The sequence below is a fragment of the Ruegeria sp. C2 genome, from assembly GCF_056537765.1.
The window spans coordinates 54697-107719 of sequence record NZ_JBQFRZ010000008.1 but is presented as its reverse complement, the minus strand read 5'-3'; the positions used below and the strand labels follow the sequence as shown (position 1 = coordinate 107719).

Genomic DNA, 53023 nt, shown 5'->3' with positions numbered 1-53023 from the left:
CCGCCGCCGATTACGGCGTCGACGTCACTCCACGCCTGGAAATCGTCAAGACCGATGAACCCCCGGCGCGCGCTGCGGGCATCGTGGTCGGCTCGGTTGACGAGCTGGTCGAGAAACTCAAAGAAGCGGGGGCTGTGTAATGGCTGTACTTCTGCTTGCCGAAGTCAACAATGGCGAACTGAGCTTCGACGCCACCGCCAAAACCGTTGCCGCCACCAAATCGCTGGGTGACATCACCGTTCTGGCCGCGGGCGGCTCTGCCGCTGCTGCAGGTGAAGCTGCTGCGAAGATTGACGGTGTGTCCAAAGTGCTGGTTGCCGAAGATGCCTCGCTGGGTCATCGCCTGGCGGAATCGACTGCAGCCCTGATCGTAGGTCTGGCCGATGGGTACGAGCACATCGTTGCCCCCGCGACCACCGACGCCAAGAACGTGATGCCGCGCGTAGCCGCGCTGCTGGACGTGATGGTGATCTCGGATGCGTCCGGCGTGGTTGACGGTTCGACCTTCGAGCGCCCGATCTATGCGGGCAACGCGATCCAGACGGTGAAATCGAACGACGCCAAGAAAGTCGTCACCATCCGTACTGCCAGCTTCGATGCCGCGGGCGAAGGTGGTTCGGCTGCTGTCGAGACCATCTCGGTCGGTGAGAACCCCGGGCTGTCCGAGTGGGTTGAGGACAAGGTTGCCGAAAGCGACCGTCCGGAACTGACTTCGGCTGGCGTTGTTGTCTCGGGTGGTCGTGGTGTCGGATCGGAAGAGGATTTCAAACTGATCGAAACCCTGGCCGACAAGCTGGGTGCCGCCGTGGGCGCATCGCGTGCCGCAGTCGACTCGGGTTATGCCCCGAACGACTGGCAGGTCGGCCAGACCGGTAAGGTTGTTGCACCGGACCTGTATGTCGCTGTCGGCATCTCGGGCGCGATCCAGCACCTTGCGGGTATGAAAGACTCAAAAATCATCGTCGCGATCAACAAAGACGAAGAAGCGCCGATCTTCCAGGTTGCCGATTTTGGTCTGGTTGCCGACCTGTTCCAGGCAGTGCCGGAACTGACCGAGAAACTCGGCTGAGTTTAGGCGAAGATTTTTCGTCGAAAAATCTTGCAAGGCCCGCCAATGGCGGGCCTTTTTTGTTACAGATCAGCATCCTGAATGGAGGAAGACAGCACCTCAGCAATTCGCCGGTGTGTTGCCGGGCCGATCATGTGCTCGGCCATAGGCTGCTGTATCGTGCCGAACAACGCATCCTCAAGATCATCGGAAACCCCCGAAACCTGAGCATGTATTTGCACCACTTCCGCGCAGAATGAACTCAATGCGCCAAGCATCATTGCCTCGATTTTGAGGCGTTCATGACAGTTGTGACCACTGTCGCCTTCATCTACCTCAAGCGCCAACAGCACCACAGGTGAAGCGAACCCCTTCAAGACCGTTTGCAGATGACTGAGCCAGCTCTGACGCAATCCATCCGCGACGATGTCGAAGCGCGAATCAGGATGCGCTTGAAGTCGCGCGAGCAAATGACCCACAAAGTGGATATCCGTAAAATCTTCTTCGGGATAAAGCCGCACCAGCTCTGGCGTCGGGGCAACAAAACGGTCATTGCGGCGTGGATGCACGCGATAGAAGCGATTGGTGTGGCCCGTCAAATCGGGCGCTTGCAACACACACAGCTCTGACGCGTTGGCGAGGCTTATCAGGCTCCTGTCCCGCAATAAGGTTTCGGCCCCGCAATAAAGGCTGCCGAAATTGATGCAGCGGCGACCAAGGCGCTGCTGCAGAATCGTCGGATAGGGGCGATCCACGAATCGACCGAAAGTCTCTTTTCCCCCGATACAAGCGACATAAGGCCGGTCCAAAGCCCGTTTGGGGCCTCGGAACCGCAGTTTCGACGCCGTATAACTGCACGTAAGTTCAGCGGGATCCCTCACGCCGATCGGTTGATAGCTCATCTCACTCACCCAAATTTTCACCCGGTTGCCATCTTGCCGCCGCAGGTGTTGAGAAAACCCTAATGCGCGCATTTGAAGCGAATTTGACCTGTCCGATCCCCTTGCCGCCCACCCGGAACTGCCGATAATGTCGCCATAACCTGCGAGCAAAGGCACCAGAACATGGATGTAAAATCAGTCGGAGTGATCGGCGCCGGTCAAATGGGCAACGGTATAGCTCATGTCATGGCCCTGGCGGAGTATGATGTTCTGCTCAATGACATCAGCCAGGACGCTCTGGACAGCGCACTGGCGACGATCGAGGCCAATCTGGCACGGCAGGCTTCGCGCGGGAAGATCTCCGATGAGGCGCTTCAGGCTGCAATGGGCCGGATTACGACAACACTGAACCTGCCCGATATCGGACAGACCGATCTGGTGATCGAGGCCGCGACCGAACGGGAAACGGTCAAACAAGCCATTTTCGAAGATCTGCTGCCGCATCTGCAGCCGCATACGATACTGACTTCAAACACCTCGTCCATCTCGATCACGCGTCTGGCCAGCCGCACAGACCGGCCGGAGCGATTCATGGGGTTCCATTTCATGAATCCTGTCCCAGTCATGCAGTTGGTCGAACTGATCCGGGGCATTGCCACGGATGAAGAGACGTTCAAGGCCTGTAAGGCAGTCGTAGACCGGCTGGGCAAAACCTCGGCCAGTGCAGAGGATTTCCCTGCCTTTATCGTCAACCGTATCCTGATGCCGATGATTAATGAGGCGGTCTATACGCTCTATGAAGGCGTCGGGAATGTGCAGTCCATTGATCAGTCCATGAAGTTGGGGGCCAACCATCCGATGGGGCCGCTGGAACTGGCAGATTTCATTGGGCTGGACACCTGTCTAGCGATCATGAACGTGCTGCATGACGGGTTGGCGGACACCAAGTACCGCCCTTGCCCGTTGCTGACGAAATATGTCGAGGCCGGATGGTTGGGGCGCAAAACCGAGCGCGGGTTCTATGATTATCGCGGTGAGGTTCCGGTGCCGACACGATAGGGATTGAGAGGGCCAGCCCTCTCTTGAGCCTGTGGCTCAATTCACTCCCGGGATACTTTTGACCAGATGAAGAGCGGATCAGCGCTTGCCGAGGGCGAGTGTGTGATCGCGGAGCCAAGCCATGAAGCCACGCGGGTCACGTTCCAGCAGCGCCATGTCTTCGTCCGGGATCGGCTCGCCGATGACCGGGGATTGCGGCTTATTGCAGGAACGGACGATTTCATGCAGCAGCAGACCCTGGCGCAGGATCGGCGAAATCTGATTGGCGACTTGATACCAGCGCGAGTTACTGCCGGGGAAGAAGATCGGGACCACCTTGGCGCCCGAGCGACGGATCATTTTTGCCGTGAAGACGTTCCATTCCCGCTCGATTGCCGGGCCAAACCAATCATCGGACGACATCACCACGCCCGACGGGAACAACGCCACAACGCCGCCGTCGGCCAGATGTTTCATCGCCTTGCTGCGCATCTCGAGCATTTTGGCCTGAGCCTCGGGATCGTGCGGGAACGGCACCGGGATCATGAACGAGGTCGCGGCCTCATCCAGACCGGTCAGGACCGAGCGGGTCAGGATGCGATAGTCACTACGGACCCGACCGATGAGTTCGGCGAAGATCATACCATCGACCATGCCGTGCGGGTGGTTGGCGACAACCACAACAGGCCCCTCTTTGGGGATGCGGGCGATCTGCTCGGCCGGAGTCGTCAGATCGATACCCATGGTCTTGAGCGCGCCGCCCCAGAATTTCTGGCCGCGATAATGCTCATTTTGCTTTTCGAACTTGTTGACCATGCGCAGGATGGTCAGTTTTCCCGTGCACCATTCAATGGCGCGAATGGCCGTGGACGTCCAGGCATCGTCAAACGAGTTGGCGTAGGTCAGGGTTCTGCGGTCGTAAATCTCACCCTGATCAGTGTCGTGATCTACTACAGGACCTGTCTTGGTATCGTGCGTGGTTTCCGCCAATTGCCTTGTCTTTCCGTCCTTGGTGTCTTGGCCGTCAGAATCCCTCGCCGAACTTGTCGTTCACCAGAGTTTCCAAAGCTTCTGCCAACGCCTCAGCATCCGGGCCGGACGTCTCGACGTCAATAGTGGTTCCGCGCGACGCTGCCAACATCAAAAGGCCCATGATACTGTCGCCCGAGGCAGAAAGCCCGTCGCGAGACACCTCGGCGCGTGCGTCGAAGCCTTCGACCACCTCGACCAGCTTGGCAGAGGCGCGGGCATGCAGGCCCTTTTCATTTATGATTTTCAAACTCTTGTTCGTCATATGAATGTATCCGGTATCAATCCAGCGTCACATTTTGCGCATTGATGTATTTTCGTCCAGCTTCCAACGCCAAACGCACCGCCTCGGCCAGCGGTAGGTGGCGGCTTTTGGCCAGTTTGATCAGCATGGGCAGGTTGGCGCCGTACAGGATTCGCCGATCCTGCGGCGCACAGGCCCGCAGGCTGAGATTCGACGGGCTGCCACCAAACAGATCGGTTACGACGACCACGCCATCGCCCTGATCGACCGTATCGGCGGCACGACAGATTTCAGCCTGTTTTTCTTCGCGGTCATGGTCAGCCTCAATCGGAATGGCGATCAATCCGGGCTGTTTACCAACCACATGCTGCGTGGCGGACAGATATTCCTGCGCCAACCCCCCATGTGCAACAATTACGATCCCGATCAACTCGGCCTCACATTCAAAGAACGACGCTCCATTTCGCGGTGCCTAATTGACACCTGCTGGCCCGCTTCTGCAAGGGCCTTTGCAACAGCTTCCGCAACCGCGACCGACCGATGCTGGCCGCCCGTACAACCGAAGGCCACCGACAAATGCGTCTTGCCCTCGGCCCGGAACGCCGGGAGCAATTCGATCAGCAGATCGACAACCCGGTCAAAGAAAGCGCTATAGTTCATATCCGACTGAACATAGGTCGCGACATCCGGGTTTCGACCATCTGCGGAACGCAATTCCGGTTGCCAATAGGGATTGGCCAGAAACCGGCAATCAAACACCATGTCCAGACCGCGCGGCAGGCCACGCTTGTAAGAAAAGGATTCGATTGAAACCGCCAGATGACGCCCGCCTTCGGGGGCGAACCAACGCTCAACTTCTTCGCGCAGCTGGTGGACGTTCAGGGCGGTGGTGTCGATCAGGGTATCAGCAATCTCTCGGATCGGAGCCAGCAGTTCCTTTTCCTGGCGCACGCCGGTTTCCGGGCTTGCATCACTGGCGACCGGGTGGCGACGACGGGTCTCCGAGAAGCGTCTCAACAACACTTCGTCACTGCAATCCAGATAGAGAATGGTCAGGTCCACCTGCTCCATTCGCCCCAGTTTCGCAGCCAGTTCGATGAAACCGATTGTCGAGAAATCGCGGTTGCGCGCATCGATACCCAGCGCCATCGGGCTGCCCGGGTCTGAACCGTCCATAAGCCGCGACAGAAGACCCATCGGCAGATTGTCGATCGCCTCGAATCCGAGGTCTTCAAGGACGTGAATAGCGGTCGAACGACCCGCGCCAGAAGGCCCTGTTACCAATACGGTACGGCGTTGAGCGGTCATGTGTTCGGCCATTCGGGGCTCACGCGTCCCATTTTCAGAAGCTGCAGCAATGCTGCCGGTAAATTGGGTACGGTGGCGGCGCGAAGCAAGGGAACAGTTTGCTTTAGTATTCTCACGTTGGTTGGTTCAGGCAGGCGCGCCGGCTCAGCCTGATCCAAATCGATCACATATGACAACGGGACAGACCTGACAGCTTCGGCCTGCAGAAGGCCCACGCCACGCGCCTCGATCAGACCGCTTAGATGCGGGACAGCGGTGGCCATGACCTGTGCACCTTGCATGGTCAGTTCGGTGCGATCATCAGCCACAAGCTGCGCGCCCAAGGCCATCATCTGCAAGGCTAGTGCCGATTTCCCCGCACCTGACGCGCCCACGATCAGCAAGCCCGCATCCCCGACAGCCACGCAAGAGGCATGGATGCATGCGCTTTCTTGCTCTGCGATGTCGGTTAAAAGCCCGCCGCCCATGACCTAGACGGGCAGTCCGACCACAAACCGCGCGCCCAGCGGTTCGGAGGTGGCATCCGCCTCGGTCGGGCGAATGTTCTCGGCCCAGATCACACCGCCATGGGCCTCAACGATCTGCTTCGAGATAGCCAGACCAAGGCCCGAGTTGTTGCCGAAATGCTCTTCCGGGCGTTGCGAATAGAAACGTTTGAAAATCTTGGTAAGGGCCTGATCCGGGATACCCGGGCCGGTGTCTTCGACCACAACAAGCACGCGGTTATCACGGCGGCGCACCCAAACGCGGATCGCGTCCTGGTCCTCGCAGAAGGAAATAGCGTTGGTGATCAGGTTGACGAAGACCTGAGCCAAACGCGCTTCAAGCCCGTTGACCACGATAGGATCGGACGGCAGATCCGTGATATAGTCGATACCTTTGGTGCGCGCCTCTTCCCCAAGATACTGGCCGATATTGTTCAGCAGTTTCAGCAGATCGAAGGGCTGTTCCTCTTCCTTTACCAGCTCCGCATCCAGCCGTGATGCGTTCGAGATGTCACTGACCAGACGATCCAGCCGCCGCACGTCATGCTCGATCACGCCCAACAGTTTTTCGCGCTGATCATCGCGCTTGACCATGCGCATGGTGCCGACAGCGGATTGCAAACTGGCCAGAGGGTTCTTGATCTCATGCGCCACATCTGCGGCGAACTGCTCGTTCGCATCGATGCGATTATATAGCGCGGTGACCATACCGCGCAGCGCCTGGCTGAGGCGGCCGATCTCATCCGGACGTGCGCTGAGATCGGGTATGCGGATCCGCCCCGGATTGACGCCGGTGCCGCGATCCTTGCCCATCTCGGCTGCTGCCGCCAGATCGGCAAGCGGGTTGGCGATCGTCGAAGCCAGAACAAGGCTGAGACCAATGGACACCAGCAGGGCTACGACAAACATCTGCAGGATGCGCTCTTGCTCCTTGCGGGCCAGTGCGTCGATTTCACCTGCGGGGCCTGCCATGGCAACCGCACCCACGGGCGCATCATCCAGCAGAATCGGGGCGACCGCGACGATCACGGTCTGGCCGACGCCATCCTTAACAGCCTGAACCTGCATCCCGCCATCAAGCGCCTGCGGAATCATCTCTTGTACGCGCTGAGCCAAAGTGGGCAGATCGACGTCAGCAGAACCGCTGAAAACCGCTGAGATGCCGTTCCAGACCGCATTCAACGCATCGCTGATCAGTGTGCCTCCGGTCGCGTTGTCTGCATTCTGGCGCAACAGGCTGGGCAATTCGGTAGAAGCTGAGGCGCCCCGCGTCCAGCCGATCAGCGTGCCGGTGCCGTCATAGACAAAGACCTCGCCACCTTCCGGCAGGCTAAGGCCAGCCAGCGTGTCCCGTACATCCAGCGCGGCTGCGCCTGCGGGGGCGGGCTGGCGCAGCTGGGTTTCAAACACGTTGCTGACAAGCTGTGCATCGCCAACCAGATTGCGCGCCGTTTGCTGCACACGCTGCTTGCGCGAGTCGTCGAGATAGAGAAGCCCGGCCACCAGAATGACCAAAGCCACTAGGTTGAATGTAATGATCCGGCGCGCAAGTGCTGAATGGCGCAGGCTGAACAGGTTGCGGCGCGAGCGTTTGGCCCGCAGCTCGGCAGACTCGGGGTCCAGGGGGATGACCCAATCATCCCCTAGAACGACGTCCGCGTCGCGCACTTGATTGGCGTGTTCAGTATCGCGCACGAGACCCTTTTACCCCTTAAAAACGGCCGCGCCTATTCTTCGTTGTACCGATATCCGATACCATAGAGCGTTTCGATGGCCGAGAATTCAGAGTCCGCGGCCCGCATTTTTTTACGCAGGCGTTTGATATGGCTGTCGATCGTCCGGTCATCTACATAAACCTGATCGTCATAGGCCACATCCATCAGCTGATCGCGGCTTTTGACAAAACCCGGACGCTGCGCCAGGGCTTGCAGCAACAGGAACTCGGTCACGGTCAACGAGACGTCATTGCCTTTCCAGCTGACCGCGTGGCGAAGAGGGTCCATCCGCAGATCGCCCCGCTCCATCACTTTGGTGTCGCCTGTGGCCACACTGCCGGCGTCGCCTTCGATCGCTTCCTGACGGCGCAGCAGAGCACGGATCCGTTCAACCAACAGGCGCTGCGAAAACGGTTTCTTGACGTAATCGTCGGCGCCCATGCGCAGGCCCAGAACCTCGTCAATCTCATCATCCTTTGAAGTCAGGAAAATGACCGGCATCTGGGTCTTCTGCCGCAAGCGCTGCAACAGATCCATGCCATCCATGCGCGGCATCTTGATGTCCAGCACAGCCATATCCGGCAATTTCTTGTTGAATGCGTCCAGCGCAGCCTGACCATCATTATAAGTTTCGACTTCGAAGCCCTCAGCTTCGAGAGTCATGGATACGGACGTCAGAATGTTTCTGTCATCATCCACCAGTGCAATCTTTGACATCGGGTTGGCCCCTCATTCCTGCTCACATACGCGATATTCCGCTTATTAGTAGGGTATTTTTGTCTTTTTTAAGGCCGCGAATCAAACTGTATCTGCGAATCGTGAGATAGTTGCCACACAGTTGCGACAAAAAAGCCGTATCGTTTCCCGGAAAACGGCCCGCATATTCATCACGAAATACTTGGTTGCGCTAAACTTTTACTTGGTTGCGCTAACTGCGTCAAACCCACCTGTTCATGCCTTGAACGACCATGATAAGACCCGCCTGACCGCCGGTCTTAGATCGGCATCTGCCCCAATGGCGCAATTGGCCCGAATGCCTCCGCGCCGCCACAGGAGAAGACACACATGACATCTGGACGGGTTAACCCGCAATTCCGCCTCGAGGATCAGGGCATCGAGGGTCTGGGCAATGTCTATTACAACTTCATGGAACCGGCGCTGATCGAAGAAGCGCTGAAGCGCGGCGAAGGCACCCTTGGCAACGGCGGCGCCTTTCTGGTGACCACCGGCAAATTCACCGGCCGTTCGCCCAAGGACAAGCATGTCGTGAAGACCGACAGCGTGGCCGACAGCATCTGGTGGGAAAACAACGCCGCCATGAGCCCCGATGGCTTTGACGCGCTCTACGAAGATATGCTGGCCCATATGAAAGGCCGCGACTATTTCGTGCAGGACCTCGTCGGCGGGGCCGACCCAAGCTATTCGATCAATGTGCGCATGGTGACTGAGCTGGCCTGGCACAACCTGTTCATCCGTCACCTGCTGCGTCGTCCGGATCGTGAGGACTTGGACGATTTCACCGCAGATTTCACCATCATCAACTGCCCCAGCTTCCAGGCCGACCCGGCCAAGCATAACTGCCGCAGCGAAACAGTGATCGCGCTGAACTTCGACCGCAAACTGATCCTGATCGGCGGCACCGAGTATGCGGGTGAAAACAAGAAATCCGTGTTCACCCTGCTGAACTACATGCTGCCGGAAAAAGGCGTGATGCCGATGCACTGTTCGGCCAACCACGCGGTCGGCAACCCGGTCGACACTGCCGTGTTCTTCGGCCTGTCGGGCACAGGTAAGACCACCCTTTCCGCCGACCCGACCCGCGTGTTGATCGGTGATGACGAACATGGCTGGTCGGATCGCGGCACCTTCAATTTTGAGGGCGGCTGCTATGCCAAGACCATCAACCTGAATGCCGAGGCCGAGCCGGAAATCTATGCGACAACCAGCAAATTCGGCACCGTGATCGAGAACATGGTCTTCGATCCCGAAACCAAGGAACTGGATTTCGACGACGATTCGCTGACCGCAAATATGCGTTGTGCCTACCCGTTGGAATACATCTCGAACGCGTCCAAAAGCGCGCTGGGTGGGCATCCGAAGAACATCATCATGCTGACCTGTGACGCGTTCGGCGTTCTGCCTCCGATCGCGCGACTGACACCGGCGCAAGCGATGTACCACTTCCTGTCGGGCTTCACCTCGAAGGTTGCGGGAACCGAGCGTGGTGTCACTGAGCCACAGCCCACCTTCTCGACCTGTTTCGGAGCACCTTTCATGCCCCGCCGCCCCGAGGCTTACGGCAACCTGCTGCGCGACAAGATCGCCCAGCACGGCGCTACCTGCTGGCTGGTCAATACCGGCTGGACCGGCGGTGCCTATGGCGTAGGCAGCCGGATGCCGATCAAGGCCACTCGCGCGCTGCTGACCGCCGCGCTCGAGGGATCGCTGGCTGATGCGGAATATCGCAAGGATGCCAATTTCGGCTTCGACGTACCCGTCTCGGTGCCTGGCGTACCCGAGGTTCTGCTGGATCCGCGCCGCACCTGGGACGATCAGGCAGCCTTCGACAAGCAGGCCGACAAGCTGGTGCAGATGTTTGCAGAAAACTTTGAACAGTATCTGCCTTTCATCGACGAAGACATCAAAGCCGTGGCCATCGGCTGATTGAAACTGGGGGCTGTTCCGGCCCCCAATTCACCGCATGCTTACGTTGCGGAAACCACATGCACACGGACAAGTGCATTGCCTGTAAGCTCAACTTGAGCTATCCCAGCCTATCATCAGAAAACCGGTTGATCCGAGCGTCCTCACTCACACCAGCGCTTGGGCGACCCGCCAAAGTAACGATTAAATCCACTTGGGGATGGTGTCGAACTGACAAAAACCAAAGGGCTCGACCCTTTCACAATACTCAGTCCGATGCAGAACATGACAGGTAGACCATGACCGAAATTTCAAAGCTCACCGAATTACGCAAATTGATGCAGAGTATGGAACGCACCCTTGGGCTCGAAGAGCTGTCTCCGGTCGAGCGTGACATTTATTATGCTGCGGAAGAGCTGTCAAAAGACGACAAAGAGGTGCGCACGTTTGGTCTGATCGAGCATACCCTGGTCCAGAGCGTCTCGCGCCCGACTTTCTTCCGCGCACTGAAATCGCTGGTGCAGAAAGGTTATCTGTCCCAAAGCGGCAGCGCCAACCGCGGGCGGTATCTGGTTCATGCGCCCAGGTGATTTTCGCCCACCTGTCGACAACGGCTGAACCCCGTGCGCAGATGGGCCTCTGACACATTTTTTGCCTCTTTGGCCTACGTGGCGGCATCTTTCCTCACATTCGAGGTTCTGATGCCCCTGCAAAACGTGTTCTTTCCAGAGTACCCCAGCCACGCCAGCCTGCTGTTCCTGCCACATGGCGTTCGTGTATTGGCAGCATGGTTATTGGGGTGGCGCGCGATCTTCGCACTGCTGCCCGGCGTCTTCATCGTCTTTGCCATGATCGGCGGCTGGGATGTCTTCATGCCCAGCAGACTGCTGGCAATCGCCATAGCGGTCACCACGGTTCCGGCAGCATTCTATGCCTGCAAAGCGCTGGGATGGGATCTGTTCCCCCGCGCAGATCGGAGCCCGTGCTGGTCGTGCATCATGGGCATCGGTGTCGTGACCTCATTTCTGGTCTCGGGCCTGACCAACATGGCGTTCGGCAGCGCCACCGCCGAATACATCGCTTATCTGATCGGAGATATCTCGGGCCTGTTCTTCCTGATGCTGGGCCTGCACTTCGCTTTCCGTTTTGCCGAGAGACGCAGCTAACCCATAATGCCGCGCCTCAGCAGGTTCAGCCCAGCAATCAGCAGAACCAGCAATGTGAGCCGTCGGAATTGCGCCTGATCGATGCGGTCCTGCAGAAACTGGCCACCGCGCATTCCGGCCAGTGCCGGTACAATCAGCAACGCAGAAAACACCGCTGTTTCGGCCCGTAAAATTCCCGAACCCAGATGCGCCACGATAAGCGCCACGGCGCCCAAACCATAGATCACGCCCTGAACCCGCATCTGATCCTTTTTCGGCGTATTCAGCGCCGTCAGATAGGCCACGGTTGGCGGCCCCCACACACCTGAGATGCCACCGACGGCACCAGCCACTGCGCCAACCATGGCTTCAACCCGCAGGGAAGGTGCTCGCAGCGTCAGCTTCAGACCAAGCAGTTGCACCAGGGCGAAGAACGAGACCGGCGCGCCGAGGATCAGCAGAAAAGCCTTTTGTGACAGTAGGTTGATCAGCTGAGCACTGGCCAGAAGGCACACCAGCCCGACCCCGAGAAACACCCTGAATTTTCGGACCGACGCCACGGCGGCAGGTACACCTTCGCGCAGGGCTTGCACCCCGTTGGTCACCAATGTGGGCAGGATCAGACCCGCCAGCGCCAGTTCGGGCGGCAGCATCATGCTGAGCCCCGACACCAGCACCATCGGCATGGCAAAGCCAACCATGCCTTTGACCCAGCCAGCGACGAAAGCCACGACCAAAGCAAGATAAAATTCCTGCGGGGACATCAGCGAAAACAGTTCCATCGGCCCTTCATATCAGCCCAGGATTTTTCTGCATTGCAAAATTAACTGAGAAATATTTGAACTTTTCACCGGCTATTTGCGTATTTTTGTTGCGCTGCACGTGCAGCATGATATGACCAGACGACCCAGCAGAGGACGTGATTCATGGCCCATGACGGACAGGATATGACGAACATGACGCAGCCAGCGGTTTTGCCCGACCTTCTGACACTCAGCGCGGCTGCATTACCCGCTGTTGAAACGGTGTTCGACAAAGCGCTCGTTTCCGTGCGCGCGATGGTGACCAGCGAAGGCCGCATCTCGGGCGCGTTGATCGAAGCACACCAGACGGCTGCGCATGGGCTGGCCTGGCTGGCGACCTATCACCAGTCGCTGCAGCAGATGCAACGCTGGGCCGAAGCGCTTCAGGCCGAAGGCAAATTCGGCGAGATGGAGCAATTGCTGCACCAGATCGCATTCGGCGAATATCTGCACCAGATCGCCGGTGGTATCCCGATGAACCAAGGGGAAGTTGTGCGTTTGCAAGACCTTGGCCTCGGCTGGGACGCATTGTCGGGCTTCCAGTGCAGCGAAGTGCAGACCCTGATGGCGCAGGCCAATTCTCAGGCCGCCCGCATCCGTCTCGTTGAGCTGATGCAGGACCAGTCCGGCGCCACCATGTTTGGCGCTTCGGGTCTGGACGAAGAACTAGAAATGATCCGCGACCAGTTCCGCCGCTATGCCGTTGAAAAGGTTGAGCCAAATGCTCATGACTGGCATCTGAAGGACGAGCTGATCCCGATCGAGATCATCGAAGAACTTGCCGAAATGGGCGTGTTCGGCCTGACCATCCCCGAGGAATTCGGTGGGTTTGGCCTGTCCAAAGCCTCAATGTGCGTGGTGTCCGAGGAACTGTCGCGCGGCTATATCGGTGTGGGCTCTCTGGGCACCCGCTCTGAGATTGCTGCAGAGTTGATTATCGCGGGTGGCACGGATGAGCAAAAGGCCAACTGGCTGCCCAAGCTGGCCAGCGCCGAAATTCTACCGACTGCCGTTTTCACTGAGCCCAACACAGGCTCGGATCTGGGCAGCCTGCGCACGCGGGCCGTCAAGGACGAAGACGGTAACTATAAGATAACAGGCAATAAAACATGGATCACGCACGCGGCGCGCACCCATGTGATGACCTTGTTGGCGCGGACTAATCCCGACAGTACCGATCACCGTGGGCTGTCCATGTTCCTGGCTGAAAAGACACCTGGAACCGACGAGAACCCCTTCCCCACGCCCGGCATGACTGGTGGTGAGATTGAGGTGTTGGGTTATCGTGGCATGAAGGAATACGAGCTGGGATTTGACGGCTTCGAAGTGAAGGGCGAAAACCTGCTGGGCGGCGAAGAAGGCAAAGGTTTCAAGCAGTTAATGGAAACCTTCGAGTCTGCCCGCATCCAAACGGCTGCCCGCGCCATCGGCGTAGCGCAGAGTGCTTTGGACATTGCCATGCAATATGCACAAGACCGCAAGCAGTTCGGCAAATCTCTGATCAATTTCCCTCGCGTCTCGGGCAAGCTGGCGATGATGGCGGTCGAGATCATGATCGCGCGACAGCTAACTTATTATTCTGCTTGGGAAAAAGATCACGGTCAACGTTGCGACCTTGAGGCCGGGATGGCCAAGCTGCTGGGCGCACGGGTTGCTTGGGCGGCGGCGGATAACGGCTTGCAAATTCATGGCGGTAACGGCTTCGCTCTGGAATACAAAATTAGCCGCGTGCTTTGTGACGCGCGCATCCTAAATATCTTTGAAGGCGCCGCAGAAATACAGGCGCAAGTCATCGCGCGTCGATTGCTGGGCTGACGCCCGAAGCGACGCGGTTTCCCCAACTGAACCCGGCCTTGCGCCGGGTTTTCTTTTTCTTCCGTGTTGTACGGACCTTCAGGCCTATTTCTTCCGAGTTGTACAACTCGGTTTCAGGGCTTAATGGGCGAAACTTCCCCCTCGGATCGGGTGCAGAAATCAGGTAAAGGGCGTCAACCAAACCCAGCGCCCAAGCTGGCCAGAGGAGAATCGAGCGTGAAGATCATCATCGCAGTTTTGGCCACCTGCATGGCCCTTGCCGGATGCGCCATGGCACCAAACACCGGGCCCGATGATGTGGACCAGTTGGCACAAGCGATCCAGCAGCTTGACCCGAAGGTTGACCCTGCCGAGGCGCGGCGTGCAGCCGAGATATCTTATGCCTATTCCAATCAACTGAAACAGGAATGGAACGTCACCGATTCGGCCATCATTCACAACGCGAAGATCATCAACGGGTTTCGTGAAAAAGGCCTGTGTAACGACTGGGCGCAGGCCATGACCACACGCCTGAAGCAAGAGAACTTTCAGACACTGGACCTGCACTGGGCTACCTCTCCGCCAACCGCGTTCCGGATCATCCACCATTCAGCCCTGATCAGTGCCAAGGGAGATTCGATGTATGAAGGCATCATCCTCGACCCGTGGCGCAACAGCGGAGTGCTGTACTGGGATCAGGTGCGCGAGGATACCAAATACAATTGGCGACCCCGCCTTGAGGTGCGCGAAGAGCTGATCAGCGGCGTGAACCCCTACTGACAGGATACTGCGATGTTACGTCTGACCTTGCTCCTGCCCTTGCTGACCTTGTTCCAATGTAAAGAGGATGAGACGCTTGCCGCCTATGGCGCGGCGGATCAGACATGGGCGCTGCAGGAGATCGACGGACAGCCTTTTGAGGCCAGCGCCCTGCTGCGCTTTCCCGAGGAAGGGCGGATCGAGGGCAACGCCCCCTGCAACACCTATTCGGGCAAGCTGAACGCGCCGTATCCGTGGTTCGAGATCGCTGATCTGGCCGCCACCCGTGCGGCTTGTGCCGGGCTTGAGGCCGAAGGGTTCTATTTCGCCGCGCTGATGGCGATGACGCAATCCGAAGTGTCCGGCGATGTGCTGATCCTGCGCAACGAGGACGGGCACGAGATGGTGTTCAAAGCCGTCGAGTAAACTGCGCCACAAAGCGCGCGCGTGCCTCTGGCAGCGGAGTGTGGCCCAGCGACGGGGCCAGATGGTTTTCCAGAAAATACCCGGTCGTGCGCAGCGCGTCGGCAATCTCGTCATCCGGCGCAGCGCCTTCGCCGCGCAAACAGGGTGGCAACGGCAGCAGCTTGTCTGCCCACTCCCCTGCCCCCGCCGCACTGACAGCGCGGCCCGTTTTCGGAGAGACATAGACCAGCCCCTCGGTCGCGCCCGTCACCGCGCAGCTTGAAAGGTCGAGGCCAAAGCCCAGCTCTTCCAGCAGGGCCAGTTCCCAGCGCAGATAGGCCAGTGGCCAAACCTCATCCTGCCCCAGCAAATCCATCAGCTGTTCGGTTTGCTTGTAGATCGCGGGGTGCGGTTCGCGTTCGGGCAGGCAGAAAGACAGAAGCGCCACCACCGCGTTCAGCCCCGCCAGCGCCAGCCGCCCCGAAAACGCAGCCGCTGCGCGCGAGCGCAGGGGTTCGACCTGAAAGGTGCCCAGATGTTCCTCAAGCCGCGCGCGCCAGAGCACGTCCAGCTGCGCGCCGGGTTGCAGAATCGGTGCAATCTTACGGCTGGTTCCCCCGCGCACGACACCCGCGTGACGACCGTGGGCTTCGGTGAAGACCTCGATAATCGCCGCCGTCTCACCATGGCGGCGAGAGGTCAGAAGTATGCCGTGATCACGCCAGTCCAAGCTTGGCCTCGTTCAGTCCCAGATATGTCCGCAGGAAATCTTATGGCCGTTACAGGTGCAAGGTACAAACGGGTCAGGTCAGCTTTGTGGAAGATCTTTTAAACACGTTGCGGTTCTGTGCTTCAGCTGTTAATGTTCACTTTATGTTCTTATCAATGGGATTTCAGAAATGTCACTCAACTATGTCATGATCGGTTCAAACGACGTCGCCAAAGCACGCACTTACTATGACGCGGTTGTGCCCCGGATTGGTGGGAAAGTTATCGCCGAATACATGCCGCACGCTGTCTGTTATGGGCTGCGCGACGGCGGATCGATGTGGGTTGCAACGCCGTTTGACAAAGAAGCGGCGACCGTCGGGAACGGCAATATGGTTGGCCTGTTGTGTCAAAGCGAAGCGGAAGTGCGAGAAGCGCATGCGGCGGCGCTCGCCAATGGCGGAACGAATGAAGGTGATCCGGGCGAACGCCCCCAATATGGCCCGAACTTCTTTGGAGCCTATGCGCGCGACCCGGATGGCAACAAGATGAGTTTTGTCTATCTCGGCGACGAAGGGTGAAGCTGTTCTTCAGAACGTCATACCTGCGTGGATCAGAATTCCGATGACCATCAGCAGGTTCAGCACCATCGAGATCCCGTTGCCCACATAGATGGGCAACTTTCCCACCACCAACCCATAGGCGAACCACAGAAACGACAGTGCGGCATAGAGCGACCACGAGAGCAGCGACTGACCCGTCGCGTGTTGCGAGTGGGTAAAGTAGAGCTTGATCAGCTGCGGAAGCGTGGCGAATGGACCGACGACGCCGACAAAGACCATGAAACCCTCGAACCGCTGCATCCAGTGGCCAAGTTCCGATTTTTCCAGTTTCTCAGCAATCGTTTCAGCCACGCAAATACCTCATCGTCTTGCGCCATACTAAGGTCAGGCCGGTACTGACCGCCCGGGTTCAGCATCAAAATAGCCGCTTTGATCCGCGCGTCAAAGGCCCATCCAGCGGGGTTTATTCAAGCCCTTCTTCACCCAGCAAGTGCCGCCCCTGACGATCTTCGACCTCAACTACCCAGAGATCAGGGTCAAAGCTGCGTTGTCTGGTAACGGCGGCATCCACATCAGCCTCGGGGCCGCTGGAGAGTTCCACCCATTTTCGTTCGCCGCTCATCAGGTCGAAACTGCGTTGGAATGCTATTGCCTGACCGTCGAGCGTATTGAGTTTGACCAGCACCGCGCCCGCAGTGTCATCGCCATGGACCACGACGAAGGCCGGGATTTCCTGAAACCGAAGCCGAGCGAGATAGGCATGAACCCAAAATTCCGCAGTCAGCCGGGTCATCGCGCGGACCTCGCCGCTGGACATAAGAATTTTCGGCGAAAATTCTTGGCCTCAGTCATGCGTTGCCGTCTTTGAAATCCAGACCCATTTCCGAGTAACGCTCGGATTCCTCCAGCCAGTTGGGCCGGACTTTCACCTGCAGGAACAGGTGGATCTTGCGGTCGAGGAACTCTTCGAGTTCGGCCCGCGCCGCCTGACTGACGGCCTTGATGGTCTCGCCCCGTTTGCCCAACACGATGCCTTTGTGGCCGTCACGCATAACGTAGATGACCTGATCGATCTTGGCCGAGCCGTCTTTGCGCTCTTCCCAGTTCTCGGTCTCGACCGTCAGCTGATAGGGCAGTTCCTGATGCAGGCGCAGGGTCAGCTTTTCGCGCGTCATCTCGGCGGCGATCATGCGCATCGGCAGATCGGCGATCTGGTCTTCGGGATAAAGCCATGGGCCTTCGGGCAGTTCCGAGGCGAGCCATTTGCGCAGATCGTCGACGCCGTGGCCTTTTTCGGCCGAGATCATGAAGGTTTCGGCAAAGGGATAGCGTGCGTTCAGGTCGCTGGTGAGGGCCAGCAGCTTCTCAGACGGAACCTTGTCGATCTTGTTGATCGCCAGCGCGATGGTGCGGCCCTGCCCGATCTCTTCGAGCCCTTCGAGGATGCGTTCGACCCCTTCGGTGATGCCGCGATGGGCCTCGACCATCAGCACGACCACATCCGCATCAGCCGCCCCGCCCCAAGCGGCGGCGACCATCGCACGGTCCAGACGGCGGCGGGGTTTGAAGAGGCCCGGGGTGTCGACAAAGACTAGTTGCGCGTCACCTTCCATCGCCACGCCCCGGATGCGGGCACGGGTGGTTTGCACCTTGTGGGTCACGATCGAAACCTTGGCCCCGACCATGCGGTTCAGAAGGGTGGATTTGCCTGCGTTGGGCTCTCCGATCAGGGCGATAAATCCGGCGCGTGTGGTCATGTGTTCTGCGATCCTGTTTGCAAGTGCGCACCCCTATAGCAGAATGCCCGGGCGGGCCAGAGGGATTTGTCGCATTGCGACCCGGCCTGTGGATTGGGTCAAGGTGGTGCGCCGCGCCAAAGCCAGCCAAGCGATCATCCTTTCAGTGAGGCAAGACGTGAGACGTCACAGGTTTCTCCCGGGCAGCGAAACTGCTGCGGGAGTGCTTGACCTGATGACGGATACGATGTTGCCGTCGAAGGGTAAGACGGTCGAGATCGGCCTGGTCGCGGACAATCCCGGTGGCTGGGCGTTTCATTGTCATGTGATTGAACGCCAGAAAACGGGTCTGACCGGATTTCTTCGGGTTGCTTGAAGATCGAACTGGCTGCGCCAACCCGATCGATTGGGGGGCCAGCCCCCCAAACCCCCTGAGATATTCTTGGCCAAATGAAGGAGGGATCCGGTGCCGGGGTGGATGGTGTTGCTATTGCGTCAGCGAATCCAGAAGTGCTTTGGCCGCCGCCTGTTCAGCCTGACGTTTAGAGCCTGCGGTGGCTTGCGCTTCGGTGCCGTCCTGCAGGCGGGCGGCGATGGTGAAGATGGGGGCGTGGTCGGGGCCGGTGCGTTTGACCTCAACATAAGCAGGCGGTTTCTGGCCGCGTGCTTGCGCCCATTCCTGTAGAGCGGTTTTGGCGTCGCGCGCGTCGGCCTCGACCTTGTGGATGCGGTCGCCCCAGAGGGCGAGGATGACGTCTCGGGCCGCCTCGAAGCCTGCGTCACGGTAGATGGCGGCGATAACCGCCTCCATCGCGTCGCCCAGCAGGGCCTGTTTGCGGCGGCCTCCGGACAGCATCTCGGACCGGCCCAGTTTCAGCACCGCACCAAGGTCGATCTGGCGGGCGACGTCGGCGCAGGCCTCTTTGCGGACCAGCGCGTTGAAACGGGGGGCGAGTTGGCCTTCGGAGGCTTTCTTGTCGGCCTCAAGCAGGGCTGTGGCCATGACAAGGCCCAGCACGCGATCACCCAGAAATTCGAGCCGCTGATTGTCGGGGCGCGTGGGTGAAGATACCGACCCGTGGGTCAGCGCGCGCACCAGCAGTTCGGGGTCGGAGAATTCGTACCCCAATCGCTGCTGGAATGCCTTTATATCGGCCGATAACTTCAATTGACCGCCTTGAAGAAGCGATCACCGCGCCATGTCCAGAAGAACAGCATCGACCGGCCTGCAGAGGAGAACATGATGCGGTCGGCGCGACCGATCAGGTTTTCGTATGGGACGTAACCGACCCCGCCAGCAGATTGCGGCAGGCGGCTGTCGGCTGAGTTATCGCGGTTGTCGCCCATGAAGAAATAGTGACCTTCGGGCACGGTGTAGATGCCGGTATTGTCGGACCCCTGATTGCCGATGTTCAGTACATCGTATGACACGTCATTGGGCAGGGTTTCGATCAGGCGGGTCTTTTCGCATTCTCCACCAAAGCCTACGGGGCCGTTTTCGCAGCGCGGGCGCAGGCCTTGCGGGCCTTGTGGTTCGGCCAATTCACTAAAGACGCCATCGGGTTGTTGCGGCACAGGGGTGCCATTCAGGATGATCTGGCCCTGACGCACCTGAACCCGGTCACCCGGCATGCCGATCAGGCGCTTGATATAGTCGCGGCCCGTGACCGGGTGGCGGAAAACGATGACGTCGCCGCGTTCAGGCTCGCCGCCCAGAATGCGGGTGTTGTCGCCTTTCATCCAGCCGCAGATATCTTCTGCGTCGATGTTCAGTCCGACGCTGGGGATGATCAGGCTGGGGCAGGACGCGTAGGAATAGCCATAGGCCATCTTGTTGACGAACAGGAAATCCCCGATCAGCAGGGTCTGCTTCATCGAGCCGGACGGAATCCAGAACGGCTGAAAGAACAGGGTGCGGAAAACGCCCGCGATCAGCAGGGCGTAGACGATGGTTTTGATCGTCTCCCAGACGGCGTTTCCGGATTTGGCTTCCTCGGCCATACTGCTCTCTCCAGTCTGTGCGTGGTTGGGGTGCTACATGCGGGTCGGTTGGGGGCAAGTCAAGGCTGCGCGGGCGCTTCGTGAAGCGGGCGGGCCTCGATCACCACAAAGGCCTGCGCCCAGGGGTGATCGTCGGTCAGGGTGACGTGGATGATTGCCTCATGACCTTCGGGGGTCATCTCGTTCAGGCGTTCGGCGGCCCAGCCGGTGACATGCATGACGGGTTGGCCGGTGCGCAGATTGGTCACCGCCATATCCTTCCACGCGATGCCCATGCGCAAGCCGGTGCCCAGCGCCTTGGAACACGCCTCTTTCGCGGCCCAGCGCTTGGCGTAGGTGCCTGCGGTGTCGTGGCGGCGTTCGGCCTTTCGCTGTTCGGTTTCGGTAAAGACGCGGTTGCGAAACCGGTCGCCGAAGCGGTCGAGCGTGCCTTGGATGCGGTCAATATTGGCGAGGTCGGAGCCGATGCCCAGGATCATGCGTTTCTCAAGTCTAAGGTGGTGCCAATCAACTTTAAATGAGACCCAATGGCAAGCAGATCGCGGGTCATGTGCTACAGTCGAACTGTTTTGTGTAGTCTGGCGGAGCTGGCCATGTTGAGAAAGGCGTTCATTTCAATCCTTGCACTCACCATTGGCCCAGTTGTCCCTGTGCTGGCCGAGCCTCAGCCTTGTGGTTCCGAGGCAGATCCCTGCCGCGTCGACGCGCTGAGCTATCGGGTGGTTTTACCCGAAAATCCCGAGAACGCGCCGAGTGTCATCTTCTTGCACGGCTATGCAGCGACGGCAAACGCAGCCGTCAATCGCGCCGCACTGGTCGATGCCTTTACCAGCCGTGGCATCGCATTCATCGCCCCCGACGGACAGGTTGATGTCGGCAATCCAAAAATCCTGGATTGGGGTGTGCATGATGGGCACCGCTGGCCTCGGGATGATTTGATTGCTCTGCAGAAGATCAAAGAGGATGCTCTGGCACGGTTTAAGCTCGATCCGGGCAGAATCCTGTTGGCAGGTTATTCGCGCGGCGGGTCTATGGTATGGGACAAGGCTTGCACCGATCACGAGTTTGCGGCCGCCTACGCCTCGGCCTCTGGCGCGTTCTGGGAACCGATGTGGCGGCGCTGCAGCGGCCCCGTGCATATGCATCACAGCCATGGCTTTGCGGATCGCACCGTCCCCTTCGAAGGGCGCGAGGCAGTCTTTGGCGGTCTGCATTTCGAGCAAGGCAGCGTCATGAAATCCGTCGGCATTCTGAACCGCACAAACGGCTGCGGGCAGATGGCAAACAAGGTAAAAACCGAAGGGCCAAACTGGGACAAGCACTGGTCCAACTGCACAGCCGGATCAGTCGTTCTGTCGCTTGGCCCACATGGTCACGGGCGGCAGAGCGATTGGCCAGATCGGGTCGCCGACTGGTTCCTGGCCCTGCCAATTGGTCAATAGTGTCAGACCTCCAGCACCACGGTGCCGAGCTTTTGTCCGGCCTCGACCATTGCGTGGGCTTTGGCCGCATCCGCCAATCCTCCGCCGGGGACGACGGCGTGGGTTAATGCGTCCTGCTCCAGCCATGCGCCCAATTGTGCCTCGCCGCGGCGGCGGGCGATGGCGTCCAACTGATAGACGATCAGCATATGCAGACGGATGTTCTTGAACATGAAGCCGTAGAAATCCAGCTCGGGCTTCATTTGTGAGGCCGAGGCATAGCTGGCGATCGTGCCACAGGGGCGGATCATCGCAAGCGAGGCCGTCTGGTTGGCGGCGAAATCGACCTCGACGATGCGGTCGACGCCGGCGCCTTTGGTCATATCCATCACCGCCTCGGTCACGTCTTGGGTGCGGTAGTTGATCCATTCGGAAGCGCCGGAATGGGCGGCTTTTTCGTCAGAACTGACGGTAGTGATCACCCGTGCCCCGCCCAGCGCAGCCATCTGGCAGGCGTAGCGCCCGACGGTCCCTGCGCCTCCGGTGACAAGGATGGTCTGGTCGGTGATCGGGCCATCGGCAAAAAGCGCGTACCATGCCGTCATGGCGGGAATGCCGAAACAGGCGCCCTCGGCAAAGCTGGTGGTGTCGGGCAGATGCACCGCCTGATCGGAGGGGAGCGCGATGTATTCGGCCCCGGTGCCGAACGCGCGTTGCCATTGGCCGTTCCAGATCCACACACGCTCACCCACGCGGACCGGATCGACACCTTCGCCAACCGCCTCGATCACCCCTGCCCCGTCCGAATGGGGGGTGATCACCGGGAATTGCATCACCGCGCCCGGACGCGCACCGCCGCGCAGCTTGACGTCGGAGGGGTTGATACCGCTGGCGTGGACGCGCACCAGCACCTCGCCCGGAGCGGGGTCGGGCGTGGGCATGTCGGTTAGTTCGAGAACGTCGGATGCGGGACCAAAGCCGCGATATGTAATTGCCTTCATGACAACCTCACCGTGAAAATTTTGTAGCTGGCCACGCCGAAGAAGCCGGCGAAGGCAAAATCGAACCAGCGGCGGGCGCGGCGATAGGCACTGACCATCCGCGCAGACGAAAACAGGAAGGCGTAGCCGATGAAGACCAACAATGAGCCCGCATAGAGCATGGCGAAATAGCCCAGCAGCATGGCAAGGCTGGCATCGTTGGGGGCGACGATAGCGTAGATCGATCCCCAGCTGAGGATCGCCTTCGGGTTGGTCAGGTGGATGGCTGCGCCTTTGGCAAAGATCGTGCCCAACGAGCCGGTAACCGGCTTGCCCAGCGCAACCTCATCCGAGGACATGGCACGGCGCAGGGCCTTGAACGCCAGCCAACCCAGATAAGCGACGCCGATATAGCGGATCACTTCGAACACCCAGACATTGGCCAGCATGATCGCCGACAGCCCCAGCGCGGCGGCTATGCCCCACGCGGCGGAGCCCGCGCAGATGCCCAGCGCAAATGCCAGACCGGCAGTGCGGCCCTCGTTCATGGCGGTTCCGGCGATGCCCATCGTGGCAGGCCCCGGAGAGCCCCCGGCCATCAGCCAAGCGATCCAGATTGCTATGAAGCCAGTGGTGATCATCGCGTGAAGGCCGATCTGATCAATCCGAGGCCCGCAACGGCGAACAACCCGGCGACAACTCCGTCGATCCAACGACGGAAGCGGCGATATCCGGCCATCATACCGCTTATCGAGAAAAACATCGAATAGAGGAAATTGTTGAGAAAACCTGCAAGCATGCAAATCAGCGTCGCGACGACGACCGAGAGCAGCCCATCCTCAGGCCCGAGGCCTACTGACAAGGCCGCCATCCATGCGACAACCGATTTCGGGTTGGAGAGGTTGAGGAAAAGCCCGCGCCAGAACCATTTGCCCTTGGCGGGGATGGAAACTCTGGCCGCGTCAGATTGCAGAGCAGAGCGTCCCGACTGCCATGCAAGCCACAATAGATACAACCCACCCAGCACCTTGAGCATCATCAGAACATAAAGCGAGCTTTGCAGAACCGCGCCCATTCCGCTTGCAGCAACCAGCCCCCAGAATACCAGACCGCAGGACAGGCCCAGGCCATAGATAAGGCTGGTCTTACGCCCGAAGCTCATCGCCACCGCGGCGTTGGAAATATTTGCAGGGCCGGGTGAGACTGCGACGACGAAAAAAGCAAGTGCTGTGATCGCCAGTGAAGTGAGGTCAATCATTCCCGCGCCTCGTCCATCAGGCGGCGCATTTCGTGGACCGCTGGGGTGAGGCCGCGGAAGATGGCTTCGCCGATGAGGAAGTGGCCGATATTCAGCTCGCGCACTTCGGGGAAGGCCGCCACCGGTTGCACGGTGTCGTAGGTCAGGCCGTGGCCGGCGTGGACTTCCAACCCAAGCGAATGGGCATAGGCAGACATTTCGCGCAGGGCTTCCAGTTCGCGCGCGGCATCATCCAGTTTGCCCTCGGCATGGAAGTCGCAATAGGCGCCGGTGTGCAGTTCAATCACTTCGGCCCCGATGCGGTGGGCGGCGTCGATCTGGCGTCGGTCTGCGGCGATGAAGATCGAGACGCGGCAGCCCACATCGCGCAGGGGCGCAATGAAATGGGCCAGCTTGTTTTCCTCGCGCGCGACTTCGAGCCCACCTTCGGTGGTGCGTTCCTCGCGCTTTTCGGGGACGATGCAGACGGCGTGCGGCTTGTGACGCAGTGCGATTTTCTGCATCTCATCCGTCGCGGCCATCTCGAAGTTCAGCGGCACGGTCAGCGCCTCCATCAGCCCTTCGATATCGGCGTCCAGGATATGGCGGCGATCTTCGCGCAGGTGGGCGGTTATACCGTCGGCCCCAGCCTCTTCGGCCAGTTTCGCGGCGCGGATCGGATCAGGGTATGCCCCGCCACGGGCGTTGCGGATGGTGGCCACGTGGTCGATATTCACGCCCAGACGCAAATGGTTGTCAGACATCTTTCGAATCCTTCATTGTCCCTGAGGTCGAGCCTAGTGGTTTTGTTGGAAGAACGTCAGCCTCTGCCTGTGCAAGGCGTTTGATTTGTTCAAACTTCGCCTTGATCTTGGCGCGGCGGCGCTGCTGATAGGTGCGGATCAGCGGCAGGCTGAGATAGGCGCAGATCACCCCGGCCACGATGCCCGGAATGACGCCGCCGATCATGTAGGGAAAGAACACATCGTCATAGAACCGGCTGAGCCCGTGCCAGTCGGCCTCACGATCCGTGAACATGGCGATGCAATTGTCTTTGAGGTCGCCCATCGCATCGGCAAACTTCCCCATCAGCCCGTCCGTGTCATGCTTGCGGAACTTGGTGCCCAGCATGAAATGCCCGGTTTGCAGGCTGATGACCGCTATCGGCACATAGGTCAGGGGATTGCCGAAGAACGTGCCGCTGAGCGCGGCCAGAATGTTGCCGTTCAGCAGGCGGGCCAGGACTGCGGCGACCAGGAAATGCAAGCCGTAGAAAGGCGTGAACGAGGCGAATACCCCTGCCCCGATGCCGCGCGCGATGCGTTCGGGGCTGTCAGGCAGGCGGCGAACCCGGTGTTTGACATAGTGAAAGGCGCGGGTCCATCCACCGCGCGGATAGACGAACTCGGACGCAATCTGAACGGCTGAGCGGCGATCTCGGCGCTTGAAAACCACTCGTGATCACCCCTTCTCAGCCAGCCGCGACAGCGGGTTTCGCGCTTTCCCGGTACCGCTCGACCGCGGCAACATCGCTTTCGGCCTCAAGCATCAGCATCAGCGAATGCAGCTGTTCAAGGTCACGCAGTTCGACATTGATCATCAGGCGGTAAAAATCCGGTTTGCGGTCGACGAATTCGAGGTTCGAGATATTGGCCTTTTTCTCGCCGATCAATGTGCAAATGCGCCCCAGCACCCCGGCATCGTTGCCGATGGTCAGATCGAGCGTCGCGCCATAGACCGCCGGGTGGGTGCCCGAATGCCAGTGCAGATCGACCCAGCGGTCAGGTTCGTTTTCATATTCGGACAGACGATCGCAGTCGATGGCGTGTACTACAACGCCCTTACCGCGAAAGGTGATGCCGACGATCCGCTCACCCGGCAGCGGCTGGCAACAAGGCGCGCGGTCGAATTTCTGGCCCGGTTCAAGCCCGATCACCGCACGACGGGGAGAAATCGCATCTCCGTCATCCTTGGTAAGCTCGGGATATACCGCCTCGACCACCTCATGGGCGGTAAGCTCGGCGCTGCCCAGACGGGCCAGCAATTCATGACGATCTTTCAGGCGCAGGTGTTTGGCGGCGGTGTCCAGCGCCTTGTCGGTGGCCTTGCGACCGAGATTTTCGAACCCGGCGCGGGCGAGTTCCTTGCCCAGCTTGATAAAGCGTTCGCGGTCCACCTCGCGCAGGGCCCGGCGGATGGCGGTGCGCGCCTTGCCGGTGACCGCAATCTCCAGCCATGTGACTTGGGGCATCTGGCCGTCGGCGGTGATGATGTCCACCGACTGCCCGTTCTTGAGGCGCGTCCACAGCGGCACGCGGATCGTATCGACCTTGGCGCCGACGCAGGCATGGCCGATGCGGGTATGGATCGCGTAGGCGAAATCAATCGGCGTCGCCCCGCGCGGCAGTTTCACCACATCGCCTTTGGGGGTGAAGCAGAAAACCTGGTCCGAGTACATCTCGAGCTTGACTGCTTCGAGGAAATCCTCGTGATCATCTTCGCTGTCGAACTGTTCGGTGAGGTTGGAAATCCACTTGGCCGGATCGACCGCAAACGGGTTTTCCGAGCGCACACCGTCACGATAGGACCAATGCGCCGCAACGCCGGTTTCGGCCACGTCATGCATCTGACGGGTGCGGATCTGAACCTCGACCCGTTTGCCGTCGCGGCCCGATACAGTGGTGTGGATCGAGCGGTATCCGTTCGATTTCGGCTGGCTGATGTAGTCCTTGAACCGCCCGGGCACCGCGCGCCAACGCTGGTGGATCGCGCCGAGGGTGCGATAGCAGTCTTCCTCGGTCCGGGTGATGATGCGGAATCCGTAGATGTCGGAAAGGCGCGAGAAGCCCTGATCCTTCTCCTGCATCTTGCGCCAGATCGAATAGGGTTTCTTGGCGCGGCCAAAGACCTCGGCCTCGATCCCCGCCTTTTCCAATTCGTGGCGCATGTCGCCGGTGATGCGATGGATCACATCGCCGGTTTCGCGTTGCAGAGTGATAAAGCGGCGGATGATCGACTGGCGGCCTTCGGGGTTCAGCACGCGGAAGGCAAGGTCTTCGAGTTCCTCGCGCATCCATTGCATCCCCATGCGGCCCGCAAGCGGCGCGTAAATATCCATTGTCTCACGCGCTTTTTGCACCTGCTTTTCAGGGCGCATCGCCTTGATCGTGCGCATGTTGTGCAGGCGGTCGGCGAGTTTGACCAGAATAACCCGAAGGTCCTTGGACATGGCCATGAACAGCTTGCGGAAATTCTCGGCCTGTTTGGTCTCACGGCTGGACAGCTGCAGGTTGGTCAGCTTGGTGACGCCATCGACCAGCTTGGCGACCTCTTCCCCGAACAGTTCGGAGACCTTGCCATAGCTGGCCTTAGTGTCCTCGATCGTGTCGTGCAGCAGGGCCGTGATGATGGTCGCATCATCCAGACGCTGTTCGGTCAGGATGGCGGCAACGGCAACGGGGTGCGAGAAATAGGGCTCGCCGGAATGGCGGAACTGCCCCTCATGCATCTGCATCCCGAACTCATAGGCCCGAGCGATGCGTTCAGCATTTGTCTTGGGATTGTAATTGCGGACCAGCGCAATCAGGTCTTCTGCTGAAATCATCCGGTCCGCACCTTTGTCGCTGGGATTTACCCCTGGCCCTGAGCCTCCATCAGAGCGCGCAGGAGCTTTTCTTCGGACATGTCGTCATCCGCGGGCTTGTCGGATTCCGCACCCATCAGCAGCGCCATCTGATCTTCTTCGGGCTCATCAACCTCGATCTGAGTCTGGTTGGCCTCGATCAGACGCTCGCGCAATTCATCGGCGCTCTGGGTTTCGTCGGCGATTTCGCGCAGCGAGACAACGGGGTTCTTGTCGTTGTCGCGGTCAACGGTGATCGGGCCACCGGCAGAAATCTCGCGCGCCCGGTGGGCTGCAAGCATCACCAGTTCGAACCGGTTCGGGACCTTGTCTACACAATCTTCGACCGTAACGCGGGCCATGGGGCGCTCTCCGTAAATGAATCCGTGGCAGGAAGGGGTTTATCTAAGCGCGAATCCCCGCCTTGACAAGCAGGAAATGCCGCAAATGCGAGGATCACAGAGGCTTGACCTCGGCCACATCCCCGGGCGGCAAGGCGGCAACCATCTGCGTCACGGTCCGGCCCAGCACGGGATGGCACCAATCGGGAGCAACATCCGCCATCGGAACAAGCACAAAAGCGCGGTCCTGCAGGCGGGGATGCGGCAGGATCAGCTGATCCGGCGCGGATTTGGCCTGATCCTCGGGCGGCAGGGTCAGCCAGCGGTGATATTCGGCCTGATCGGGCAGCACCAGATCGCCCCAGCAGACCAGATCGAGGTCCAGCGTGCGCATCCCCCAGCGCTGTTCGCGGGCGCGGCCAAACTCATGTTCGATACGGTGCAGCAGGTCCAGAGCCGCCTGCGGCGTGAGGTCCGTTTCGATCAAAACCGCAGCGTTGACATAATCCGGCCCTGCCCCCGCCGGAAAGCAGGGGGTGGCAAAAAACCGGCTTTGGGCGCGAATCACTAACCCTACGTTAACCATTGCGCGCAAAGACTGCTTGAGTGTCACCTCGGGCTCATTATCACTCAGAGTGAGATTTGCGCCCAGCGCGATGACTGCTTTTGACAATGATTTGACCACTTCGGACCCCACATTCGGACCAGAGAATACTTGCGATGTAAGCCAAAAGGCCTATTTTAAGCGCACCATTGCACTGACCAATTAATTTACACTCACGGAGCTCACGGTGCGGTGGCTTATACCGGAAGGACCATTTTTATGTTTTACAAGGACGAACGGCTAGCGCTGTTCATCGACGGCTCGAATCTTTATGCAGCCGCAAAGGCACTGGGGTTTGACATCGACTACAAGTTGCTGCGTCAGGAATTCATGCGCAGAGGCAAACTGCTTAGAGCTTTCTACTACACAGCGCTACTGGAAAACGACGAGTATTCCCCGATCCGGCCCCTGGTGGACTGGCTGCACTATAACGGCTTCACCATGGTCACCAAACCGGCCAAGGAATACACCGACAGCATGGGGCGTCGGAAAGTCAAAGGAAATATGGATATCGAACTGACGGTCGATGCCATGGAACTGGCACCGCGCGTGGATCATATCGTGCTGTTCTCGGGCGATGGGGATTTCCGCCCGCTGATTGCCAGCCTGCAACGTCAGGGCGTACGCGTTTCGGTCGTCTCGACCATTCGCAGCCAACCGCCGATGATTTCAGACGAGCTGCGCCGCCAGGCGGACAACTTCATCGAGCTGGAGGACCTGCGCGACGTGATCGGCCGACCTCCGCGTGAAATGCCGACCGAGCCGCGCAGCATTGCGGCTGCCGGCGGTCAGTAACTCCACCAAACCCCACCACTCACTCACCCATGGGGTTTGACGGATTATGTGCGGCCAGGGCCAGAAGCCCTGGCCGCACCACTTTTAAAGGGATAGGTGCTGAAAACACCCCTTTGCTAACAGTGATTCATGTCAGGTAAATGACGCGCTCCTGTCTGGACCATGGCAATGAAAAGACCTAGGTGTTCGGTCGAGGAGAACGCCGAATGAAAAAGCCGCCGCTGACACTGTATCTGGCCGCCCCGCGCGGGTTCTGCGCCGGTGTGGATCGCGCCATCAAGATCGTGGAAATGGCCCTGCAGAAATGGGGGGCTCCGGTCTATGTGCGGCATGAGATCGTGCACAACAAATTCGTCGTTGACGGTCTGCGCGCCAAGGGTGCGGTGTTTGTCGAGGAGCTGGATGAGTGCCCCGATGACCGCCCGGTGATTTTCTCGGCTCATGGGGTGCCGAAGTCGGTGCCTGCCACTGCTCAGCAGCGCGAAATGATTTATGTCGACGCGACCTGCCCGCTGGTCTCAAAGGTGCATGTCGAGGCGCAGCGCCATGCGGATGCCGGGCTGCAGATGATCATGATCGGCCACAAGGGCCACCCCGAAACCGTCGGCACCATGGGGCAACTGCCCGAGGGTGAGGTGTTGCTGGTCGAAACGGTCGAGGATGTGGCACAGGTGAATGTGCGCGACGCCAACAAGCTGGCCTTTGTCACCCAGACGACACTTTCGGTCGACGACACCAAGGATATCATCGCTGCGCTTGAGGCGCGCTTCCCGGCCATCGTCAGCCCGCATAAGGAAGACATCTGCTATGCCACCACCAACCGGCAGGAAGCGGTGAAGGCGGTTGCGCCGAAATCCGATGCGTTGCTGGTGGTCGGCGCACCGAACTCGTCGAACTCGCGCCGTCTGGTCGAGGTCGCCTCGCGCGCGGGCTGCGAGTATGCGCAGCTGGTACAGCGCGCGACCGAGATCGACTGGCGGGCGCTGGAGGGGATTTCGAGCATTGCCATCACCGCCGGGGCATCCGCCCCCGAGGTGCTGGTCAATGAGGTGATCGATGCGTTCCGCGACCACTACGAGGTCACTGTCGAACTGGTCGAGACCGCCGTCGAGAATGTCGAGTTCAAGGTCCCCCGCGTATTGCGGGAGCCAGCATGAGCGGTATCCCCCGCGCGCCACTGTTTCTTGGTTTGGCCGGGCTGATCCCGTTTGTCTGGGGGGCGCTGACCTATCTGAATGGCGACCTGAACGATTGGGGCCGACAGGCGCTGGGGTCGCGGTTCGTGGGGCCATATGTTCAGCTGTTCTATGGCTCGGTGATCCTGAGCTTCATGTCCGGCGTTCTGTGGGGGTTCGCCACCAAGACCTCGGGCAGCAAGGCCGCGACCTGTTATACGCTCTCGGTCCTGCCCGCGCTTTGGGCTTTCCTCAAGACCGGCGGAGGCCCGGTTAGTGCGGGCACCAACCTGATGTACGGGTTTGCGGGCTTGCTTTTGCTGGACGCACTGTTTTCTTACTGGCGACTGACCCCGGTCTGGTGGATGCGGCTGCGCATCCTGTTGACCGCCATCGTGCTCGCCTGTCTTGCCGTGGGAGTTTACCTATGAGTGATGACCGGACAATCAATGCCTATACCAACCGGGTGTCGGACTATCTGAGCATGCCCCTGCCCACCGAGCAGCTTGAGGCGCGGCAGGCCTTTACCGATGCTGTTGGCGAAGGTGGATATGTGCTGGATCTGGGATCGGGACCCGGATCGGACAGCGCATTTCTGATGCGGCAAGGGCTGAAGGTGCGGGCATTGGATGCCACGCCCGCCTTTGTCGAGCACGCGCGCGGCAACGGCGTGGACGCGCATCTGGGCACGTTCGACGATGTCACCGAAGTGGCGAAATATGACGGTGTTTATGCCAGCTTTTCGCTGCTGCACGCGCCGCGCGCGGATTTCCCACGTCATCTGAGCGCAATCCACCGGGCGCTGAAACCCGGCGGCCAGTTGTTTCTGGGAATGAAACTGGGCTCGGGTGAACATCGCGACGAGTTGGATCGTTACTACACCTATTATACGGAGGCCCAGATCGAGGACGCGCTGACCACCGCCGGATTTGCCATTGACCGTGCCGTGCAGGGTGTGGGCAAGGGGCTGGCCGGATCTTATGACGGGTTCATTCTGGTGTTTGCCCATGCCTGATTTGTTTGCCTATACCGACGGAGCCTGCTCCGGCAATCCCGGCCCCGGCGGCTGGGGCGTGCTGCTGCGCGCAATGGACGGTGAGACCGTTCTGAAAGAGCGCGAGCTGAACGGCGGAGAAGCCGAGACCACCAACAACCGGATGGAACTGCTGGCCGCGATCAGCGCTCTGGAGACGCTGGAGCGCGCCTCGGAGATCACCATTGTCACCGACAGCGCCTATGTGAAGAACGGTGTTACGGGGTGGATTTTCGGATGGAAGCGGAACGGCTGGAAGACCTCGAACAAGAAGCCGGTCAAGAATGTCGACCTGTGGCAGCGGCTGGATGAGGCGCAAGAGCGGCATCGGGTGACCTGGGAATGGGTCAAAGGCCATGCGGGCCATCCCGAGAACGAACGGGCCGACGAATTGGCCCGCGCGGGCATGGCCCCGTTCAAACCCAAGAAGGCGCAGGCGTGAACGGGCTTGCCCTGCTGGACTATGCTTCGGTTCTGGTCTTTGCGCTGACCGGAGCGCTGGTCGCCAGCCGGGCGCAGCTGGATCTGGTCGGGTTTGCCTTCATCGCCTGCCTGACAGCGGTTGGCGGTGGCACCATGCGGGACCTTCTGCTGAATCGGCATCCGGTGTTCTGGGTTGGTCAGCCCGACTACATCCTGATCGCCTGCGGGGCGGCGGTGCTTGTGTTCTTCACCGCGCATCTGGTGGAAAGCCGGTACAACTGGCTGGTCTGGCTCGACAGTTTCGCCCTGTCCATCGCAGTGGCCGCCGGTACCGGTGCGGCTCTGTCGCTGGGTCAGTCCGGTGTCATCGTCGTGCTGATGGGCGTCACCACCGGCTGTCTGGGCGGGTTGATGCGCGACGTGGTCTGCAACGAGGTGCCGCTGGTGCTGAAACAGGGCCAGCTCTATGTCTCCTGCGCTTTTGCCGGGGCCCTGACCGCAGTGTTGGCGACCCGCATTGGGCTGGAGGGCCTGATTGCGCTGGGTCTGTGCGCTTTGGTTTGCTGGGCGTTGCGCGCCGGTTCACTGTTGTTTGGCTGGCAATTGCCGGTTTACAAGGCCCGACCACCCCGGCGATGAAGCAAAGGACACACGCGATGGTTCTCAGATATTTCTACCTATCCGCCGCATTGTCGTTACTTGCAGCCTGCGCGGACCCGTATAACCCGGTCAGCTTCACAACCGAGGGGGAGCAGATCGTCGCCAGCGGCACAATCGATCACACAACGCTCAGCGCATTTGAAGATGTGATCGCGGAAAACCCCGGGATCAAAACGCTGGTGCTGCAGAATATCGAAGGCTCGGTCGATGATGACGCGAACGTGGTCTTCAGCCGTGTCGTGCGCGAGGAAGGGTTCGATACGGTGGTGCCGTCGGACGGGCTGGTCGCCTCGGGCGGGACTGATCTGTTTCTGGCGGGCAATCGACGGGTGCTGGAACCCGGCGCCTGCGTGGGCGTTCACAGCTGGGGCGGCGGCGGGTATGTGGCCGCAGACCTGCCCGAGGATCACCCGGAACATGACCGCTATCTGGACTATTTCCAGGATATCGGCGTCGATCCCGGTTTCTACTGGTTCACGCTGGATGTGGCCTCGGAGGACGAAATGCATTGGATGACCGCTGCCGAGGCAAACCAGTTCGACATGACCTCGCGCGAGGCGCCGCGTCTGGGGTCGACTGCCACTTGCGAGGCGCGTTAACGCCGCAGATAGGTCTGCCAGAGCCAGATCACCAGGAGCGCGCCCAGCACGGCCCCAACAAAACCCGACAGCCACCCCATCACTGTGATGAGCGTGCGCAGGATCAGCCCGCCCACCAGCGCGCCGATGATGCCGATGAACATCGTGGTCGGGATATCGGCCTCGATCCGCATCAGGCGGGTGGCGAGAAAGCCTGCGGCGGCTCCGATGATGATCAGGGCGACGATGGGCATGTCACTTCCTCCAATGGGTGGGCACGATGATCAGCGCGCCGATCGAGGACAGCACCGCGTCCAATCCGGGCGGGCCAAAGCTAATGCCGAACATGATGCGGACGAAATAGAACAAGAAGGCCCCGCCGACACAGATGATGATCGACTGCAGATAGCCGTTATGGGTGAAGCCGGTCTTTTCCGACAGGTAGCCCACAATCCCGGCGATCACGACGGTGCCCATCAGGATCATGAACATCTGGCTTTACTCCGATGACAGGCGGGTGCCGACCGGGATGGGCCAGCCCCGCAGAAACGTTTCCCTATCCTGCGCGCCTTTGCCCGCCCGTTGCAAGCGCAGCAGTTCGACCGCGCCTTCGCCACAGGCCACGCGCAGCTGGTCGTCCAGCACCTCGCCCGGTGTGCCCTGCCCTTCGGCCAGCCGCGAAGCGAGGAGCTTGATCCGGTCACCTTCCATTTCGGTCCACGCGCCCGGGAACGGAGAGAGGCCGTGAATTTTTCTATCAACTTCGACGGCGGGGGCGGACCAGTCGATCCGCGCTTCGGATTTGTCGATCTTGGCGGCGTAGGTGACGCCCTCTTCGGGCTGCGGATCGGGGATCAGGGAAGGAAGCTTTTCCAGTGCTTCAACAATCAGCGCCGCACCCATGTCCGATAGTCGGTCATGCAGCTGCGCGGTGGTTTCCTCGGGGCCGATATCGGTGACCTCGCGCAGCAGAACGGGGCCCGTGTCCAGCCCGGCCTCCATCTGCATGATGCAAATGCCGGTCTGCGCATCACCCGCCATGATCGCGCGATGGATCGGCGCGGCACCGCGCCAGCGCGGCAGCAGGCTGGCGTGGATGTTCAGGCAACCATGGGCCGGAGCGTCCAGAACAGCTTGCGGCAGGATCAGGCCATAGGCGACGACCACAGCAATATCCGCGTTGAGCGCAGCAAAACTGTCCTGTTCTTCGGAGGATTTCAGCGAGATCGGGTGGCGCACCTGCAGACCCAGCGCCTCGGCGCGGGCATGCACCGGGGTTGGGCGGTCTTTCTTACCGCGACCGGCGGGGCGTGGGGGCTGACAATAAACAGCAGCGATCTCGTGCCCGGCCTCGACCAGCGCATCTAGCACCGGGACCGAGAAATCGGGGGTTCCCATGAAGTTGACGCGCATCGCTACCCCTGTTTTTTTGCCTTACGCAACAGCATGTCGCGTTTGACCTTGCTGAGCTGGTCGAAATACATCCGTCCGTTCAGGTGGTCGATCTGGTGCTGCACACTGGTGGCCTCGATGCCAACGAAATCGCGGCGGTCGATCTGGCCCTGCTCGTTGAGAAACTTCACCGTGACCGCTCGCGGGCGTTTCACCTTGGCCGAGACGCCGGGCAGGTTCGGGCTGGCTTCTTCATGCTCGCGCAGCTCGATGGAACTGTGAAGGATTTCCGGGTTGGCCAGACGCACGGCGCGGCCCCGCTCGGTTGAGCCATCCACGACAGCCAACCGCAGCATCACCCCGATCTGGGTCGCGGCGAGGCCGACGCCGGGCATCGCCTCCATGGTGTCGATCATGTCATCCCAGATGGCGCGGATGTCGTCGGTGATCTCAGAGACGTCATCAGCCTTGGTGCGCAGGCGTTTGTCGGGCCATGGCAGGCAGGTGCGCACCGTCATGTGCGGGCCTTTTCGCGTTTCAGCTTCTGCATCTTGCGAGTGATCATCTGGCGCTTGAGCGGTTTGAGATAGTCGATGAACAGCTTGCCGTTCAGGTGATCGATCTCGTGCTGCACACAAGTCGCCCAGAGATCATCGAAGGTTTCCTGCTGCAGATTGCCATCACGGTCCAGCCACGTCACGTCCACGGTCTTGGGGCGCGTGACCTCGGCATATTGATCGGGGATCGACAGACAGCCTTCTTCATAGACGTTGGTCTCGTCCGAGGACGCAATGACCTCGGGGTTGAACATGACCAGCGGGCGCGGGGCCTCGCCTTCTTCCTTGACGCAATCCACCACGATCAGCCGATCCAGCACACCGATCTGCGGTGCCGCGAGGCCGATACCGGGCGCGTCATACATCGTCTCCAGCATGTCATCGGCCAGTTTGCGCAGATCATCGGTGATGTCGGCCACCGGCGCGCAGACCTTTTTCAGGCGGGGATCGGGATGGATCAGGATATTGCGTTTCATGGGGCTGATTTAGGCCATCGCGCCCGCCTCCGCAACGGCCCCCTTGCACCTGATGGATTTGTGGTTAGCTTTCGCCTCGACAGATGGAGATGACATGACTTTCAATGACCTGATCGACCGCCGGGGCACCAACAGCTCGAAATGGGACAAGATGGAGAAGCTATACGGCGTCTCGCCCGAGGATGGGCTGGCCATGTGGACGGCAGATTCCGACTATGCCACGGCCCCTTGCGTGATCGAGGCGGTACGGAAAGCGGCTGATCACGGCGCATTTGGCTATTCGTGGATGCATCCTGAATATCTGAACGCGGTCCAGTGGTGGATGAAGACTCGCCATGGCTGGGAGATCGACACCGATTGGATTCTGACATCGCAAGGACTGGGCAACGCCATTGCGCTGTGTCTGGATGTCTGGAGCAAGCCCGATGATGGCGTAGTGATCTTCACGCCCGTTTACCATGAGTTTGCGCATAAGGTGAACAAATCCGGCCGTCGTGTGGTCGAATGCCCGTTGGTGCGTGAGGGTGAAACTTACGCGCTTGATCTGGACGATGCGCAGTCGCGGCTGGACGGGTCGGAAAAACTGCTGTTGTGGTGCTCGCCGCAGAACCCCTCGGGCCGAATTTGGACACCGGAGGAGCTGCGCGCTGTAGCCGCGTTTGCCGAGCGTAACGGGCTGATCCTGGTCTCGGACGAGATTCACCATGATCTGGTCTATCCGGGCAATACCTTCGTGCCGATGGATGTGGCTGCTCCGGATGCGCGCCCGTGGACCGTGACCCTGACCGCTGCGTCGAAGACGTTCAATATCGCGGGCCAGCGTACGGGCAACATGATCATCCCGGCTGCCAAGCTACGGGCCGAGATGCGGCACCGGATCACCACGCTGGATTACGACCCAAGCGCCTTGGGCGTCGCGATGATCACCGCCGCTTATTCGCCGGAAGGTGCGAAATGGGTCGATGCGCAGGTCGCGCATCTGGATGCGAACCGGAAACTGTTCGATGCCACCATCGCCGAGATACCCGGCCTGTGGTCGATGCCCTTGCAGGCGACCTATCTGGCGTGGGTCGATTTCTCGGGCACCGGGATGAATCACGATGAATTCGTAAAGCGGCTGCGCGAAGACGCGCGGATCGCCACATCCTCAGGTCCCGGTTTCGGCACCGGCGGAGAAACCTTCGAGCGCTTCAATCTGGCCACGCAACGCGCGCGGGTGGAAGAAGCCTGCGCGCGGTTGAAAGCTGCTTTTGGCGATTTGCAATAAACCCCGTCTGAGACCGAACGGAGGCCCATCATGCCCAATCCCCTTTTTACGCTTCCGGACATCCCAGGCATCCCGGTACAGGGGGATCAAGCGACCTATCCGATAGGGCGTATTTTCTGCGTGGGCCGCAATTATGCTGCCCATGCCGCCGAGATGGGGCATGAGGTGGATCGGCAAGCTCCGTTCTATTTCACAAAATCAGCGCCTAACGCGGTTTTGACCGGGGCACATGTGCCTTATCCGGCGGGCACAGAGAATTATCATCATGAAATGGAACTGGCCGTTGCAATCGGAAAGCCGGTCTTCCGGGCCACGGCTGAACAAGCCCACGTGGCGATCTTTGGCTATGGGTGTGCCCTGGACATGACGCGCCGCGACTTGCAGATCCGCGAACGCAACAAACAGCGCCCCTGGGATCTGGGCAAGGATGTGGAAAACGGCGCGGTCTTCGCCCCGCTGACCCGCGCTGATCACTGGAGCCCATCAGACGACAAGCGCATCTATCTCAGCGTCAATGGGCAGGTGACACAGGATGCCACATTGTCAGAGCTGGTCTGGAAGAATGACGAACTGATCTGCCATCTATCGGGTTTCTATCATTTGCGCCCCGGCGATCTGATCCTGACCGGTACACCCGCTGGCGTTGGGCCCGTGGTCGTCGGAGACCGAATCGAAGGCGGCATTGATGGTTTGGCCCCCGTGCACCTGACCCTGACGGCCCCCGAATAAACCGTCCGACCCGATACCTGAGAATCCTGTGGCACCAAAGCTTCCGGACCGCCGAAGGCGCGGCGGGGTGTTCGTGCCACGGGTCAAGAGCTGCGCTTCAGTCGCGGGATTCAAGCAATGCGATCGGCGCATCCGGCGCGCGGTAGAAATCCAGCGGTGCCTTATCGGCGGCCACGGTGTTGCGCTTGAATTCATAGCGCATCTCACCCGCCGCTTCCTCATCCGCGATGATCAAGCATTGGTAGAGGTGGTTGGCCCCGTCATAGATATCGACCAGCCCGCGCAGACGCGGCGTGGTTTCGGCCTCGACCGTGAAGCCATCCTTCCACAATGTCAGAATTTTGAAGGTATTGTCGCCCACTTCCACCCGCAAACGGCTGGATTTCTTCAACGTAGCGATTCGGGCGGCGTCCAATTCGGCGCGAATTTCCTTGGAAACATAGGTACTCATAATAAACTTCCCCCCTTTACTCTCTCTATTCTGGACCAGATTGTGTAAAAATCCAGTGAACTGCGTCACTTGGGGCCGAGGATTTGCGATCTGTTGCGCAGTCGTCCCGCCTCTGCCTGTGCACGCATGCAGGCCAGATGCGCGCATGGTGAAATAGGAACGCGGCACGGGACGGCCTATCTTTGCCTCAATCGCAATGCGGAGGAATGATGATGGGCCTGCTTGTTGACGGCGAATGGCATGACACCTGGTATGACACCAAATCCACCGGCGGGGCGTTCAAACGCTCAGCCGCACAGTTTCGCAACTGGATCACTGCCGATGGCGCGCCCGGCCCCTCGGGGCGCGGCGGGTTCGAGGCGGAAAGCGGGCGTTATCACCTCTATGTCTCACACGCCTGCCCCTGGGCGCATCGCACGCTGATCTTTCGTGAGTTGAAGGGGCTGAGCGATCACATCTCGGTCTCGGTCGTACATCCTGACATGCTGGACAAGGGCTGGACCTTTGAGACGGATACGCATGGTGCAACGGGGGACAAGCTGTTCGGACATGATTTCGCCCATCAGATCTATACCCGCGCCGATCCCAACTATTCAGGCCGCGTGACGGTGCCGATCCTGTGGGACAAGGTGGAGAAGACCATCGTGTCGAACGAAAGCTCGGAAATCATCCGCATGTTCAATGCGGCCTTCAACGGGATCACCGGCAACGCTGATGATTACTGGCCTACAACGATGCGCGACGAGATCGAAGAGGTCAACGCACGCATCTATTCCGACATCAACAATGGTGTCTACAAATGCGGCTTCGCTACCTCGCAAGAGGCATATGACGCCGCTGTCGGCCCGCTGTTCGACACGCTGGACTGGCTTGAGGATCGTCTGGGTCGGAATCGCTACTTGATGGGTGATCGCGTGACCGAGGCCGATTGGCGGCTGTTCACCACGCTGATCCGGTTCGATCCGGTTTATCACCTGCATTTCAAATGCAACAAGCGGCGGATGGTGGATTACCCGAACCTCTGGGCCTATACGCGCGAGCTGTATCAGTGGCCTGGCGTGGCGGAGACGGTGAACATGAACCACATCGTGCGCCACTATCACTACAGCCATGACAGCATCAATCCGCATCGGATCATTCCGGTAAACCCGGTGCTGGATTATTCAGAACCTCATGGGCGGGATCAGCGCCCGGCGGCGTAGTGTTCCACCATGGCCGCCAGATCCTCGGGCGGGGTCGAGCTTTGGACATAGGCGCAGGCATTGGCGCTGTGGGCAAAGATTGATCCGTCCGAGAAGAATGTGGTGTTGGTGACGAAGATCACCCGAGCCTCGGGCCTGCGATAGCTCGCGAAATCGGCGACCGCCAAGGCGCTGCCGGTTTCCAGTACCAGATCCAACACGATGATATCGAAGGCAGTGCCATAGAGCGCGAGTATCGCGGCCTCTTGCGTTTCGACCAAAGTGACCTCGGCCCCCTGCCTTTGCAGATGCCGTTGCCAGACCCGACCAAGGTCGGGGTTACTCTCAACAATCAGTACTTTCATTTGCAACAACCTCGGCACGTGATATGGGTGAGTGGTGCCGACCCCTATGGTCCGTGATCACGCGATTTCCTTAACAAAGTGTTAACAACGCCTGCACAGGGCTGTGATCCGGCGGATTCACTTGTGTGAACGGCAAAAATCCGCTTGAAGCAGCGCAACACGGCAATTCCGGCAGGGGCAGATGGCTGAACAGGATGACAGATTGAACCCTCGGGCCGCACGCGATCATGGCGGCGGGCTGGACGGAGCCATGGCTCGCTATGGTGGCGCGCGAGGCGACTGGATCGACCTGTCAACCGGGATCAACCCGCACCCCTACGCGGTATCCGGACTGCAGCCCTCGGACTGGATGGAACTGCCCGACCATGGTGCGTTCGAGCGGCTGACGGATGCAGCGCGCGCCTTCTGGGGTGTGCCAGACGGGGCGGCGATTTTGCCAGCCCCCGGAGCCTCGGCAGTGATTGCGCGCATTCCTGCGTTCGCCGAAACGGGTCGTGTGCAGATTACCCAGCCAACCTACAACGAACACGCGGCGGCCTTCGCGGCGCAGGGCTGGACAGTGCAGGACAGCGGGCCAGCCGACGCGCGCGTGATCGTCCACCCCAACAACCCCGATGGGCGTATCTGGCAGGACGCTGACGCCAATGCGCCGCTGACCGTTATCGATGAGAGCTTCTGCGATATCGCCCCGGAGGCGTCGCTGATCCAGCTCTCGGATCAGCCCGGAATGGTTGTGCTGAAGAGCTTTGGTAAGTTCTGGGGCCTGGCCGGTCTGCGGCTGGGATTCGCTATTGGCCAGCCGGACCTGATCGCACGGTTGAATGACCTGACCGGCCCGTGGGCGGTGTCAGGCCCTGCCCTGCGGATCGGCGCGCAGGCATTGCGCGATACTATGTGGGCCGAGACCACCCGCGTTCGTCTGGCTGACGAAGCGGCGCGGTTGGACCAGCTTGTCACGGTCAATGGCGCGCGGCTGGTCGGAGGCACCAGCCTGTTTCGCCTCTATGATGTGGATAACGCCGCCGCCTGGCAGGATCGGTTAGCCCGCGCGCATATCTGGAGCCGCATCTTCCCCTACTCCGATACCTACCTGCGCCTCGGGCTGCCGCCTGCGGATGGCTGGGCACGGTTGGAGGCGGCGCTGTGAGCACCGCCTTCGTATTGGTGTGCGCGCTCTGCCTGGACGCCGCATTGGGCGAACCCGATTGGCTGTGGTCGCGCATCCGCCACCCGGCGGTGATGATAGGTAACGTGATCGGCTGGCTGGACAAACGCCTGAACTATGGCGCGCACCGGCGGATCAAGGGCGTTGCCGTTGTTCTGTTGCTGGTGATGGGGGCCTACCTGCTGGGCCGGGGCCTCGCCCTGCTCGGTCCCGTCGTCGAGATAGTGATCTGCGCAATCCTGCTGGCGCAGAAATCTCTGGTTGAGCATGTGCGCGCTGTGGGCGACGGCCTGCGCGCCTCGCTGGCCGAGGGGCGGACGCAGGTTGCAATGATCGTCTCGCGTGACACACGGGATATGACCGAGGCTCAGATCGCCCGCTCTGCCATCGAAAGTGCCGCTGAAAACTTGAGCGACGGGGTGATTGCCCCGGCATTCTGGTTTCTGGTCGCAGGCTTGCCCGGGCTACTGATCTACAAGGCCGTCAACACCGCCGATAGCATGATCGGTTATCGCAGCGAGACATACCGCGCTTTCGGCTGGGCGGCTGCGCGACTGGATGATGTGCTGAACCTGATCCCGGCACGGCTGACATTCCTGATGATCGTGGCGCTGTCCGGTCAATGGGCGCGGTGGGGCGAGATGGTGCAGGATGCACGCCGCCATATCTCGCCCAACGCGGGCTGGCCCGAGGCCGCGATGGCGCGCGCGCTGAACGTCGCGCTGGCCGGGCCGCGCAGCTATGACGGGCAGATGCGCGATCTGGCCTGGGTCAACGGCAATGCCCCGCGTGAGATCGGCGCGGCGGAGGTTTTCCGCGCATGTGACATGCTGTGGCGCGTCTGGGGGCTTGCGCTTGGCGTCGTGTCGGTGTGGGTTGGGCTGAACTTTATCTTTTGAAGGACGCCGCATGCGTTTTCTCTCTGCCCTCGTGGCCACCGCCCTGCTGACCTCTCCCGCCTTCGCGCAATGTGGAGGAGGCTTCAATGGTTTCGTGAAAGGCCTGAAATCCGAAGCGGCGCAGCGCGGATTCGAAACATCCACCGTCAACGCCTTCTTCAAGGGTGTGAAGCAGGATGGCGCGGTGCTGAAAGCCGACCGGGCGCAGGGGGTGTTTCAGAAACCGTTCATCGATTTTTCACGCCGCCTGATCTCGCAAAACCGGATCGACCGGGGCAAGGCGATGTCGCGCAAATACGACGCGGTGTTCGACCGGATCGAGCAGGAATACGGCATCTCACGCGGTGTTCTGCTGGCTTTTTGGGCTTTCGAGACCGATTACGGCGCGTTTCAGGGTGATTTCAACACCCGCAACGCGCTGGTGACGCTGGCCCATGACTGCCGCCGACCCGAGCTGTTCCGCCCGCAGGTTTTCGCGGCGATCGAGCTGTACAGCCAGGGCAATTTCGACCCTGCCCGCACCACCGGCGCATGGGCCGGAGAGATCGGTATGGTGCAGATGCTGCCGCAGGACATTCTGGACAACGGCGTTGACGGCGATGGGGATGGACAGGTCTCGCTGAAAACTTCTGCCCCCGACGCGCTGATGTCCGGGGCAAAGATGCTGTCGCATCTGGGTTGGCAACCGGGTCAACCCTGGCTGCAGGAGGTGACGGTGCCCTCGCAGATAGACTGGTCGCTGTCCGGTCCGGGCAAACCGCGGTCGATCTCTGACTGGCAGGCCATGGGCGTCAAGGCGCGCAACGGATCACTGGCAAACCTGCCTGCCTCCTTGATTCTGCCGCAGGGGCATACGGGGCCTGCCTTTCTCGCCTATCCGAATTTCGACGTCTATTTCGAATGGAACCAGAGCTTCGTTTACGTCCTGACCGCTGCCTATTTCGGCACGCGGCTGGAGGGTGCGCAGATCTATGACGCAGGCAATCCTGCCCCGGGACTGTCAGGCGCGCAGATGAAACAGCTGCAGAGCAAGCTGCAGGCGCGCGGCTATGACGTGGGTAAGATCGACGGCATTCTGGGCGCGGGGACGCGCGCAGCGGTGCAGGCCGAGCAACAGCGTCTGGGACTGCCTGCGGATGCGTGGCCGACGGCGGAGTTGTTGGGGCGGTTGTGACGCGGTGCCTGCATTGAGCCCAAAGTCCCAAATACCGCGGTTGCTTTAAATGACTGCTTTGACGTTGGTGTAGCTCAATACACGCTTTGAAAAATCTTGGACGTATTGACGCTACTCTTGGTGCGATCCTGAGACCACAATTCATAACGAATACCATGCTTTGCAAGTTCCAGAAAAACCCGATGGGGGTTGATGCCTGCTGCTTCGCGATCAAAGGTCAGGACTCGGTCATCGGTCAAATAAAGCTCGAAGCGTTCCCTGGTTTCGGTGTACTCACCATCGCTGTCTTTGCCTGTACAGAGAGTTTCCAGCCTTAATGCCTTTGCAATATCCCCAAGTGCAATGTCCAAAGGTAAATTCTCACAAGGTATGGCTGCGTCCCACTTTAGCCTGCCAGCACCTATTGTGGCTTTCCAGTCTCCCGGTGTGTTTAAAACACGCCATGTTCTTCGTCCCTCGCTCAATGCAAAAGCCCCTCCTACCAAAGCGCAAAGAGCAAAAAGCACTTTGAAAACTCCCCCGATATGATCAGTCGGGTGAATAGAGGATAGGTATAGTACAGGCCATATCAGCCCGACGCAGACCCACAAAATATGTATGCTGGCGACGCGTAGCCTCGATGATCGGATAACGGACTGTTTTATCATAATTGATCGTTAGCACGGAACGGTACCAGAAATATGGCGACAGCTGCGTCAGAGTATGGATCGATCGTTTTCACCGAGTCGCATTCCGGTCAATCAACGCATTATCGGAATCGAGATTTTTCTCGGCATAGTGGGCATTGGAGGAAATGGTTGACGGTGCATTTCCGCTTCATTCCGGCCGCACCGGATAGCGATCTCCTTTCTCGTCGATCAGGATCAGCCTCTCGCCGCTGTGCACATAAAGATCGCACCGCCCGAATCCGTTGCGATAGGCGATGCAGACGCTGCCGTCTTCGGCGATGGAATAGGTTCCAAAGGCGGATTCTCCGCTGGCGTAGGTGTAGGAATAGGCACCCCCGGCCGAGAATCTGGACTGACCGTCGTCGTAGAAGGTCAGTGTCTGACCGGCCAGCGCCTCCAGCTCTTGCGGGCTAAGGGGCACGTCGCCCGGTTTAGTGGACCATTCGGCAGCTGCCAATGGCGTAGCAGTCATGAGGGCGAGGATGAGGTAACGGGTCATGCAGACAGCTTAACCCAAGACGGATAAAACAGCTCATAACGTTGAGGTGAAAAGTCAGGCGACCATCTGTTCAGCCTTCTTCAGATCAACCGAGACCAGTTGGCTGACGCCCTGTTCCTGCATGGTCACACCGAACAGACGATCCATCCGCGCCATGGTCACCGCGTGGTGGGTGATGATCAGGAAGCGGGTGTCGGTCTGGCGGCACATCTCGTCCAGCAGGTCGCAGAAGCGGGTGACGTTGGCGTCATCAAGCGGTGCGTCGACCTCATCAAGCACACAGATCGGCGCGGGATTGGCGAGGAAGACGCCAAAGATCAGCGCGGTTGCCGTCAGCGTCTGTTCCCCGCCCGACAGCAGGCTGAGGGTCGAGAGTTTCTTGCCCGGTGGTTGGCACATGATCTCAAGGCCCGCATCCAGCGGATCGTCGCTTTCGACCATGACCAGATTGGCCTCACCGCCACCAAAGAGGTGCTTGAACAGCATCGCGAAGTTCGAGTTCACCTGTTCAAACGCGGTCAGCAGGCGTTCACGACCCTCGCGGTTGAGGCTGGCGATGCCGCTGCGCAGGGCCTTGATGGCCTCTTCCAGATCTGCCTTTTCGCCGTTCAGCGTGTCGAACTCTTCCTGAACTTCTTTGCTGTCCTCTTCAGCCCGCAGGTTCACCGCGCCCATCGCGTCGCGCTGGCGCTTGTGGCGATTGACCTCGGCCTCTAGCGCGTCGGCAGCAGGCATCTGATCGGGGTTGGTATCGAGCTGATTCAGCAACTGGTTCGGCGTCAATTGCTGATCCTCGGCAATCCGTTCAGCTGCTGCAACCACGCTTTCCTTGGCCGCATCACAGCGCGCCTCGGCCGCTGCGCGGGTTTCGCGGGCTTCCGAGGCGATGCGTTCCGCCTCGCGTTCCGCCAGCACGACCTCGCGCTGCGTTGTTTCGGCCTCGGCCAGCTTGTCGGCAGCCTCGGCCCGGCGGGCCTCGGCGGCTTCGATCAGCTCGTTCAGTTCCTCGCGGGCCTCAGCGATTTCGCCGGGGGCCGCCATGGCGTCCGAGAGCTCATCCTCAGAGCTTTCCTTGCGTTCAGCCAGTTCGGAGATCCGCTTTTCCGCCGTCTCCAACCGGTGCCGCCAACCGCTGAGGTCCTTTGTGACCTCTTGCGAGCGGCGAGTACGGGCCTCGCCTTCACGGCGCAACTCATCATGGGTCGAGCGGTGGGTCAGCATGGTGATCCGCGCGGCCTCGACCGTCTGTTTGATATCTTCGACCTGCGCGCGGGCGCTGTCGAGGTCGCCCAATCCGGTCAACGCGCCCTCTGCCTCACGCAGCTGGGCGCGGGCGGACATGGCGTCTTCCTTGTGACGGTCGACTGCGAGGGTCAGGGTTTCGAGCTTGCCCTGCGCCAGATTGCGGTCGGCCTCGGCCCGACTGAGCATCCGTGCGGTTTCAGCCATGCGCTGATCGGCAGCGCGACGGGCTTCGCGGGCGCGGCGGTCGGCTTCGGTGACGTCGGCCAGTTGCTGCGAGAGTGTTTCATGCGCGGCGCGGGCGCCATCGGCTTGTGCCTCGGTACGGGCGAGTTCCTGCTTCAACGCTTCCAGCTTGTTGAGCTGTTCCAGACGCAGGGCGGCGGCGCTTGGCGCATCCTCGGCCCAGGCGCGGAACCCGTCCCAGCGCCACAGATCACCCGATCGCGAAACCAGTCGTTGCCCCGGTTTCAGCGACGCCTGCAGACGCGCGCCCTGATCCGCATCAACCAACCCGATCTGCGCAATGCGGCGGCTGAGGCGGTCGGGGCCAGAGACATGCAGGGCCAGCGGTTCAGCCCCATCCGGCAAAGGTTGGTCACTGTCATAACCAGCAACCTGCACCCAACCCGACGGCCCGTCGCCTTCGACCAGCGGCGCACGCAGATCATCGGCCAACGCCGCGCCCAGTGCCTTTTCATAGCCCGCTGCCACGCGCAGCAGGTCGAGCACCTGCCCGCCCTCAGCCGTGTCGCGTTCCACCAGCTTGGCAAGCGCGGTGGTTTCGGCGCGGATTGCGCCCAACTCGCCTTCAGCCTCGGAGCGCTTTGCTCGCGCCTCAGCCTCACGCGCCTGCGTGTCGTTGCGCAGCTCATCCGCAGCGGCGAGTGCTTCCTCGGCAGCCTCGGCGGCTTCGCGGGCTTCTTCCTCGCCCTCTTGCGCCGTCTCAAAGGCCTCACTGGCGCGGGCCAGCGCATTGCGCGCCTCGTCCACAGCGGCGCGGGCCCTTTCCTCTTCACCCTCGGACCGAGCCAGGGTCTTGCGGCTGTCTTCTACCAGTCGTTGCGCCGATTGGTGGCGGGCCACCAGACGGGCCATGTCTTCGGTTTCCTGCGACAGGTGATCTTCGCGATCCTGCAGCACCGACGCGGCCTCGCGCGCAACTTCTGCAGCTTCAGCGACCTTCTCGTCATAACCCTCAGCGGCTTTGGCCAGCTCGCGCGCCTCCCATTCCAGCCGTTCGATCATCTCGCCCGCATCGCGGTTCAGGCCGGATTCGCGTTCGATGTCGTTGCCCAATTGCTGGATCCGGTTGGTCAGAGTCTCGATGGTCTGGCGCGCGCGGGTTTCCTGATCCGACAGCTGATCGCGCTGCACCTGCTGGCGCTGCAGGACTGCGGCGGCAATGGCCTCTTCCTCGCGCAGGGGCGGCAGGGTTTCCTCGATCTCGGCCCGTTTGGCAGCGGATTCGCGTGCGGCGGCCTCGGCGCGCGAGGCTTCGGTGATCCGGTCGCGTAGCTTTTCCTCGGCCGCCTGACGGGCCATGTCGGCCTCTTTCCAACGGCGATAGAGCAGCATCCCTTCGGCCTGACGCAACAGCTCGCCGATCTCACGATAACGCGCAGCCTGACGGGCCTGGCGGGCGAGTTGTGCCAACTGCCCGCCCAATTGTTCCAGCACGTCATCCACGCGGGTCAGGTTGGCCTCGGTGCCTTTCAGTTTCAGTTCAGCCTCGTGGCGGCGTTGATAGAGGCCTGAGATGCCCGCAGCCTCTTCCAGAATGCGGCGGCGCGCGCGGGGCTTGGCGTTGATCAACTCGGCAATACGGTTCTGCCCCACCAGTGCGGGCGAATGCGCCCCGGTCGAGGCATCGGCGAACAGCATCTGCACGTCGCGGGCGCGGACATCCTTGCCGTTGGTCTTGTAGGCGCTGCCCACGTCGCGGGTGATACGGCGGACAATCTCAAGTTGGTCGCTGTCGTTGAAACCCGAAGGCGCCAGACGTTCCGAGTTGTCCATGGTCAGAACGACCTCGGCAAAATTGCGCGCGGGCCGGGTTGCGGCACCGGCAAAGATCACATCCTCCATCGCGCCGCCGCGCATGGATTTGGGGCGGTTTTCGCCCATCACCCAGCGCAGCGCTTCCAGAAGGTTGGATTTGCCGCAGCCATTGGGACCGACGACTCCGGTCAGCCCGTCCGCGATGATCAGATCGGTCGGGTCAACGAAGCTTTTGAAGCCGGTCAGTTTGAGTTTGCTAAAGCGCAATGGCTGCTCTTGGTATGATTCCTATGGTTCGGAAGTCTGCGCAAGGGATGGGGGAGGTGTCAACGTGAATGCGCAGGATATGGGACATCTGGTCGAGTTATCCACAATATCTTGGCAAAACTACGCAGGGTTTCGCGCATCTCAGTAAGGTGTGCATTCGAAAACCTGATATCCGTAGTCGCCGGAATAGCCATAATTGACGCATTCATAAGACCGCATCATGAGCGCCCCGAAAACCAGCTTTTCCCCCAGTTCGCGGTCGCAGCCCAGCACCCCCACGGTGACCGCCGCGTCGCCCAGAACGTCCAGGAGCGGGCAGCCTGAAACCTGCGCCATGGCCAGCGCGGCCCGGTCGCGTATCGGCCCCAGACGTGGGGCGTATTGCGGGTTCACGCGGACGGCCTCGGCCAGCTCATTGCGGACGCGGACGTCGAAGACGCTGCCATTCACCGCGACGCGCGTTGCGGGCAGGTCGCGAAAATAAGGCGTGCCGCCCGAGCAGGCGGCAAGGAGCAGGAAAGCGAGCAGGCGGATCATGCCGCTGTTTTAGCGGCAATATGGTTAATGAAACCTTTCCTGCCTCAGGTGCGCAGCACCTCGCCCAGACGGCGGATACCCTCGCGGATCGTGTCCTCATCCGAGTTGGAAAAGCTCAGCCGGATCGTGTTGGCCCCAGTGTCGTCGGGGTAGAAGGCTTGCCCGGGGACAAAGGCCAGTTTGACCGTTTCAAGCGCGCGGGCCAACAGGTCAGCCCCGTCCACATCCTTGGGCAGGGTGACCCAGATGAACATGCCGCCCTCGGGCCGGGTCCAGTCGACGCCATCGGGCATATGCTGGACCAGGGCCTCCAGCATCGCATCGCGGCGGGCAGCGTAGGTGCGGCGCAGCATGGGGACATGCGTGTCGAAACAGTCCCGTGCCACCTGACATACGGCCATCTGGTTGATGGTCGAGGAATGCAGATCAGCGGCCTGTTTCAGCAGCACCAGTTGCGAGATCACCGGTTTCGCGGCAACCACCCAACCAACGCGCAACCCGGGCGACAGGGTTTTCGAGAAACTGCCGCAATAAATCGTCCGGCAGCTTTCAATCGAGCCTTTGCGGGCCTGTTCCAAAGCCAGAATCGGCGGGATCGGGTCGCCGTCATATCGCAGCGCCTGATAGGCGCCGTCTTCGATCATCGCACAACCCAGATCATCGGTAAGATCCAGCAGAGCCTCTCTGCCCCGTAGATCGACCGTCTCACCCGTCGGGTTGGCGAAGTCGGCGGAGAGATAGGCGAATTTGATCGGGCTGCCCTCGGCAGCCTCCCGGTATTCGGCGGCCCTGCGATTACCGTTGACGCTAAGCTGGTCAAAGCGTGGCTCATAGGCGTCGAACGCGTTGAGCGCGCCCAGATAGGTGGGCCAGCCAACCAGAGCCGTATCGCCCGGAGACAGGAACAGTTTGCCGAGATAATCCAGCGCCTGCTGCGAGCCGGAGGTGATCAGGATGTTGTCGATGTCGCAGTCCACACCGATCCCACGCATGTAGCCGACCAGCCAGTCGCGCAGCGGCGCATAACCTTCGCTGACTGAATATTGCAGCGCCTGTGCCTGCTGATCGGGTCCGAGCGCATTCTGGAACGCTTCGGCAAAAGCCTCTGCCGGAAACAGGGCCGGATCAGGAATACCGCCTGCGAAGGAAATGATACCGGGCTCGCCCAGCAGTTTCAGCAACTCGCGGATTTCAGATGCCTTCATCCGGGATGCGCGGGTGGCATAGAGTTGATCCATCGCTACGGGCCTCCTCTGCCCTTGTGGTGAAGATTAGGCAAAACACCTCTTATGTCAATAATGCTGACCTAATGTTTCAATCCCTGTGAGCCGCTTGAACACCCGGCCCAGACATGGTCATGTGAGTTGACCAATTTCCAGTGAAGACCTCATGCCCTTTCACAAAGTTCAGACCGAAAAACTGTCTCTGGCCGTCATGCGCCAGATCGAGCTGCTGATCCTGCGCGGCATTCTGCGCCCCGGCGAACGCCTGCCCTCGGAACGGGAACTGGCCGAACGGATGGGCGTGTCGCGCCCGTCGCTGCGCGAGGCGATATCAAACCTGCAGGAGCAGGGGTTGCTGACTGCCAAGGCCGGATCGGGCATCTATGTGGCTGAGGTTCTGGGATCAGCCTTTTCTCCCGCGCTGATCCGGCTGTTCGGAAATCATGATGAGGCGGTGTTCGACTATCTCTCGTTCCGGCGTGATATGGAGGGGCTCGCGGCCGAGCGGGCCGCCCGGATGGGTTCGGACAGCGACCTGAAAGTGGTGCAGACCATTCTGGACAAGATGGAAGCCGCCCATGCGCGTAACGCTACTGAGGAAGAGGCACATCTGGACGCCCAGTTCCACATGGCGATCATCGAGGCCAGTCATAACGTGGTGATGCTGCACATGATGCGCTCGATGTTTGATCTGCTGCGGCAGGGCGTGTTCTACAACCGTCAGGTCATGTTCCATCAGCGCACCACTCGGGAAGCTATCTTGGATCAGCACCGTGCCATCAACACAGCCCTGCAGGACCGTGACCCCAAGGGGGCCCGACAGGCGGTCGAGGATCATCTGAACTTTGTCAAAAGCTGCATGGCCGATCAGCAGAAGGCCCTGCACAATGAAGAGATCGCGCAGCAGCGACTGAAGCACGAGACCGGCGAGGTCTGATCGCTCACGATCGACACGTCTACAAACAAAAAAAAACCCGAGCGTCTGAGACCCTCGGGTTTTTTCAAATCGTTTGATCCAGGCGATCAGTGCAGCTTTTCACCGACATCCGCGATGGACGCATCGATCAGCTTGTTCGCCTGAGCGGCAGTCATCTGCTTGGCCAGCACGGCGTTGGCTGCCGAAACAGCAACGGTGATGGCCTGATCGCGAACTTCCTTCACGGCAGACGCCTCTGCTGATGCGATCTGATCCTGTGCAGCGGCCAGACGACGTGCAATGGATTTCTCCAGATCAACTTTGGCCTGCTCAGCTGCCAGAACCGCATCCTCTTTGGCTGCGGCCACGATGGCGTCTGCCTGAGTCTGCACTTCGCGCTGCTTGCGCTCGTACGAAGCCAGCAGGCTGCGCGCTTCTTCGTGCAGGGCACGGGCTTCGTCCAGTTCGGCCTGAATGCCTTCGGCGCGATTGTCCAGCGCGCCACCGATCATGCCGGGAACCTTGAAGTAGAACAGGACCGCGATGAAAACGATGAAGCCCAGAAGGACGACAAAGTCGGTGTTGCCAAGCGAGAAGAACGGGCCGCTTGCAGCCAGCGCGGGGCTGGCGGCACCAACGGTCAGGATAAGGGCAAGAGTGTTCCGCATGTCACTTATCCTTTCGTCTGCGCGTCTACGGCACTGTTGATGGCTTTGGCATCTGCCTCGCCGCCCAGTGCGGTGACCAGTTCAGCCGCCGTATCCTTGGCAACCACTTGAATGCTTTCCAGCGCACCGGCACGGATGTCGGCAATTGCCTTTTCCGATTCAGCCGCCTTTGCAGCGATTTCCGCGTCCGCCTTGGCAATTGCGTCATCCAGACCAGACTGGATTTCGGCGCGGGCTTCCGCTGCGATACGCTGTGCCTCAGAACGGGCATCGGCCAGCGCTTTGTTATAGGCCTCTTCGGCCTCGACCGCCTTGGCCTTCAGATCTTCGGCCGCAGCCAGGTCATTTGTAATGGTCCCCTGACGCTCAGCCAGGATTGCCGCGATGCGAGGCAGAGCCACGCGGGACAGGACCAGAAAGATGACGACCAGCGTAATGACCAGCCAGAAAATCTGGTTGGGGAACCAATCGAAGCAGAGCTGCGGCATCCCGATGGCAGAGCCATGCGAGTCGACGCATGAGCCAACTACTTCTTCGCTAATGGGTTCAGTCGCCATGATGTCCTCCGTCGGAACGTTGTCTTTACAACAGGTGGGCCGCTATGGCTTGGACCCACCTGCGCGTAAGGATCAGGTTCCGCAGATTAGACGGCGAACATCAGCAGCAGCGAGACCAGGAATGCAAAGATGCCCAGCGCTTCTGCGAATGCGATACCGATGAACAGGGTTGCGGTCTGCGAAGCAGCCGCTGAAGGGTTGCGCAGGGCGCCGGCCAGGAAGTTGCCTGCAACGTTGCCCACCCCGATTGCGGCTGCGCCGGAACCGATTGCTGCCAGGCCTGCGCCGATGTGTGCGAGATCGCCTTCCATGAGAATTCTCCTTACGATTTGGAAGTTTCGATGTTGGGGGTTCGGACCTTAGTGCGACGGATGCAGCGCATCTTTCAGATACACACAGGTCAGAATGGTGAAGACGTAGGCCTGGATGAAGGACACGAGGACCTCAAGGCCATACATTGCGGTGATCGCCAGAACCGACACGGGCGAGATCACGGCAATCGCGGCAAAGCCTGCGAACACCTTGATAACCGCGTGGCCTGCCATGACGTTACCGGCAAGACGAATGGAGTGGCTGACCGGGCGTACGAAATACGAGATCAGCTCGATGATCGCCAGGACAGGGCGCAGCGCCAGCGGTGCGCTGGAAACCCAGAACAGGCCCAGGAACGCGGCACCGTTCTTCACGAAACCCAGAACGGTCACGGTCAGGAATACGGCCAGCGCCAGCGGGATGGTCACGGCGAAATGCGATGTGGTTGTGAAGGACATTGGCAGCATGCCCAGGAAGTTCGCGCAGACGATGAACATGAACAGGGTCATGACATAAGGGAAGTACTTGACGCCTTCCTTACCGCAGATGTCTTCCAGCATCTTGTAGATGAAACCGTAGGCCAGCTCGGCCACCGACTGCATCCGGGTCGGAACAATCGCGCGCTTGGACGTGCTGAGAACCAGCAGGGCAAAGATCGCCGCAATCGCCAGGAACAGCCACAGGGTCACGTTGGTGGGCGTGTACCAGGCAATCGCACCGTCGCCAAAGAGCGGCTTGACGATGAACTGGTCCATCGGATGGAAAGCCAGGCTGCTGCCTTTTTCTACGGTGGTCTCAGTTGCCACGTTCAGTCCCTCTCGTCCTTCTCAGCCGCGCTTGCGACCGTTTGTTTATCTTGAACCTCTTTCGCGCTGCGGAGCATAACCTTCACGCCCGCGACAAGGCCCAGCAATGTGAACAGCACCAGAAAGATCGGGATTGTCCCGAGCAGGCTGTCCAGCCCGTATCCGATGCCAAATCCGATCCCCAGACCGGATACCATTTCGATGACCATCCTCCAGGCAAGCTCGCCCCCGGATACGTCAGCATCTGCGCGGGGCTTAGGCTGTTTCGCCTTTTTCGCCGCTTCGATCTTGGCCTCAAGCTGCGCCATACGCTGCTTTTGGTCGTCATCGGTCACGGGCGGTTTCCTCGCGCTGTCTTGAGGCTAGGTGCTAAGGCGGTGCGCGCGCAGAGTCAACGGCGTATAGGTCGCACCTTCGCCGCCGCTAAGCATAAGATTTTTATACTAAAAATCTTGCATGCGCAAAGCCCGGTGGAGGCTCGGGACAACCTCAGCACG

The 53023-nt window shown here is 60.2% G+C and carries 67 protein-coding genes (1 of these 67 cut by a window edge); 26 read left to right on the top strand and 41 right to left on the bottom strand.

Annotated features, from left to right (window positions below; translation table 11 throughout):
- Both ACR0IV_RS18725 and ACR0IV_RS18720 read left to right on the top strand, forming a co-directional pair.
- Window positions 1–140, top strand: the 3' portion of a protein-coding gene (locus ACR0IV_RS18725; protein ID WP_170673809.1) for an electron transfer flavoprotein subunit beta/FixA family protein. It extends 619 nt beyond the left edge of the window; the window shows 140 of its 759 coding nt (coding positions 620–759); the start codon falls outside the window, past its left edge; it ends in the stop codon at window positions 138–140.
- On the top strand, window positions 140–1069 hold the full coding sequence (locus ACR0IV_RS18720) for an electron transfer flavoprotein subunit alpha/FixB family protein (protein WP_480470663.1): 930 nt from the start codon (window positions 140–142) through the stop codon (window positions 1067–1069). The genes ACR0IV_RS18725 and ACR0IV_RS18720 overlap by 1 nt, the downstream gene beginning before the upstream one ends.
- A 62-nt stretch (window positions 1070–1131) precedes the next feature.
- On the opposite strand, the gene ACR0IV_RS18715 is transcribed toward ACR0IV_RS18720, so the two are convergent.
- Window positions 1132–1950, bottom strand: coding sequence for a DUF6473 family protein (locus ACR0IV_RS18715; protein ID WP_480734419.1), 819 nt, complete (start codon window positions 1948–1950; stop codon window positions 1132–1134).
- Window positions 1951–2112: 162 nt separating this feature from the next.
- Here ACR0IV_RS18715 and ACR0IV_RS18710 point away from each other — a divergent pair, with 162 nt between their 5' ends.
- On the top strand, window positions 2113–2988 hold the full coding sequence (locus ACR0IV_RS18710) for a 3-hydroxybutyryl-CoA dehydrogenase (RefSeq protein WP_480470665.1): 876 nt from the start codon (window positions 2113–2115) through the stop codon (window positions 2986–2988).
- A gap of 78 nt (window positions 2989–3066) precedes the next feature.
- Here the strand turns inward: ACR0IV_RS18710 and ACR0IV_RS18705 are convergent, their stop codons facing one another.
- The 7 genes from ACR0IV_RS18705 to ACR0IV_RS18675 are packed head-to-tail and all read right to left on the bottom strand — an operon-like array spanning window position 3067 to window position 8465.
- Window positions 3067–3957, bottom strand: a complete 891-nt coding sequence (locus tag ACR0IV_RS18705) for a lysophospholipid acyltransferase family protein (RefSeq protein ID WP_480660210.1) — start codon at window positions 3955–3957, stop codon at window positions 3067–3069.
- Window positions 3958–3991: 34 nt separating this feature from the next.
- Window positions 3992–4261, bottom strand: a complete 270-nt coding sequence (locus ACR0IV_RS18700) for an HPr family phosphocarrier protein (RefSeq protein WP_039541855.1) — start codon at window positions 4259–4261, stop codon at window positions 3992–3994.
- Between the two features lie 16 nt (window positions 4262–4277).
- Window positions 4278–4670: a PTS sugar transporter subunit IIA gene (locus ACR0IV_RS18695; protein WP_480470667.1), complete on the bottom strand. Its 393-nt coding sequence runs from the start codon at window positions 4668–4670 to the stop codon at window positions 4278–4280.
- Window positions 4667–5560, bottom strand: coding sequence for an RNase adapter RapZ (gene rapZ / locus ACR0IV_RS18690; RefSeq protein ID WP_480692818.1), 894 nt, complete (start codon window positions 5558–5560; stop codon window positions 4667–4669). Before rapZ ends, ACR0IV_RS18695 begins: the two co-directional genes overlap by 4 nt.
- Window positions 5545–6015 carry an HPr kinase/phosphorylase gene (locus ACR0IV_RS18685; protein WP_480660212.1) on the bottom strand — a complete coding sequence of 157 codons (471 nt, stop codon included), beginning with the start codon at window positions 6013–6015 and terminating at the stop codon, window positions 5545–5547. Before ACR0IV_RS18685 ends, rapZ begins: the two co-directional genes overlap by 16 nt.
- A 3-nt stretch (window positions 6016–6018) precedes the next feature.
- Entirely contained in the window at window positions 6019–7728 is a 1710-nt protein-coding gene (locus tag ACR0IV_RS18680) for an ATP-binding protein (RefSeq protein WP_480660213.1), read from the bottom strand.
- A 32-nt stretch (window positions 7729–7760) separates the two neighbouring features.
- A complete protein-coding gene (locus ACR0IV_RS18675; protein WP_480470671.1) occupies window positions 7761–8465 on the bottom strand; it encodes a response regulator transcription factor in 705 nt (234 codons plus the stop codon).
- A 348-nt stretch (window positions 8466–8813) separates the two neighbouring features.
- On the opposite strand from ACR0IV_RS18675, the gene ACR0IV_RS18670 reads away from it, so the two are divergent.
- The 3 genes from ACR0IV_RS18670 (at window position 8814) to ACR0IV_RS18660 (ending at window position 11557) form a co-directional block, all read left to right on the top strand.
- Complete coding sequence (locus ACR0IV_RS18670) at window positions 8814–10412, top strand: phosphoenolpyruvate carboxykinase (RefSeq protein WP_480660214.1); 1599 nt, start codon at window positions 8814–8816, stop codon at window positions 10410–10412.
- Between the two features lie 326 nt (window positions 10413–10738).
- Entirely contained in the window at window positions 10739–10981 is a 243-nt protein-coding gene (locus ACR0IV_RS18665; protein WP_480470673.1) for a hypothetical protein, read from the top strand.
- A 111-nt stretch (window positions 10982–11092) separates the two neighbouring features.
- Window positions 11093–11557 carry a hypothetical protein gene (locus ACR0IV_RS18660; protein WP_480485043.1) on the top strand — a complete coding sequence of 155 codons (465 nt, stop codon included), beginning with the start codon at window positions 11093–11095 and terminating at the stop codon, window positions 11555–11557.
- Here the strand turns inward: ACR0IV_RS18660 and ACR0IV_RS18655 are convergent.
- Window positions 11554–12318: a sulfite exporter TauE/SafE family protein gene (locus ACR0IV_RS18655; RefSeq protein ID WP_480660215.1), complete on the bottom strand. Its 765-nt coding sequence runs from the start codon at window positions 12316–12318 to the stop codon at window positions 11554–11556. The two genes, ACR0IV_RS18660 and ACR0IV_RS18655, sit on opposite strands and share 4 nt — an antisense overlap.
- Before the next feature lie 144 nt (window positions 12319–12462).
- Here ACR0IV_RS18655 and ACR0IV_RS18650 point away from each other — a divergent pair, with 144 nt between their 5' ends.
- The 3 genes from ACR0IV_RS18650 to ACR0IV_RS18640 all read left to right on the top strand — a co-directional run bounded on the left by ACR0IV_RS18650 (window position 12463) and on the right by ACR0IV_RS18640 (window position 15318).
- On the top strand, window positions 12463–14154 hold the full coding sequence (locus ACR0IV_RS18650) for an acyl-CoA dehydrogenase family protein (protein WP_480470676.1): 1692 nt from the start codon (window positions 12463–12465) through the stop codon (window positions 14152–14154).
- 216 nt (window positions 14155–14370) lie between these two features.
- Entirely contained in the window at window positions 14371–14913 is a 543-nt protein-coding gene (locus ACR0IV_RS18645) for a hypothetical protein (RefSeq protein ID WP_480660216.1), read from the top strand.
- 12 nt (window positions 14914–14925) lie between these two features.
- On the top strand, window positions 14926–15318 hold the full coding sequence (locus tag ACR0IV_RS18640) for an META domain-containing protein (protein ID WP_480470678.1): 393 nt from the start codon (window positions 14926–14928) through the stop codon (window positions 15316–15318).
- Here the strand turns inward: ACR0IV_RS18640 and recO are convergent.
- Window positions 15302–16027 (bottom strand): DNA repair protein RecO, encoded by a 726-nt coding sequence (gene recO / locus ACR0IV_RS18635; RefSeq protein WP_480470679.1) that lies wholly within the window; start codon window positions 16025–16027, stop codon window positions 15302–15304. The genes ACR0IV_RS18640 and recO overlap by 17 nt on opposite strands.
- Window positions 16028–16196: 169 nt before the next feature.
- On the opposite strand from recO, the gene ACR0IV_RS18630 reads away from it, so the two are divergent.
- Complete coding sequence (locus tag ACR0IV_RS18630; protein ID WP_480660217.1) at window positions 16197–16586, top strand: VOC family protein; 390 nt, start codon at window positions 16197–16199, stop codon at window positions 16584–16586.
- Between the two features lie 9 nt (window positions 16587–16595).
- Here the strand turns inward: ACR0IV_RS18630 and ACR0IV_RS18625 are convergent, their stop codons facing one another.
- The 3 genes from ACR0IV_RS18625 to era all read right to left on the bottom strand — a co-directional run bounded on the left by ACR0IV_RS18625 (window position 16596) and on the right by era (window position 18325).
- Window positions 16596–16919 (bottom strand): SemiSWEET transporter, encoded by a 324-nt coding sequence (locus tag ACR0IV_RS18625; protein ID WP_480470681.1) that lies wholly within the window; start codon window positions 16917–16919, stop codon window positions 16596–16598.
- Between the two features lie 112 nt (window positions 16920–17031).
- On the bottom strand, window positions 17032–17361 hold the full coding sequence (locus ACR0IV_RS18620) for a DUF1491 family protein (RefSeq protein WP_480471918.1): 330 nt from the start codon (window positions 17359–17361) through the stop codon (window positions 17032–17034).
- A 55-nt stretch (window positions 17362–17416) separates the two neighbouring features.
- Window positions 17417–18325: a GTPase Era gene (era, locus tag ACR0IV_RS18615; protein ID WP_480470682.1), complete on the bottom strand. Its 909-nt coding sequence runs from the start codon at window positions 18323–18325 to the stop codon at window positions 17417–17419.
- 214 nt (window positions 18326–18539) lie between these two features.
- Between era and ACR0IV_RS18610 the strand changes: the two genes are divergently transcribed.
- Window positions 18540–18680 carry a multicopper oxidase domain-containing protein gene (locus ACR0IV_RS18610; RefSeq protein WP_480470683.1) on the top strand — a complete coding sequence of 47 codons (141 nt, stop codon included), beginning with the start codon at window positions 18540–18542 and terminating at the stop codon, window positions 18678–18680.
- Between the two features lie 111 nt (window positions 18681–18791).
- Here ACR0IV_RS18610 and rnc read toward each other — a convergent pair whose 3' ends face one another.
- The 3 genes from rnc to acpS are packed head-to-tail and all read right to left on the bottom strand — an operon-like array spanning window position 18792 to window position 20784.
- Entirely contained in the window at window positions 18792–19472 is a 681-nt protein-coding gene (gene rnc / locus ACR0IV_RS18605; RefSeq protein ID WP_480470684.1) for a ribonuclease III, read from the bottom strand.
- A complete protein-coding gene (gene lepB, locus ACR0IV_RS18600; protein WP_480660219.1) occupies window positions 19469–20305 on the bottom strand; it encodes a signal peptidase I in 837 nt (278 codons plus the stop codon). Before lepB ends, rnc begins: the two co-directional genes overlap by 4 nt.
- 59 nt (window positions 20306–20364) lie before the next feature.
- Window positions 20365–20784, bottom strand: coding sequence for a holo-ACP synthase (gene acpS, locus ACR0IV_RS18595; RefSeq protein WP_480660220.1), 420 nt, complete (start codon window positions 20782–20784; stop codon window positions 20365–20367).
- A gap of 114 nt (window positions 20785–20898) precedes the next feature.
- Here acpS and ACR0IV_RS18590 point away from each other — a divergent pair, with 114 nt between their 5' ends.
- On the top strand, window positions 20899–21747 hold the full coding sequence (locus tag ACR0IV_RS18590) for an alpha/beta hydrolase family protein (protein WP_480660221.1): 849 nt from the start codon (window positions 20899–20901) through the stop codon (window positions 21745–21747).
- A 2-nt stretch (window positions 21748–21749) separates the two neighbouring features.
- Here the strand turns inward: ACR0IV_RS18590 and ACR0IV_RS18585 are convergent, their stop codons facing one another.
- The 8 genes from ACR0IV_RS18585 to folK form a co-directional block, all read right to left on the bottom strand.
- Window positions 21750–22727 (bottom strand): NADPH:quinone reductase, encoded by a 978-nt coding sequence (locus ACR0IV_RS18585; RefSeq protein ID WP_480660222.1) that lies wholly within the window; start codon window positions 22725–22727, stop codon window positions 21750–21752.
- Window positions 22724–23347 carry a LysE family translocator gene (locus ACR0IV_RS18580; RefSeq protein ID WP_480660223.1) on the bottom strand — a complete coding sequence of 208 codons (624 nt, stop codon included), beginning with the start codon at window positions 23345–23347 and terminating at the stop codon, window positions 22724–22726. The genes ACR0IV_RS18585 and ACR0IV_RS18580 overlap by 4 nt, the downstream gene beginning before the upstream one ends.
- On the bottom strand, window positions 23344–23964 hold the full coding sequence (locus tag ACR0IV_RS18575; protein ID WP_480660224.1) for a LysE family translocator: 621 nt from the start codon (window positions 23962–23964) through the stop codon (window positions 23344–23346). The genes ACR0IV_RS18580 and ACR0IV_RS18575 overlap by 4 nt, the downstream gene beginning before the upstream one ends.
- Window positions 23961–24707, bottom strand: coding sequence for a pyridoxine 5'-phosphate synthase (locus ACR0IV_RS18570; protein WP_480470691.1), 747 nt, complete (start codon window positions 24705–24707; stop codon window positions 23961–23963). The genes ACR0IV_RS18575 and ACR0IV_RS18570 overlap by 4 nt, the downstream gene beginning before the upstream one ends.
- Complete coding sequence (locus tag ACR0IV_RS18565; RefSeq protein WP_480470692.1) at window positions 24700–25398, bottom strand: DUF2062 domain-containing protein; 699 nt, start codon at window positions 25396–25398, stop codon at window positions 24700–24702. The genes ACR0IV_RS18570 and ACR0IV_RS18565 overlap by 8 nt, the downstream gene beginning before the upstream one ends.
- Window positions 25399–25414: 16 nt before the next feature.
- Window positions 25415–27547 (bottom strand): RelA/SpoT family protein, encoded by a 2133-nt coding sequence (locus ACR0IV_RS18560; RefSeq protein ID WP_480470693.1) that lies wholly within the window; start codon window positions 27545–27547, stop codon window positions 25415–25417.
- 26 nt (window positions 27548–27573) lie between these two features.
- A complete protein-coding gene (gene rpoZ, locus ACR0IV_RS18555; protein WP_010437681.1) occupies window positions 27574–27927 on the bottom strand; it encodes a DNA-directed RNA polymerase subunit omega in 354 nt (117 codons plus the stop codon).
- Window positions 27928–28021: 94 nt separating this feature from the next.
- Window positions 28022–28603: a 2-amino-4-hydroxy-6-hydroxymethyldihydropteridine diphosphokinase gene (gene folK / locus ACR0IV_RS18550; RefSeq protein WP_480660225.1), complete on the bottom strand. Its 582-nt coding sequence runs from the start codon at window positions 28601–28603 to the stop codon at window positions 28022–28024.
- A 126-nt stretch (window positions 28604–28729) separates the two neighbouring features.
- Between folK and ACR0IV_RS18545 the strand changes: the two genes are divergently transcribed.
- The 7 genes from ACR0IV_RS18545 to ACR0IV_RS18515 all read left to right on the top strand — a co-directional run bounded on the left by ACR0IV_RS18545 (window position 28730) and on the right by ACR0IV_RS18515 (window position 33195).
- A complete protein-coding gene (locus tag ACR0IV_RS18545) occupies window positions 28730–29305 on the top strand; it encodes a LabA-like NYN domain-containing protein (protein ID WP_480470695.1) in 576 nt (191 codons plus the stop codon).
- A gap of 206 nt (window positions 29306–29511) precedes the next feature.
- Window positions 29512–30462 carry a 4-hydroxy-3-methylbut-2-enyl diphosphate reductase gene (gene ispH, locus ACR0IV_RS18540; protein WP_480470696.1) on the top strand — a complete coding sequence of 317 codons (951 nt, stop codon included), beginning with the start codon at window positions 29512–29514 and terminating at the stop codon, window positions 30460–30462.
- Complete coding sequence (locus ACR0IV_RS18535; protein ID WP_480470697.1) at window positions 30459–30911, top strand: DUF3429 domain-containing protein; 453 nt, start codon at window positions 30459–30461, stop codon at window positions 30909–30911. Before ispH ends, ACR0IV_RS18535 begins: the two co-directional genes overlap by 4 nt.
- Window positions 30908–31495 carry a class I SAM-dependent methyltransferase gene (locus ACR0IV_RS18530; protein WP_480660226.1) on the top strand — a complete coding sequence of 196 codons (588 nt, stop codon included), beginning with the start codon at window positions 30908–30910 and terminating at the stop codon, window positions 31493–31495. Before ACR0IV_RS18535 ends, ACR0IV_RS18530 begins: the two co-directional genes overlap by 4 nt.
- The gene (rnhA, locus tag ACR0IV_RS18525; protein WP_480660227.1) at window positions 31488–31955 is read left to right on the top strand and encodes a ribonuclease HI; all 468 of its coding nucleotides are present in this window, start codon (window positions 31488–31490) and stop codon (window positions 31953–31955) included. The genes ACR0IV_RS18530 and rnhA overlap by 8 nt, the downstream gene beginning before the upstream one ends.
- A complete protein-coding gene (locus tag ACR0IV_RS18520) occupies window positions 31952–32575 on the top strand; it encodes a trimeric intracellular cation channel family protein (protein WP_480660228.1) in 624 nt (207 codons plus the stop codon). Before rnhA ends, ACR0IV_RS18520 begins: the two co-directional genes overlap by 4 nt.
- 17 nt (window positions 32576–32592) lie before the next feature.
- Window positions 32593–33195, top strand: a complete 603-nt coding sequence (locus tag ACR0IV_RS18515; protein WP_480660229.1) for a COG3904 family protein — start codon at window positions 32593–32595, stop codon at window positions 33193–33195.
- Here the strand turns inward: ACR0IV_RS18515 and ACR0IV_RS18510 are convergent.
- The 5 genes from ACR0IV_RS18510 to def (ACR0IV_RS18490) are packed head-to-tail and all read right to left on the bottom strand — an operon-like array spanning window position 33192 to window position 35599.
- Complete coding sequence (locus ACR0IV_RS18510) at window positions 33192–33428, bottom strand: GlsB/YeaQ/YmgE family stress response membrane protein (RefSeq protein WP_480470702.1); 237 nt, start codon at window positions 33426–33428, stop codon at window positions 33192–33194. The genes ACR0IV_RS18515 and ACR0IV_RS18510 overlap by 4 nt on opposite strands.
- Before the next feature lies 1 nt (window position 33429).
- The gene (locus ACR0IV_RS18505; protein WP_039541692.1) at window positions 33430–33666 is read right to left on the bottom strand and encodes a hypothetical protein; all 237 of its coding nucleotides are present in this window, start codon (window positions 33664–33666) and stop codon (window positions 33430–33432) included.
- Between the two features lie 6 nt (window positions 33667–33672).
- The gene (gene fmt, locus ACR0IV_RS18500; protein ID WP_480660230.1) at window positions 33673–34587 is read right to left on the bottom strand and encodes a methionyl-tRNA formyltransferase; all 915 of its coding nucleotides are present in this window, start codon (window positions 34585–34587) and stop codon (window positions 33673–33675) included.
- Between the two features lie 2 nt (window positions 34588–34589).
- Entirely contained in the window at window positions 34590–35084 is a 495-nt protein-coding gene (def, locus tag ACR0IV_RS18495) for a peptide deformylase (RefSeq protein ID WP_480660231.1), read from the bottom strand.
- Window positions 35081–35599 carry a peptide deformylase gene (def, locus tag ACR0IV_RS18490; protein ID WP_480660232.1) on the bottom strand — a complete coding sequence of 173 codons (519 nt, stop codon included), beginning with the start codon at window positions 35597–35599 and terminating at the stop codon, window positions 35081–35083. The genes def (ACR0IV_RS18495) and def (ACR0IV_RS18490) overlap by 4 nt, the downstream gene beginning before the upstream one ends.
- A gap of 94 nt (window positions 35600–35693) precedes the next feature.
- On the opposite strand from def (ACR0IV_RS18490), the gene ACR0IV_RS18485 reads away from it, so the two are divergent.
- Window positions 35694–36866 (top strand): MalY/PatB family protein, encoded by a 1173-nt coding sequence (locus tag ACR0IV_RS18485; RefSeq protein WP_480660233.1) that lies wholly within the window; start codon window positions 35694–35696, stop codon window positions 36864–36866.
- Window positions 36867–36896: 30 nt separating this feature from the next.
- Window positions 36897–37595: a fumarylacetoacetate hydrolase family protein gene (locus ACR0IV_RS18480; RefSeq protein ID WP_480660234.1), complete on the top strand. Its 699-nt coding sequence runs from the start codon at window positions 36897–36899 to the stop codon at window positions 37593–37595.
- Window positions 37596–37692: 97 nt separating this feature from the next.
- On the opposite strand, the gene ACR0IV_RS18475 is transcribed toward ACR0IV_RS18480, so the two are convergent.
- The gene (locus ACR0IV_RS18475; protein WP_480470707.1) at window positions 37693–38046 is read right to left on the bottom strand and encodes a hypothetical protein; all 354 of its coding nucleotides are present in this window, start codon (window positions 38044–38046) and stop codon (window positions 37693–37695) included.
- 212 nt (window positions 38047–38258) lie between these two features.
- On the opposite strand from ACR0IV_RS18475, the gene ACR0IV_RS18470 reads away from it, so the two are divergent.
- On the top strand, window positions 38259–39248 hold the full coding sequence (locus tag ACR0IV_RS18470; protein WP_480660235.1) for a glutathione S-transferase family protein: 990 nt from the start codon (window positions 38259–38261) through the stop codon (window positions 39246–39248).
- Here the strand turns inward: ACR0IV_RS18470 and ACR0IV_RS18465 are convergent.
- Window positions 39230–39592: a response regulator transcription factor gene (locus ACR0IV_RS18465; RefSeq protein ID WP_480660236.1), complete on the bottom strand. Its 363-nt coding sequence runs from the start codon at window positions 39590–39592 to the stop codon at window positions 39230–39232. The two genes, ACR0IV_RS18470 and ACR0IV_RS18465, sit on opposite strands and share 19 nt — an antisense overlap.
- Window positions 39593–39773: 181 nt before the next feature.
- Here ACR0IV_RS18465 and cobD point away from each other — a divergent pair, with 181 nt between their 5' ends.
- From cobD to ACR0IV_RS18450, 3 genes are read left to right on the top strand one after another with little or no spacing between them, the layout of a single operon-like run.
- Window positions 39774–40739 carry a threonine-phosphate decarboxylase CobD gene (gene cobD, locus ACR0IV_RS18460; RefSeq protein ID WP_480660237.1) on the top strand — a complete coding sequence of 322 codons (966 nt, stop codon included), beginning with the start codon at window positions 39774–39776 and terminating at the stop codon, window positions 40737–40739.
- Complete coding sequence (gene cbiB, locus ACR0IV_RS18455) at window positions 40736–41656, top strand: adenosylcobinamide-phosphate synthase CbiB (protein WP_480660238.1); 921 nt, start codon at window positions 40736–40738, stop codon at window positions 41654–41656. The genes cobD and cbiB overlap by 4 nt, the downstream gene beginning before the upstream one ends.
- A gap of 10 nt (window positions 41657–41666) precedes the next feature.
- On the top strand, window positions 41667–42830 hold the full coding sequence (locus ACR0IV_RS18450; RefSeq protein WP_480660239.1) for a lytic murein transglycosylase: 1164 nt from the start codon (window positions 41667–41669) through the stop codon (window positions 42828–42830).
- Window positions 42831–42904: 74 nt separating this feature from the next.
- On the opposite strand, the gene ACR0IV_RS18445 is transcribed toward ACR0IV_RS18450, so the two are convergent.
- From ACR0IV_RS18445 to ACR0IV_RS18425, 5 genes are all read right to left on the bottom strand, one after another.
- Window positions 42905–43336, bottom strand: coding sequence for a hypothetical protein (locus ACR0IV_RS18445; protein WP_480660240.1), 432 nt, complete (start codon window positions 43334–43336; stop codon window positions 42905–42907).
- Between the two features lie 310 nt (window positions 43337–43646).
- Window positions 43647–43997: a hypothetical protein gene (locus ACR0IV_RS18440; protein ID WP_480470714.1), complete on the bottom strand. Its 351-nt coding sequence runs from the start codon at window positions 43995–43997 to the stop codon at window positions 43647–43649.
- 54 nt (window positions 43998–44051) lie between these two features.
- Window positions 44052–47507 (bottom strand): chromosome segregation SMC family protein, encoded by a 3456-nt coding sequence (locus ACR0IV_RS18435; protein WP_480660241.1) that lies wholly within the window; start codon window positions 47505–47507, stop codon window positions 44052–44054.
- A gap of 141 nt (window positions 47508–47648) precedes the next feature.
- Window positions 47649–48044: a hypothetical protein gene (locus ACR0IV_RS18430; protein WP_480660242.1), complete on the bottom strand. Its 396-nt coding sequence runs from the start codon at window positions 48042–48044 to the stop codon at window positions 47649–47651.
- 44 nt (window positions 48045–48088) lie between these two features.
- Window positions 48089–49282 (bottom strand): aminotransferase-like domain-containing protein, encoded by a 1194-nt coding sequence (locus ACR0IV_RS18425; RefSeq protein WP_480660243.1) that lies wholly within the window; start codon window positions 49280–49282, stop codon window positions 48089–48091.
- 151 nt (window positions 49283–49433) lie between these two features.
- Between ACR0IV_RS18425 and ACR0IV_RS18420 the strand changes: the two genes are divergently transcribed.
- Window positions 49434–50204, top strand: coding sequence for a FadR/GntR family transcriptional regulator (locus ACR0IV_RS18420; protein WP_480660244.1), 771 nt, complete (start codon window positions 49434–49436; stop codon window positions 50202–50204).
- An 86-nt stretch (window positions 50205–50290) separates the two neighbouring features.
- On the opposite strand, the gene ACR0IV_RS18415 is transcribed toward ACR0IV_RS18420, so the two are convergent.
- From ACR0IV_RS18415 to ACR0IV_RS18395, 5 genes are all read right to left on the bottom strand, one after another.
- Window positions 50291–50851 (bottom strand): F0F1 ATP synthase subunit B, encoded by a 561-nt coding sequence (locus ACR0IV_RS18415; protein WP_480660245.1) that lies wholly within the window; start codon window positions 50849–50851, stop codon window positions 50291–50293.
- A 5-nt stretch (window positions 50852–50856) separates the two neighbouring features.
- Window positions 50857–51408, bottom strand: a complete 552-nt coding sequence (locus ACR0IV_RS18410; RefSeq protein WP_170694642.1) for a F0F1 ATP synthase subunit B' — start codon at window positions 51406–51408, stop codon at window positions 50857–50859.
- Between the two features lie 86 nt (window positions 51409–51494).
- Window positions 51495–51719 (bottom strand): F0F1 ATP synthase subunit C, encoded by a 225-nt coding sequence (locus ACR0IV_RS18405; protein ID WP_005981269.1) that lies wholly within the window; start codon window positions 51717–51719, stop codon window positions 51495–51497.
- 48 nt (window positions 51720–51767) lie between these two features.
- Complete coding sequence (locus tag ACR0IV_RS18400) at window positions 51768–52526, bottom strand: F0F1 ATP synthase subunit A (RefSeq protein ID WP_480660246.1); 759 nt, start codon at window positions 52524–52526, stop codon at window positions 51768–51770.
- Window positions 52527–52528: 2 nt separating this feature from the next.
- On the bottom strand, window positions 52529–52861 hold the full coding sequence (locus ACR0IV_RS18395; protein ID WP_480660247.1) for an AtpZ/AtpI family protein: 333 nt from the start codon (window positions 52859–52861) through the stop codon (window positions 52529–52531).
- Window positions 52862–53023: the final 162 nt, after the last annotated feature.

What these genes read in the sequence shown, in the direction of transcription:
- ACR0IV_RS18410 (WP_170694642.1), bottom strand. Translation starts at nt 51,408, where the DNA reads ATGGCGACTGAACCCATTAGCGAAGAAGTAGTTGGCTCATGCGTCGAC.
- ACR0IV_RS18535 (WP_480470697.1), top strand. Translation starts at nt 30,459, where the DNA reads ATGAGCGGTATCCCCCGCGCGCCACTGTTTCTTGGTTTGGCCGGGCTG.
- ACR0IV_RS18660 (WP_480485043.1), top strand. Translation starts at nt 11,093, where the DNA reads ATGCCCCTGCAAAACGTGTTCTTTCCAGAGTACCCCAGCCACGCCAGC.
- ACR0IV_RS18440 (WP_480470714.1), bottom strand. Translation starts at nt 43,997, where the DNA reads ATGACCCGTTACCTCATCCTCGCCCTCATGACTGCTACGCCATTGGCA.
- ACR0IV_RS18620 (WP_480471918.1), bottom strand. Translation starts at nt 17,361, where the DNA reads ATGACCCGGCTGACTGCGGAATTTTGGGTTCATGCCTATCTCGCTCGG.
- ACR0IV_RS18470 (WP_480660235.1), top strand. Translation starts at nt 38,259, where the DNA reads ATGGGCCTGCTTGTTGACGGCGAATGGCATGACACCTGGTATGACACC.
- ACR0IV_RS18700 (WP_039541855.1), bottom strand. Translation starts at nt 4,261, where the DNA reads ATGACGAACAAGAGTTTGAAAATCATAAATGAAAAGGGCCTGCATGCC.
- ACR0IV_RS18675 (WP_480470671.1), bottom strand. Translation starts at nt 8,465, where the DNA reads ATGTCAAAGATTGCACTGGTGGATGATGACAGAAACATTCTGACGTCC.
- ACR0IV_RS18640 (WP_480470678.1), top strand. Translation starts at nt 14,926, where the DNA reads ATGTTACGTCTGACCTTGCTCCTGCCCTTGCTGACCTTGTTCCAATGT.
- ACR0IV_RS18630 (WP_480660217.1), top strand. Translation starts at nt 16,197, where the DNA reads ATGTCACTCAACTATGTCATGATCGGTTCAAACGACGTCGCCAAAGCA.
- rapZ (WP_480692818.1), bottom strand. Translation starts at nt 5,560, where the DNA reads ATGGCCGAACACATGACCGCTCAACGCCGTACCGTATTGGTAACAGGG.
- ACR0IV_RS18505 (WP_039541692.1), bottom strand. Translation starts at nt 33,666, where the DNA reads ATGTTCATGATCCTGATGGGCACCGTCGTGATCGCCGGGATTGTGGGC.
- ACR0IV_RS18480 (WP_480660234.1), top strand. Translation starts at nt 36,897, where the DNA reads ATGCCCAATCCCCTTTTTACGCTTCCGGACATCCCAGGCATCCCGGTA.
- ACR0IV_RS18585 (WP_480660222.1), bottom strand. Translation starts at nt 22,727, where the DNA reads ATGAAGGCAATTACATATCGCGGCTTTGGTCCCGCATCCGACGTTCTC.
- ACR0IV_RS18425 (WP_480660243.1), bottom strand. Translation starts at nt 49,282, where the DNA reads ATGGATCAACTCTATGCCACCCGCGCATCCCGGATGAAGGCATCTGAA.
- ACR0IV_RS18485 (WP_480660233.1), top strand. Translation starts at nt 35,694, where the DNA reads ATGACTTTCAATGACCTGATCGACCGCCGGGGCACCAACAGCTCGAAA.
- ACR0IV_RS18720 (WP_480470663.1), top strand. Translation starts at nt 140, where the DNA reads ATGGCTGTACTTCTGCTTGCCGAAGTCAACAATGGCGAACTGAGCTTC.
- ACR0IV_RS18465 (WP_480660236.1), bottom strand. Translation starts at nt 39,592, where the DNA reads ATGAAAGTACTGATTGTTGAGAGTAACCCCGACCTTGGTCGGGTCTGG.
- ACR0IV_RS18570 (WP_480470691.1), bottom strand. Translation starts at nt 24,707, where the DNA reads ATGTCTGACAACCATTTGCGTCTGGGCGTGAATATCGACCACGTGGCC.
- ispH (WP_480470696.1), top strand. Translation starts at nt 29,512, where the DNA reads ATGAAAAAGCCGCCGCTGACACTGTATCTGGCCGCCCCGCGCGGGTTC.
- era (WP_480470682.1), bottom strand. Translation starts at nt 18,325, where the DNA reads ATGACCACACGCGCCGGATTTATCGCCCTGATCGGAGAGCCCAACGCA.
- ACR0IV_RS18560 (WP_480470693.1), bottom strand. Translation starts at nt 27,547, where the DNA reads ATGATTTCAGCAGAAGACCTGATTGCGCTGGTCCGCAATTACAATCCC.
- rnhA (WP_480660227.1), top strand. Translation starts at nt 31,488, where the DNA reads ATGCCTGATTTGTTTGCCTATACCGACGGAGCCTGCTCCGGCAATCCC.
- lepB (WP_480660219.1), bottom strand. Translation starts at nt 20,305, where the DNA reads ATGGCCGAGGAAGCCAAATCCGGAAACGCCGTCTGGGAGACGATCAAA.
- ACR0IV_RS18405 (WP_005981269.1), bottom strand. Translation starts at nt 51,719, where the DNA reads ATGGAAGGCGATCTCGCACACATCGGCGCAGGCCTGGCAGCAATCGGT.
- acpS (WP_480660220.1), bottom strand. Translation starts at nt 20,784, where the DNA reads ATGATCCTGGGCATCGGCTCCGACCTCGCCAATATTGACCGCATCCAA.
- ACR0IV_RS18665 (WP_480470673.1), top strand. Translation starts at nt 10,739, where the DNA reads ATGGAACGCACCCTTGGGCTCGAAGAGCTGTCTCCGGTCGAGCGTGAC.
- ACR0IV_RS18650 (WP_480470676.1), top strand. Translation starts at nt 12,463, where the DNA reads ATGGCCCATGACGGACAGGATATGACGAACATGACGCAGCCAGCGGTT.
- ACR0IV_RS18515 (WP_480660229.1), top strand. Translation starts at nt 32,593, where the DNA reads ATGGTTCTCAGATATTTCTACCTATCCGCCGCATTGTCGTTACTTGCA.
- cobD (WP_480660237.1), top strand. Translation starts at nt 39,774, where the DNA reads ATGGCTGAACAGGATGACAGATTGAACCCTCGGGCCGCACGCGATCAT.
- ACR0IV_RS18510 (WP_480470702.1), bottom strand. Translation starts at nt 33,428, where the DNA reads ATGCCCATCGTCGCCCTGATCATCATCGGAGCCGCCGCAGGCTTTCTC.
- ACR0IV_RS18710 (WP_480470665.1), top strand. Translation starts at nt 2,113, where the DNA reads ATGGATGTAAAATCAGTCGGAGTGATCGGCGCCGGTCAAATGGGCAAC.
- ACR0IV_RS18685 (WP_480660212.1), bottom strand. Translation starts at nt 6,015, where the DNA reads ATGGGCGGCGGGCTTTTAACCGACATCGCAGAGCAAGAAAGCGCATGC.
- def (WP_480660231.1), bottom strand. Translation starts at nt 35,084, where the DNA reads ATGACGGTGCGCACCTGCCTGCCATGGCCCGACAAACGCCTGCGCACC.
- ACR0IV_RS18590 (WP_480660221.1), top strand. Translation starts at nt 20,899, where the DNA reads ATGTTGAGAAAGGCGTTCATTTCAATCCTTGCACTCACCATTGGCCCA.
- ACR0IV_RS18610 (WP_480470683.1), top strand. Translation starts at nt 18,540, where the DNA reads ATGACGGATACGATGTTGCCGTCGAAGGGTAAGACGGTCGAGATCGGC.
- ACR0IV_RS18420 (WP_480660244.1), top strand. Translation starts at nt 49,434, where the DNA reads ATGCCCTTTCACAAAGTTCAGACCGAAAAACTGTCTCTGGCCGTCATG.
- ACR0IV_RS18575 (WP_480660224.1), bottom strand. Translation starts at nt 23,964, where the DNA reads ATGATTGACCTCACTTCACTGGCGATCACAGCACTTGCTTTTTTCGTC.
- ACR0IV_RS18670 (WP_480660214.1), top strand. Translation starts at nt 8,814, where the DNA reads ATGACATCTGGACGGGTTAACCCGCAATTCCGCCTCGAGGATCAGGGC.
- ACR0IV_RS18715 (WP_480734419.1), bottom strand. Translation starts at nt 1,950, where the DNA reads ATGAGCTATCAACCGATCGGCGTGAGGGATCCCGCTGAACTTACGTGC.
- ACR0IV_RS18415 (WP_480660245.1), bottom strand. Translation starts at nt 50,851, where the DNA reads ATGCGGAACACTCTTGCCCTTATCCTGACCGTTGGTGCCGCCAGCCCC.
- ACR0IV_RS18475 (WP_480470707.1), bottom strand. Translation starts at nt 38,046, where the DNA reads ATGAGTACCTATGTTTCCAAGGAAATTCGCGCCGAATTGGACGCCGCC.
- rpoZ (WP_010437681.1), bottom strand. Translation starts at nt 27,927, where the DNA reads ATGGCCCGCGTTACGGTCGAAGATTGTGTAGACAAGGTCCCGAACCGG.
- ACR0IV_RS18655 (WP_480660215.1), bottom strand. Translation starts at nt 12,318, where the DNA reads ATGGAACTGTTTTCGCTGATGTCCCCGCAGGAATTTTATCTTGCTTTG.
- fmt (WP_480660230.1), bottom strand. Translation starts at nt 34,587, where the DNA reads ATGCGCGTCAACTTCATGGGAACCCCCGATTTCTCGGTCCCGGTGCTA.
- ACR0IV_RS18580 (WP_480660223.1), bottom strand. Translation starts at nt 23,347, where the DNA reads ATGATCACCACTGGCTTCATAGCAATCTGGATCGCTTGGCTGATGGCC.
- ACR0IV_RS18430 (WP_480660242.1), bottom strand. Translation starts at nt 48,044, where the DNA reads ATGATCCGCCTGCTCGCTTTCCTGCTCCTTGCCGCCTGCTCGGGCGGC.
- ACR0IV_RS18530 (WP_480660226.1), top strand. Translation starts at nt 30,908, where the DNA reads ATGAGTGATGACCGGACAATCAATGCCTATACCAACCGGGTGTCGGAC.
- def (WP_480660232.1), bottom strand. Translation starts at nt 35,599, where the DNA reads ATGAAACGCAATATCCTGATCCATCCCGATCCCCGCCTGAAAAAGGTC.
- ACR0IV_RS18545 (WP_480470695.1), top strand. Translation starts at nt 28,730, where the DNA reads ATGTTTTACAAGGACGAACGGCTAGCGCTGTTCATCGACGGCTCGAAT.
- ACR0IV_RS18450 (WP_480660239.1), top strand. Translation starts at nt 41,667, where the DNA reads ATGCGTTTTCTCTCTGCCCTCGTGGCCACCGCCCTGCTGACCTCTCCC.